The sequence below is a fragment of the Streptomyces sp. NPDC051219 genome (assembly GCF_040682335.1).
GTDB lineage: Bacteria > Actinomycetota > Actinomycetes > Streptomycetales > Streptomycetaceae > Streptomyces.
The window spans coordinates 1-55,963 of the sequence record NZ_JBFBAS010000036.1 but is presented as its reverse complement, the minus strand read 5'-3'; the positions used below and the strand labels follow the sequence as shown (position 1 = coordinate 55,963).

Below are 55,963 nucleotides of genomic sequence, written 5' to 3'. Positions count from 1 at the left end.
GCCGCTCCCCCGTCCGGCCGGCGGGGGGGGGGGGGGGCTGCTCCTGCGTGCCGCCGCCCGGGGCGGGGGGGGCGCGCGCCCCCCCCCCCCCACCACTCCCCAGCGTCTTCTGCATGGTCACAAGCAGCGCGTGGTCCTGCTCCAGGGCGGTGAGCTGGGCCTTGAGGTCCTCCTGTTCCTTCTCGTTGCGCTCGAGGTCGGCAGCCACCTGCGCGGCGTACTGATCCTTGAGCTTCGTGTTCTCGGACTGCTGGAACATGACATCTCGCTCTCTTCGCGGGGCTGTTGGCCGGGATGCTACGCACTTGGGCCGGATCTCTACCCTCGATCGTCAGGCGTACCGCCCGAACGGGGCCGGTATCAGCGTAGAAGCCGGGGTGTCCGGCCCGGCCGACCGGACAGGACTTAAGGCTCCTCCAGAGGTGCGAGCAACCACCGTGCTCGAGAATTTCCGATTTCACGAGGGTTCGCCGTGAGCACGACCAGCACGGCCCGTACGGTCACCGACGTCCTGCATCCCCGCAACGTCCTGCTGGCCGACCGGTGTGCCCTGGGGTCTGCTCGGCGCTCTGTACGCCGGCATCATCCCCGCCGCCTACATCGACTGGGAGAGGGGCCGGGGCACCTGGGGCGACCGGCACGTCGTCGACCGCACGAAGAGGGCACCCATCTTCCTCGTCATCGTGGCGTCCATCGGAGCCGGGGCCGTCGTGATGGTCCTCGGCCACGCCACCATGGGCATCCTGGTCGCGATGCTGGCGCTGTGGGCGATGACCGTCGTCCTTCTGGCCGTCAACAACCCTCTGGAAGGTCTCGGTGGACTCCGCGGTCGCATCGGCCGTCGTGGCGCTGCTCGCGATGGTGCACTCTGCCTGGTGGCTGCTGGCGTACGCCCTGACTGCGGCCGTGTGCTGGTCCCGGGTCGTGCTGAGGGACCACACCACCGCGCAGACCGTGGCCGGCGCGTCCCTCGGCGCGGCGACCGCGACAGCGTTCCTGGTCGCCTGCCCCCACCCGGCGAGGCGCACCCCGCTCGTCACCGAATCAAGCGGCCGCGCTGGGTGGAGGGTTTGCCGCGCGGGCGGCAGGCGCGTTTGATGGAAGGAGACCCCTCGGCGGGTGTCAGGCTGGAAGGGAGGCTCGACCGTGGAACTCGTTCTGCGTCCCGCAAGGGCGGACGACGCCGCGGAGTGCGGCAGGATCTGCTTCGAGGCCTTCTCAGGGATCGCCCGCGAGCACGGGTTCCCCTCGGACGTGCCCAGCGCCGAAGAGGCCGCGAAGTGGTTCGAGGCGATGCTGAGCCATCCCGGCTTCTACTGCGTCGTCGCCGAGGCCGACGGACGGATCGTCGGCAGCAACCTGCTCGACGAGCGGTCGTCCGTCGTCGGCGTCGGGCCGCTCACCGTGGACCCGGGTGCCCAGAACGGCGGCATCGGGCGCCGGCTCATGCTGGACGTCATGCAGCGGGCGGCCGAACGGCGCGCGCCCGGCATCCGGTTGCTGCAGAGCGGTTATCACTGCCGGTCGTTCGCGCTCTACGCCGACCTGGGGTTCGAGTTCCGCGAGACCGTGGCCTGTATGCAGGGGCCGCCGGTGGGCGGCACCGTACCCGGCTACGAGGTGCGGCCGGCCACGGACGCAGACCTGGCGGCGTGCAACGAGGTGTGCCGACGAGTTCACGGGACCGATCGCGGCGGAGAGGTCACCGACGCGCTCAAGTTGGGCACGGCCCGCGTGAGCGAGCACGACGGCCGGATCACCGGTTACGCCACGGACCTGTCCTTCTTCGCGCACGCGGTCGGTGAGACGACCGAGGACATCAAGGCGCTCGTCGCGGCGGCTCCCGCCTTGGGCGGCCCCGGCATCCTCGTCCCGGCGCGTAACAGTGCCCTGCTCCAGTGGTGTCTGCGGCGCGACCTCAAGGTGGTGCAGCTGGCGAGCCTGATGACCATCGGGCTCTACAACGAGCCCGCCGGGGCGTATCTGCCCTCCATCCTGTACTGAACCGGCGTACCGGCCTGTCTGAACCGACGTACTGACGCAGGTGACGTGCCGGCGTCCGCCACCGACCTTCTCCGCGTGGACGAGTACGGCAAAGGCTTCTGCTCGCCTTCGGATCAAAGGGAACTGGGCAGTTCTCACCACTGGAACTTGCTCGCCGGGTGCAGCGAGGTGTCTCGTCCGTGTACAACACTCCGTTTTCCGCAGCACAGGCCCGATCCGCGCGGGCCCGGACGGGCCTGACCACGACTCAGGTCGCGCACTCCATGGCGGCGTGCGGTGTCCCGGTCCACCCCGCTCTTCGCGCTGGCTGACGTCCTGTGGTGCAACTCCACGATGCTGATGGGAGTGGAACCCCGGACCCTGGCCGAGCACCGGCTGGCACGTCAACTGAGCGTGGAGCGACTGGCGTACCCGCATAGGCATGGGCGCGGGGGAGTACCGGGCGGCGGAGTCGGCGCAGCGCTGGGACGGGGACCCGCGGCAGACCAGGGCTCTTGTGGAGGTTGGGACTGTCCCTGCGGACGCTGATCGGCATCATGGGCCGCGTCGACGAGCTGGCCGAGCATCTGCGTCGGCCATCGACGGGCGATGGAAGTCCCGTACAGCGCCGGTGGCGGAGATCGTCCCGGTCAACGAGACCCGGGTGGGGGACGCCCTGCACACGATGCACGCGGAGTTCGCGGAGTTCTCCGAGCGCTACATGGGGCACCTGGTGGCCCGTAACGACGATGCCCGGCTCAAGGAGGTCGCGGCCGAGCGGGCCGGCGAGGCGGGTGAGGTGCCTCCGTTCCGTACGGTGGCGCGCTGAGCGTTGGCGGTGCGGTGATCCGCTGACGGCCGGGAGGGGGACGAGGCACCTCCCGGCCGGCGACTGGCTACGCCGCTCAGCGGGCGGCGGCGCCGACGTACGGATCGGTCGAACCGCCCTCCTCGACGTCGTCCCAGTCGATCTCCATCGTGCTGCTGCGCGTGAAGACGTTGAAGAACAGATTGAGGGTGATGACGGTGAGACCGCCGAGCGTGATCCCGCTGTCGAGGACGTTGCTCATCCCTCGGGGCGGCAGTGTGCGGAATACCATGTTCCGCTGTTTTCCGGGCGCTTGATCGGCACAATGGCCGGGTGCCCACTACCGCTGAGATCCAACTTGCCGACGGAACACCGATCCGACTGGAGCTCGCGCCCGTGAGCTCCGTCGGCGGTCCACCGGACAGGAGTGCCGGTACAGACCCGGACAGGAGCGCCGGTACAGACCTGCCCGAGGGCATGGGGCGAGCCGTCCCGGTGGCTCGTGGCGGTGGTGTATCCGTGCTGGCGACCGACACGCTGCGCGCCGCGCTGCGCCCGCTCGGTCCACTGCTGCAGGAGGTCCACGACGCTGTCGCGTCGTCGGAGCGGGCACCGGACGAGGTGAGTGTCGAATTCGGTGTCCAGATCGGGCAGGACCTGAAACTCGGCATCGTCGGCTCGAACGGCCAGGCCAGCATGAAGGTCTCGGCCACTTGGCGGCTCTCCTCCGCCACGGGCTGACCGATGGGCTGGTTCCGTCCCGCGGGGACCGGCATACCGGCGGAACCGCGCCTGTGCGTCGTTTCGATCCTGCGCGCAAACGACGCCCGCACGGCCGGTGCCGGGGTCCTGTTGACCGATCGGGACGTGCTGACCTGCGCGCACGTCGTCAATGACGCGCTCGGCAGAACACCGTTCGCCTCTCCGCAACCGGACCCGGACCCCATCGCCCTGGTTCTCCACGGCAACCAGGGTCCGGTACGAAACGAGGCGAGCACCATCTTCTGGATACCGCCCAGGAGGCTCGACGGTTCCCCGCTCCCGTTGGCGGGAGACGAACTCGAGTGGGCAGGTGACCTCGCGGTGCTCCGGCTCGCCGATGGCCCGCCCGCACCTCTGCCGCCACCGGCCTGGCACCGCATGGCCGAAGGGCAGTCGCTGCGCGCCTGGCACGGAACGGGACTTCGCGGCTCGTTCGCGAACGTCCGGGTGCAGTCCTGCGACGACTGGATCGGCTACCTCGACGGCGACATCACCGGCATGCCCATCGGTCCGGCGTACAGCGGCGGCCCCCTGTGGTCGTCCGCGGACGGAGCCGCCGTCGGCCTTGTCACCGCGAGGATCGGCGCACCCGTGGACGAGTCGACCGGTCGTCCGGAGCCCTACCACCCGCAGCAGGTGACCCGCCGCGGATGGGGCATCCCGTGGCAGCGCATCGAGCTGGAGCTGCGCCACGCCGGGGCCGGTGCACTCCTGCGCGATCGGGAGAGTTGCGGTGTACCGGACGCCGCCCTGGTCCCCGAGGACCCCGCACAGCCCCTTCTCGCCGACCTCCTCGACATACTCCTGCCGTCGTCCTCCGCGCTGGCCAAGAGGGCGCGCCATGTGGCCGAGCAGTGCGGTACGGGCCACCCGGGGGACGGGTCGGCGCCCTCGGTGGAGGAGTTCGCGCTCTTCCTGGTCACCGAGGAACGCGCCCTCGCCGCCCTCACCGAGATCCTGAGGGTCAGAACGCCCGAAGCCGTCCCCGATCTGCTGGCTGCCGGAAGGGTCTCCCCGGTGCCGCGTCTGCTGTCCCCTCGCGAACACCGAAAGCTGCTGGACCTTCTCGACACCCTCCCCGCATCGGTGACCGCCCGGCTGGCCGAGGCGACGCGGGCCGCTCTCCCGCTGGCGGCGGCACTGCCCTGCGACACGGATCCGCCCGAGTTCGTGGACCGGCTCGAGCGACTGTCCGGCGACGGCCGGACCGCCGTGAGCGGGCCGCGGGTCCCCGGCCTGCTGCGCGCGGTCGAGTACGTGGCGGCGATGTGTCCGCCCGCGCAGCGGGCACGGCTGCGGCTGTGGGCCGACGGAGTCGCCTCACGGGTCGGCATTCCCGCCTCGTCCCTGCGCGAACGGCGCGACGACGCGGAGGACTGGGTGGTGCTGCGGAAGGCCGACAGTTCGGCCCCCAGGCTGCTGGTACGGATCTCGCGGGAGAGGCAGGGCCGGTACTCGTTACGGATCTGGTGCGACGAGGGCGCCGGCCCACGGGGCATGTCCCTGGGCGACTCCCCGACGTACACAGCCGGACAGGGCATCGCGCTGATCCTCGAGGTGCTGGAGCCGCTCTACCGCGCCGCGCCCGAGGGCGTGCGGCCCGTTGTCGAGTTCCTCGTGGACCGGGACAGCCTTGAGCTGCCCCTCGACGAATGGCAGCTGCCCGACCCCGACGGTCTGGTCCCGGGAGTCCTGGGCGCCGAGTATCCCCTTGTCATCCACTGTCCCGAGCTGGTGCGCCGCAGCGGGCGCTACCTCAATGACTGGCGGCGCCGTTGGAAGCATCTGGACACCGCCGCGGCTCTCCATTTCGCCGAACCCTCCGTCACCGCGCGGGAAGCGTACGGAATGCTCATGGACAGTGTTGACGCGGCGCAGGTCACCGTGGACGTGCCCTCTCGGATCCGCCTCGAGATAGTCCAGGTGTGCCTGGCGATGGGGGTGCCGGTGGTGCTGTGGGACCGGGAGGCCGAACAGGGCTCCCACGCCGTACGGCATGCCACGGGCGCCGCTCCCCGCACGCTCCCCGAACGCGTGCGCTCGTACCGCGCGAAGTCCCTCCACCGGCCCTCGGACCATCCCGGTCGCCCGGTGCTGGCCTGGGCGGACGCGGACCGGGCGCTGCCCCCCGACCTCGAACTCGCCGATCCCACGGAGGCGGTATGACGGACCTGCCCACTTCAGGCTGGCGCCTTTTCCACGGCGACGGTGCCCAACGGGCCGTCACCATGCCGCCGGCACCGCCGTGGCGGCGGTTCGGTACAAGTACGGCGGGTGGCGGGCAGTTGCCGTACCTGATCTCCCAGCAGCACGCGAACGTGGTCAATGCCGCGCTTCATCTGCGCCGGCCGCTGCTGGTGACCGGTCATCCCGGCACCGGAAAGTCTTCGCTGGCGCGGGCTGTCGCCCACGAGCTGGATCTCGGGCCCATCCTGCGGTGGCCGATCAACAGCCGCTCCACCGTGCAGGACGCGCTCTACCGGTACGACGCGATCGGCCGGCTCCGCGAGACAACGCTGAGCCGGGACCGTGGGGAGGCCGAGCCGTCCATCGGCAGTTTCGTACGCCTCGGACCACTCGGTACGGCACTCGTCTCGCGCAGCAGGCCCCGCGTCCTGCTCGTCGACGAGCTCGACAAGGGCGACGTGGACCTGCCCAACGATCTTCTCACCGTCTTCGAGGAGGGCGAGTTCGAGATCCCCGAACTGGCGCGGCTGCCCGAGGAGCAGTCCAGGGTCCGGGTCCTGGCAGCCGAGGCGGACGAACAGGTGGTGGTCGAGCGCGGGCAGGTGCAGTGCACGGAATTCCCGGTGGTCGTCATCACCAGCAACGGGGAACGTGACTTCCCGCCGGCGTTCCTGCGCCGCTGTGTACGGCTTGACCTTCCCTCGCCGGGGGAGGAACGGCTGCGGGCCATCGTCACCGCCCATCTGGGTGAGGACGCCCTCTCCGACGTGGATGATCTGCTCCGTTCCTTCCTGCAGCGCCGCGCACCGGGGGAACTCGCCACCGACCAGCTGCTCAACGCCGTTTTCCTGCGGGCCGGTGGGGTGGACCTCGACGCGGAGGGACTGCTCGACGCCGTGCTCCACCAGCTCGGCGGAACGGTCTGAACCATGGCGCGGCGCGACGAGCTGCTGAGTCGTACGCTTCAAGTCCTGTCCGCGGCAGGACTGGAACTGGACGGGACCGAGCTGCTCGACGCGCTCTGGCTGGCCGGCCGGCTGCCCGGGGCAGCCGGCGCGGCTCCGCTCGGCCAAGCGGAATCGCACGCCGGCGAACGCGGTCCGGGGAAGCCGGCGGCTCCCCGCGAGGGCGCGACCACGCGCGCCTCTGCCCCCACGGGCCCGGACGAGCCCCCCGCCCTGCCGTCATTCGACGAGGTCCACGCGCACCTTCACGCCGCGCCCGCCGCTCCCCCGTCGTTCGCCCTGCGTCCACCGCCGAGCGACGCGGCCCTTCCGCTGCAGGTGCCCGAACACAAAGCCCTCCACGGAGAACTGGGCATGGCGCGCGCTCTACGGCCACTCAAACAACGCAGGCCCAGCTCCCGGTCCCAGGAGTTCGACGAAGTGGCCACTGCCGCCGAGCTGGCCGAGACCGGCCTGCCCGACGTCGTGGTACGCCCCGTCCGCGAGCGTTGGCTCGACCTGGCTCTGCTCGTGGACGACGGCATGTCGATGCTTCTGTGGCGGCGGGTCGTGGTCGAACTGCGCATGCTCATGCAGCGCATGGGCGCGTTCCGGGTGGTACGTGTCCACGGGCTCGACACCCGTTGCCCGCAGGCACCGCGGCTGCGCGGCAGGCCTTTCGATCCGGGGTCGGCGTCGGTTCCCCCCACCGTGCTCACTGATCCTTCCGGCCGGACCCTGGTCCTCGTCATCAGTGACGGCATGGGCGGCGCCTGGCGGGACGGACGGATGCACGCGGCTCTCACGTCCTGGGCTGCCGCCGGCCCGACCGCCGTGCTGCATACGCTGCCCCGCCGGCTGTGGGTCGGATCGGGTGTCAGGACGGAACGCTGGCAGGTGTCCACCAGACGACGCGGCGCGGTCAACACCAGTTGGCACGTGACCGATGCGGTCCTGCCGCCCGAACTGTCGCGGTTCGAGGGCACGCCGGTCCCGGTACTTGAGCCCACCGCCTCGTCGATGGCCGGATGGGCCAGACTGCTTGCCTCGCCCAGCGATACGGCCCCGCTCGACCTGCTGCTCCCGCCGACTGCACGCGCCGAGCGGTTGCGCACCGACAGCGTGCAGGACGTGCAGCGGTTCCGGGACGCGGCGTCCCCGGAGGCGTACCGCCTGGCCGCGCACCTGGCGGCCGTCGCACCCGTCTCCGTACCGGTCATGAGACTCGTTCAGGGCGCGGTGCCCTGGCCGGCGGACACGACTCATCTCGCCGAGGTCTTCCTCGGCGGTCTGATGCGGCCCGCCGCGGCCCCGCTTCCCGGGCCGCTGCCCGCCCACCACCGCATCTTCGACTTCACCGAACTCGCCAAGGACGCGCTCCTGGATGCGGTGCCCGCTCCCGAGCTGATGCTGACCAGCCGCCGGATCGGCCGCCAGATCGAAGCACTCGCCGGCAGGTCCCCCGACTTCCCCGCCTGGCTGGCCCACCCCACCGGAACGGACCACATCCCCCTGCAGAGACGGGCGTTCACAGCGGTCGAGCGCCGTCTGATGGTCCGTTTCGGTGCGCCCGCCGACCCCCTCCCGGCATCCGGAACGGAGCCGGGCACCTTCGACCCGACCGGGTGGGACCCGCTCACCACCCGCGACCCGCGGCGCCTGGGGCCATACACCCTGTACCGGCGGCTGACGGGCACGCGGTCCGTCCTCTACCTCGGCAAGGACAGCGACGGCAAGGATGCGGCCATCCGCACCGTCCGTCCCGGGCAGCCGCCGGAGACGCAGCGCATCCTGGCCGCCGAGGCCGAAGCCCTGCGCAGGATGGCGGGCCGCTACGCACCCGAACTTCTGGGGACGGACTTCACCACCGAGCCCCCGTGGATCGCGATGCAGCTGATGCAGGCCCAGACGCGCGACCGCGGGCAGCCACTCGCGCTCGGTGACCTCATCCGGTCCGCTTCCCACCACTCGCAGCTTCCGTTCGACACCCTCACCGGCTTCGCACTGGGCTGGCACATCGCCGCCGCGGTCAGCCTGTGCCACCTGCAGGGCATCGTGCTCAGGGAACTCTCCGTGGACACCGTCAACGTCGTCGGGCGGCAGGTGGTGCTCACCGGCTGGGCCGACGCGTCTCTCGACGGTGTGCCCTCCGACGACGGAAGCACCCCGGATCCAGCGGAGAACGTACGAGATCTGGGACGGATCCTCAGCCGCATCGGAGGCAGCCCCGATCTTCCTGCGCCCTCGAGCCGGGACATGCCCCGGTGGCAGTCGGACACCTGGCGGCCGATCCGTGAAGTCATCACCGCGTGTCTGTCTCCCGAGTCGGACCGACGGCCCACCGCCAGGCAGGTCGCCGACGAGTTCGCCCGGTACATTCCGCCCGAGGCGGGGCGCCCGGGCACGCCTCGGCCGATCGGTCCGGCGATCGGTCCGGCAGGTGCGGGCCGGCCGGTCCTGCTGATTCCGGTCACCGGCCGGCCCGCCCCTGAACCACCGGACCGGCCTCTGCGGATCAAGGGCGGATGGCGGTCCCGGCTGAAGGCGGGCGGTGAAGCAGCCGAAACGGAGCGGCGGCGGAAACTTGCCCAGCTCCGGGTCCCCCTGCAGTACAGCCACCGCGTCGCGGTACTCGGCGCCCACCGCGGCGCCGCCCGTACCACGGTCACTCTGCTGCTGGGCGAGCTGCTCGCCTCCGTACGGCAGGGCGGGGTGCTTGCTCTGGAGGCCGAGGCGGAGGGCAGGGCGATCGGCACCGTGGCGACGGAGCAGAATCCCGCCACGCTCCGCGATCTGCTGACAGCGCGGCCACGACCTACGGGTTATGAAGAGATCCGCCGGTTCACCTGGCGGACCTCCTCCGGTCTTCACCTGATCAGCCGGGATACCCAGGGGGCCGACGGTCCGCTCTACAACGACGAGTACCGGCACGTCATCGAACTGGTCAGTCCACACTTCCCGGTGGTTCTGGCCGGTTGGGGAGACAAGTTGCTGGACAAGCGGATGAGCGGTGCGCTTGACCTCACGGACCGTGTCGTTCTGGCGTGTACCGCGTCCCCCGACAGTCTCGGGCGTGCGGAGTACGTCCTGCACCGGCTCAATGCCCTCGGACACGCCCGGCTGGTCGAACAGGCCGTCATTGCCGTGACGCGGACCGGGAGTTCCCCCCGCTTCGTCAGCGACTCCGAGGTGGCCGACCGGTTCCGTCACTGCGGGGGAGTGGTGACCATCCCGGAGGACGACCGGCTGGCCCGGGGACCTGCCACCGGACTGAGCCAGATCCGCCCGAGGACCCTGTCCGCCGTGCTTGAACTCGCCTGCCGGATCGCCGAAGGCTTCCCCCAGGAGTGAGCGCGGGGGCCGCCGGCGCCCGCACGAGCCGCGGCGCGTGCCTCACGAGTCCCGCAACGGTTCCGGCTCGCCCGCCCCCGCGTCGTCCCCCCGCGCCTCTCCGGTGTACGTCATCCACATCTCGGCGGCGCTGCTGCCCGCGAAATCGTCCAGGGCAACCTGCTTCTGCGTCTGCGCGTCCTCCCCGAAGACGCCGATCGACGTGACCAGGTCCGCTGTGCCGCCGATGAACCACTGCGCCTTCCTGTCGTCCGTGCTGCCCGAGGCGGAGGCGATGGTCTCCTCGTCGCCGAACCCGCCGCCGCTGAGTGAGGTGGTGATGATGTCGGCGGTACCCGGGTCGACCGCCTGGCCTCCGACCGCGTCCGGCATCTCGGTACGCGTTCCGCCGCGCTGTACGGACTTCACGATCGAGGGGGTGACCTTCCTGCCGTCGTTACCGAAGGAGGCGTAGACGCCGGCCATCTCCAGCGGGCTCACCCCGATCAGGCCGAGCGCGGTGGCCTGCGGCGCCGTGAAACCGCTCGCCGTGGGGTCGATCCCGAGGTCTCCGGCCGTCTCTCTGACCTGGTCGAGGCCGTTCCTCCCCTGGTTCTCCATCGCGGCGGCCAGGGCGACCGGCCCGAAGGTGGGGCCGGCCTGGTAGTCGGTCCGGGTCGCGTTGTTGATGTAGTGCGTGGAGTGGTCGCGGCCGCCGTAGAGCGCCACAATGCGGCCGGTCCTCGGATCCACCGACACCGCACCCGCCTGTCGGTTCAGGTCCTGGCCGACCGCTGCGGACGCCGCATCCCCACCGGTCTCGCCCAGTCCCGTGGCGATCGCGCGCTCCAGCGCCCGCTGCTTGTCCTGCTCGATGTTCATGGTGATCCTCCAGCCACCGCCCGCCAGTTCCTGTTCGCTGATGCCCGAGGCCATCAGCTCCCGTCTCGCGGCGTCCAACAGGTATCCGGCCTGGCCGGCAAGTCCCGCGGCAGGCCCGGGAGCCATCGGTTCGCGAAAGCGCACGCGCTGCCGCGCGGCTCTGTCGAGCCGGCCCTCGTCCACCATGTTGTCCAGCACATAGTTCCAGCGCTGCAGGACCAGTCGCTTGCCTTCCGGGGACGCCACCGCCCAGTCGTACTGACTGGGCGCCTGCAGGAGCGCGGCGAGGTAGGCGCCCTCCTCGAAGGTGAGATCCTGGGTGTCCTTGCCGTAGTACGCGCGGGCCGCGGCCTGGATTCCGTACGCGTTCCGGCCGTAGTAGCTGGTGTTCAGATATCCGGCGAGGATGTCGTCCTTGGAGTTCTGCCGGTCCACCTTGAGCGAGATGACGAGTTCCTTCACCTTGCGGCTGACGGTCTGCTCCTGGCTGAGGTAGTAGTTCTTGACGTACTGCTGCGTGATGGTCGAGCCGCTCTGTTTTCCCTTGCCCAGCAGCGTGTTGACGATGCCGCGGGCGGTGCCGGTCACGGAGATGCCGGGGTCGCTGTAGAAGTCCTTGTTCTCCGCCGCGACAAAGGCGAACTGCACGTCCTCGGGCACCCTGCTGAGGGGGACGCTCTCGCGGTTGACCTCCCCCGTACGGGCAAGTCGCGAGCCGTCACTGTAGAGATAGAGGTTGCTCTCCGCCTTCGCCTGCTCGTTGGGGTCGGGGATGTCGATGGAGACATAGAGGAAGGTGAAGACTCCCGCCCCCAGGGCGCAGAGGAGGACGACGCAGCCGAGCGCCCTCCGCCAGGTGATGAATCGCCGTCTCCCGGCTCGTTCCCCCGTCCACAGCTGCTGGAGCTCGCCGCGGGCTCCGTCGAAAACGGCCGCTCTCGCCTCACTGGTCAGGCCGATCGCGCTCATCCCCTTCGCCCCGCGGCTGCTGAACCGCCCCGTCCGGACGCCACTTGGTACGTGTGGCACGGGCCGCACGTTCAATGGGCTGGGGACGATCCGTACGCGAGTCGGCCGGGGAACCCCTCGCCGCCGAGTGGACGCCGCAGTGCCCGCTTTCGGGTGACCCCTCGGCTCGGTGACGGCCGAGTCCGCCGCGGTGTGCCCGACGATCGCAGACGGCCGGACGTGTCCCCGGCCACGAGCCGCCGGGAGGTTGCCATGCACATCCTGCTGGTCGCGAGCGCGTTCAACAGCCTTACGCAACGCGTCCACGCCGAACTGAGGGATCGCGGGCACAGCGTGGCGGTGGAACTCGTGCGCGACGGCACGTCCTTGCGGGACGCCGTCCGCCGGTACGAGCCGGAACTCATCCTTGCCCCCATGCTGAAGACGGCCATCCCCGAAGAGGTGTGGTCGCAGCACACCTGCCTGATCGTCCACCCGGGCCCCGTGGGCGACCGCGGGCCGTCCTCCCTGGACTGGGCGATCCAGGAGAACACGGCACAGTGGGGCGTGACCGTGCTGCAGGCCAACGCGGAGATGGACGCGGGGGACGTGTGGGCGTCGGCCGACTGCCGGCTCCCGCCGCTGGCCAAGAGCGATCTGTACCGGAACGAGGTGTCCGACGCCGCTCTGTCGGCGGTGCTGCTGGCCGTTGAGCGGGTCGCCTCCGGGACGTACTCGCCCCAGCCGCAGACTGCCGGGGTGGCGACGCGCGACGACCTTGGCACGCGGTATCTCAACCGGCCGTACCTCGCCCAGCAGTTCCGGCGGATCGAGTGGGAGTCGGACTCCACCGAGGCGGTGCTCCGCAAGTTGCGCGCTGCCGACTCGCAGCCGGGTGTACTGGACGAACTGCTCGGTGACGAGTGGTACCTCCACGGGGGCCACGCGGAGGGCGCGTTGCGCGGCCGCCCGGGCGAACTGCTGGCCACCAGGGCAGGGGCGATCTGCCGGGCGACCACCGACGGCGCCGTGTGGATCCCGGAGCTGAGGCCGCGCCGCAAGCCGGGGCAGCCGCCGACGTTCAAACTGCCGGCCGTGCTCGCCCTCGGCGACCGGCTGCCCGCCGTGCCCGAGCATCCCGGGCCGCTCCAGGCGGACCCGCGCCGCCGCACCTGGTCCGACATCCGCTATCGCGAAGACGGGCACGCCGGCTTCCTCTCGTTCTCCTTTCCCGGGGGCGCGATGAGCACGAAGCAGTGCCGACGCCTGCTGGACGCGTATCGAGTGGCGTGCTCCCGGCCCACTTCGGTCCTGGTGCTGGGCGGCGGCCGGGACTTCTTCTCCAACGGCATCCACCTCAACGTGATCGAAGCGGCAGCCGATCCGGCGCAGGAGTCCTGGGCGAACATCAACGCCATCGACGACCTGGTGGAAGCCGTCCTGACGACGACCGACCGGCTGGTGGTCTCCGCCGTCGGCGGGAACGCCGCCGCCGGCGGGGTGATGCTGGCTCTGGCGGCGGACGAGGTGTGGTGCAGGTCCGGCGCGGTGCTGAACCCGCACTACCGCCTGATGGGCCTGTACGGCTCGGAGTACTGGACGTACACCCTGCCCCGCCGAGCCGGAACGGCCGTGGCCGGCCGGCTCACCCAGCAGGCCCTGCCGGTGAGCGCGGCGGCCGGGCAGCGGCTCGGCCTGGTGGACCGGCTGCTCGAGTGCGACCCGCAAAACTTCGCCGGCGAGGTCGCCGGGCTGGCCGCCCAGCTGGCCTCCTCGTCCGCCGTGCAGTCACGGATCGCCGTGAAGAAGGCGGAACGGGACCAGCAGGAGGCGGTCCGACCGCTGGCCGCCTATCGCGAGGAGGAGCTGGCCCGGATGCTGCGCATCTTCTCCGACCCGGCCGCGCCCTACCACGCACTGCGTCGTGCGTTCGTACGCAAGGAGCCTCCCACCCGCACTCCGCCGCACGAAGCGGCCGCGTACGCAAGCCGGGGGGCCGCTTCGCCCCGACCGGGCGGCAGCGTCACCGCAACGGTCCAGCGTGACCTCCCACCCGCCGCCGACGGCTGTTACCAAGAGAGCTGACGCTCAAAATCCGGACTCTCGTTGCACACCTCCCCTAGGAGGCATCCCCCCCATGAATGCAGCAACGCCGACCACGGCCGAAAGCGCGGATGCCTCCGCCGCCGCCGCCGAGGAGACACCGACGATCCATATTCTCTGGATCAACGCGGGACTGAGCTGCGACGGCGACTCCGTCGCACTCACGGCCGCCATGCAGCCGAGTATCGAGGAGATCGCGACCGGCGCGCTGCCCGGCCTGCCGAAGATCGCCGTCCACTGGCCACTGATCGACTTCGAATGCGGCCCCGTCGGGGGCGCGGACACGTTCATCGAATGGTTCTTCAAGGGCGAACGCGGCGAGATCGACCCCTTTGTCCTGGTCATCGAGGGGTCCGTGCCCAACGAGTCGATCAAGCAGGAAGGGTACTGGTGCGGCTTCGGCGACAACCCGGAGACCGGTCAGCCGATCACCACCAGTGAGTGGATCGACCGGCTGGCGCCCAAGGCCCTGGCCGTCGTTGCCATCGGGACCTGCGCCACCTACGGCGGCATCCACGCGATGGCGGGCAACCCGACCGGCGCGATGGGTGTGCCCGACTACCTCGGGTGGGACTGGAAGTCCAAGGCCGGCATCCCCATCGTGTGCGTACCCGGCTGCCCGATCCAGCCCGACAACTTCGCGGAGACCCTGACCTACCTGCTCTATCAGGCGGCGGGCTCCGCGCCGATGATCCCGCTGGACGACAAGCTGCGGCCGACGTGGCTGTTCGGCGCCACCGTGCACGAGGGCTGCGACCGTGCCGGTTACTACGAGCAGGGCCAGTTCGCGCTCAACTACGACTCGCCCAAGTGCCTGGTCAAGCTCGGCTGCTGGGGTCCCGTCGTCAAGTGCAACGTGCCCAAGCGGGGCTGGATGAACGGCATCGGCGGCTGTCCGAACGTCGGCGGCATCTGCATCGCCTGCACCATGCCCGGCTTCCCCGACAAGTTCATGCCCTTCATGGACGAACCGCCCGGCGGCAAGGTGTCCAGCGTCGCCAGCGGGGCGTACGGGGCCGTTATCCGCAAGCTCCGGTCGGTCACAGCCAAGACGGTGGACAAGGAGCCGAAGTGGCGCCACCCGGGAGACCGGCTGACCACCGGATACCGGCCGCCCTGGTGAGACACGTCCTGCGGACCACACCCCACAGCGCACCTTCCTGCCCGACGACGACCCGACCTCCCGCTTGATGAAGGGCACGGCACACACGATGGCAACGACGACAACGGCCGGCAACGGCAGCGGCCTGGTGGAGATGGCCTGGGATCCGATCACCCGGATCGTGGGCAGTCTCGGTATCCACACAAAGATCGACTTCAAGCAGAAACGGGTGGCGGAGTGCTACAGCACCTCGTCCGTCTTCCGCGGCTACAGCGTCTTCATGCGCGGCAAGGACCCCCGGGACGCGCACTTCATCACCAGCCGCATCTGCGGCATCTGCGGCGACAACCACGCCACATGCTCGGTGTACGCACAGAACATGGCCTACGGCGTGCGGCCCCCGCACCTGGCCGAGTGGATCATCAACCTCGGTGAGTCCGCAGAGTACATGTTCGACCACAACATCTTCCAGGAGAACCTGGTCGGGGTCGACTACTGCGAGAAGATGGTCCGCGAGACCAACCCGGGCGTCCTGGAACTGGCCGAGCGCACCGAGGCCCCGCACGCCGGAGACCACGGCTACCGCACGATCGCCGACATCATGCGCTCGCTCAACCCCATCGAGGGCGAGTTCTACCGCGAAGCCCTCCAGGTGAGCCGCTACACGCGGGAGATGTTCTGCCTGATGGAGGGCCGCCATGTGCACCCGTCCACGCTCTACCCGGGCGGCGTGGGCACCATCGCCTCCGTCCAGCTCTTCACGGACTACCTCACCCGCCTCATGCGCTACGTGGAGTTCATGAAGCGCGTAGTCCCCCTGCACGACGACCTGTTCGACTTCTTCTACGAGGCCCTGCCCGGGTACGAGGAGGTCGGCCGCCGGCGCGTCCTCCTCGGCTGCTGGGGAGCGCTCAACGACCCCGAGTACTGCGATTTCACTTACGCCAACATGACCGACTGGGGACGGCGGATGTTCGTCACCCCGGGCATCATCGTCGACGGCAATCTGATCACCAACGACCTCACCGAGATCAACCTCGGCATCCGGATCCTGCTGGGCAGTTCCTACTACGAGGACTGGGAGGGCCAGGAGCAGTTCGTCACCCGCGACCCGCTCGGCAACCCGGTCGACCCACGTCACCCCTGGAACCAGCACACGATCCCCGCCCCCCAGAAGCGGGACTTCAACGGCAACTACAGCTGGGTGATGGCCCCCCGCTGGTTCGACGGCAAGGACTACCTGGCGCTCGACACCGGCGGTGGCCCCATCGCCCGTCTGTGGTCGACCGCGTTGTCCGGCCTCGTCGACACCGGGTACGTCAAGGCCACCGGCAACAGCGTGGTCATCAACCTGCCGCGCACGATGACCAAGCCCGAGACCCGCTTCGAGTGGAAGATCCCGCGCTGGAGCAACGCGCTGGAACGCAACCGTGCCCGCACCTACTTCCAGGCCTACACCGCCGCCGTGGCGCTGCACTTCGTGGAGAAGGGGCTGGAGGAGGTACGCGCCGGACGTACCCAGACGTGGGAGAAGTTCGAGGTGCCGGACGAGAGCATCGGGGTCGGGTTCACCGAGGCCGTACGCGGTGTCCTCTCGCACCACATGGTGATCCGGGACGGGAAGATCGCCAACTACCACCCCTACCCACCGACCCCGTGGAACGCCAGCACCCGGGACAGCTACGGAACACCCGGCCCGTACGAGGACGCCGTGCAGAACACGCCGATCTTCGAGGAGAACACGCCGGAGAACTTCAAGGGCATCGACATCATGCGCGCCGTGCGCAGCTTCGACCCCTGTCTGCCGTGCGGCGTCCACATGTACGTGGGCGGGGGCAAGACCGTGCAGAAGATGCACGTGCCCACCGGCCTGAGCGGCCTGGCCGGATGAGCGCGGCAGCCGACACCGCCGCCCGGCCGGCCCACGCGCCGGCCAGGCCGGTGAACGCGGAGCAGGCCGGGCGGCGCGTAGAAGAGGTACTCGACCGCCTGACCGACGGCGGCGACCAGGAGGCGTGCGTCGCGGCCGAGGAACTGGTGCGCGTCCTGATGGACTTCTACGGTGCCGGACTCGCCCGGATCGTCGCACTGCTGGACGTCCCCGCCGCCAGGACACCCGGCGGCGGCGCCCTGGGCGGGCTGCTGGCGGATGAACTGGTCTCCAGCCTCCTGGTCCTGCACGACCTGCACCCGGAGGACACCACCACCCGGATCTCGCGCGCCCTGGACAGCGTCGCCGGCCACACCGTCGAGATGGTGAGCTTCGACGACGCGACCGGCACGCTTCGCCTTCGGTCCGCCGCCGGCTCGGGCTGCGGCTGCCCGTCCACGGGCGCGGCGGCCCAGCAGGCCGTCGAGGACGCCCTCACGTGCTTCGCGCCGGAGGTGACCAAGGTCGAACTGGACGCGGCGGCCGCCGCGGACAAGGAACCGGCCCTGCTCCAGATCGCGACCCGTCCGCCCACCGGCGGCCCCGTCGGCGCCTCCGGACCGGCCTCGGCGAAGGCGCCGTGAGCGCGCCCCAGGTGTGGCCGCAGCCCCCCGCGCAGGTCCGGGGGCTGCGCCGCTTCCTGACCGAGCGTCCGCCCCGCCCGGAGCGGTGCGAGCTGTGCGGGGTGGCTGTCGCCGACGACAGCCACCGCCACCTCGTGGACACGGACAAGCGGGCGCTGGCCTGCGCCTGTATCCCGTGCGCCGTCCTGTTCGAGCAGCCGGGAGCGGCCGGCGGCCGCTTCCGTACGGTTCCCGACCGCTGTCTCGCCGACCCCGGTCACCAGCTCGACGACGGCGCCTGGGAACTCCTGCAGATCCCTGTCAGCGTCGCCTTCTTCTTCCGCAACGCCGCGCTCGACCGGCTGGTCGCGCTCTACCCGAGCCCGGCCGGCGCCACCGAGAGCGAGCTCGACCCGTCGACCTGGCAGACCGTACTGGGCGGCACCCCGCTGGCCGAACTGCTCGAACCCGATGTCGAGGCGCTGCTGTTGCGCCGCTCCGAAGGCCGGACCGAGTGCTATCTGGTTCCGATCGACATGTGCTACGAACTGGTCGGGCGGATGCGGCTGCTGTGGCAGGGCTTCGACGGCGGGGCCGAGGCCCGGGCCGACTTGGAGGCGTTCTTCGAGCTAGTCCGGCAACGCGCCCGGACGGTACGGCAGGAGTACCGGCCGTGACGGAGTTCTCCTTCACCTGTACGGGTGTACGCGCCGACCAGCACGCCGCCGGCCCCACCCTCGTCTTCCGGTTGCGCATCACCGCGTCAGAGGGCGCCCGGGTGCACGCCCTCGCCCTGCGCTGCCAGATCCGCATCGAGCCGGCCCGGCGCGGTTACGAGGCCGCGGAGGCCGACGGACTCGCGGACCTGTTCGGTGAGCGCTCGCGCTGGGGCAGCACGCTCCAGCCGGTGCAGTTCGCACAGGTCCCGCTCATGGTTCCGGGCTTCACCGGAGAGACGGAGACCGACCTTGTGGTGCCCTGCACCTACGACATGGACATCGCGGCGACCCGGTACTTCGGCGCGCTCTCGGCCGGCGAAGTGCCGTTGCTGATGCTCTTCTCCGGTACGGCATTCACCGGAGCCGGCGGCTTCCACGTCGAGCCGGTGCCGTGGGACCGGGAGGCGTCCTACCGGATGCCGGTGGAGGTGTGGCAGGAGATGGTCCAGCAGCACTTCCCGGGCTGCGGCTGGATCAGGCTTCCCCGCGACACCATGGAAGCCCTGCTCGCGTTCCGTTCGCGGCGGGCGCTGCCGTCCTGGGAGGCGACGCTCCGCGTACTCCTGGACGCGGCCGGCCCTCCTGACCCCCAGCCGCCGGCCCGTGCTCTGTCCGGCGCCGCACTGCCGCGACTCACCGAGAGGACAGCGCCGTGACGACAGCCGTGTTCACCCCGGAGACGGAGTCCCGCCTCACCACCGCCCGTCAGGTGGCGGACGCCGTGCTCTTCGAGGGCTACGTGCTGTACCCGTACCGGGCGTCGGCGGCCAAGAACCGGCTGCGCTGGCAGTTCGGGGTGCTCGTACCGCCCGCCTGGGGAGCCACGTGCGAGGAGCACGAATTCCAGCACACCGAATGCCTGTTGGAACCGAAGGCAGGCGCGACCCTCTCGGTCCAGCTGCGGTTCCTGCACGCACAGCGGCGGACCGTGCAGAAGGCCTGCCCGGACGGGACCTTCGAGACGGTGCCCGAACTGCATCTCGACGACCGTGTACTGGTCCCGTGGGACGAGGGCGCAGAAGAGCGCGTCGAGGTGGTCACCACGGTGGCCGAGCTGGCCGGTGACGGCGTGACCGTCCCCTTCACCCGTCCCGCCCGCGAGGAGACCGAACCCGTCCTCGACGCGGCCGGCCGGCAGGTCGGGCGGCTGATCCGCCGCTGTGAGGAGATCACCGGTGCCGTGCGGCTGTCGGCGCGTGAACTCGACGGCCCCTACCGGGTGATGCGGCTGACCGCGGTGGTGGAGAACACCAGCACGTGGAAGCCGGAGAGCGAGACCGCCGACCGCGACGCCGCGCTCCCGCGCTCGCTGGTCGCCTCCCACCTCCTGCTGTGCCTCAGCGCGGGCTCCTTCCTCTCTATGACCGATCCGCCCGAGTGGGCCACGGGAGCGGTCGCGTCCTGCCGGAACCTGCACACCTGGCCGGTCCTCGCCGCCGAACCCGGCCGCGCGGACCTGATGCTTTCCTCCCCGATCATCCTGGAGGACCACCCGGCCATCGCCCCGGAGAGCCCCGGAGCGCTCTACGACGCGACCGAGATCGACGAAATCCTCGCGTTGCGCACGGCGGCTCTCACCGACCAGGAGAAGCGCGAAGCCCGCGGGACCGACGAGAAGGCGGCCGCCGTGATCGACCTGGCCGAGTCGATGCCGGCCGAGGTGCTGGAGCGTCTGCACGGCGCGGTGCGAGCCCTCCGGGAGATCACCGAACCGGGCGCGACCGGGTCGCGGCCGGGCCCCCCGGAAGTACCTGAACTCTCCGACGCGCACGGCGTCGTCCGGCCGGACACTCCGTGGTGGGATCCGGCGGGCGACGACAGCGTCGACCCGGAGCGCGACCAGGTCATGGTCGACGGCCGGCCGGTGGGCGCCGGCAGCCGCGTGCTGCTGCGGCCCGGCCTGCGCCGCACCGACGCCCAGGACCTGTTCCTGCACGGGCGAAGCGCCCAAGTGGAAGCGGTACTGCACGACGTCGACGGGGGAGTGCACCTGGCGGTGACCGTGGAAGGCGATCCGGGTGCCGACATCCGCCGTGAGCAGGGCCGGTTCCTGTACTTCCAGCCCGACGAGGTTGCACCCCTGGAGGACGCGTGAACCTCCCTCCGCGGGCGAGCGCCCGGACCCTGGTCGCGGGTGTCGGCAACATCTTCCTCGGCGACGACGGCTTCGGCGTCGAGACCGTGCGCAGCCTGTCAACGCTGGGGCTGCCCGAGCACGTCGAGGCCGTCGACATCGGCGTACGCGGCGTGCACCTCGCCTACCAGCTGCTCGACGGGTACGACACGCTCATCCTGGTCGACGCCACCGCACGGGGCGGCGCCCCCGGAACCGTGTACCTGATCGAGGCCGATACGCCCGGCGGTATCGAACCGCAGGAGGCTCTGCTCGACGGCCACCGCATGTCCCCCGACGCGGTCCTGGCACTGCTGGAAACCCTGTGCGCCGGCACCGGCGGCATCCCGCCGCGGCGCATGCTGGTGGTGGGGTGCGAACCCGCCTCCGTCGAGGAGGGCATCGGGCTCAGCCCGATGGTGGCGGCCGCGGTGCCGGAAGCCGTGCGACTGGTCTGCAGCCTGATTCTGGAAGGCGAGAAGCGAGCATCCGTCCCACCCGCCGCGGCCGGCCCGGCCGCGAAGTGAGGAGAAGGTCATGAAGAAGTCCATCATCGGCGGCGCCGCCGCGGCCACTGCCGTCGCCGCCATCGTGAAGCAGATCCTGCCCGACATCAGGCGCTACCTGCGTATCCGCAGGATGTAACGCGCCCCCGCCGCTGTCGGCGCTGCACCGCCGGCCGCTGCACCGAACGGCGTACCCGGACCATGAGCCCGGCGAGCCGGTACGCCTGCGCAGGAACACCGCCGTGTAATGAAGCCGAGCAGGCCGACCGCGTGGCGGTCGGCGGGGATCGGCCGGTGCCGGGACGGAGACCCATGCACGAGATGTCCATCGCGATGGCCGTCGTCGGCCAGGTCGAGGAAGCGGCGGCGGCCGCCGGGGGTGTCACGGCGGTCACGTCCGTACGACTCCAGGTCGGAGAGCTCGCCGGAGTCGTTCCCGACGCCCTCGCCTTCTGCTTCGAACTGGCCTGCGCCGGAACCGTCCTGGAAGGCGCCGAACTCGTCGCGGAAGCCGTGCCTGGCCGCGCCCGCTGCGCCCCCTGCGCCAACGAATGGGCGGTGGGCCTGCCGCCGCAACTGTGCTGCCCGGGATGCGGCGGGGCGACCGCCGAGCTGCTCTCGGGCCGCGAGCTGCAGATCGTCAGCGTGCACTGGCAGGACGGCCAGGAGCACGCACGCCCCCGCGAACCGATCTCCGAGGAGCGCTGAACCATGTGCCGTGTTGTCGACCTGCAGCAGGCGGTACTCGCCAAGAACGACGCAACCGCCCAGACCCTGCGCGCCGAACTGGCCGCACGCGGCACCACGGTCGTCAACCTGCTCTCCAGCCCTGGGAGCGGCAAAACCGCCCTGCTGGAACGGGAGCTGCTTGTCGCGCGTGAACGGGGAGTGCCGGTCGCCGCGCTGACCGCCGACCTCGCCACCGAGAACGACGCCGTCCGGCTGGCGCGCTCCGGCGTACCGGTCAAACAGGTTCTCACCGACGGGCTGTGCCACCTGGAAGCCGGGATGCTGGGCCGCCATCTGGAGGCATGGCTGCCGGAGGGCACCCGGCTGCTTTTCGTGGAGAACGTCGGCAATCTGGTTTGTCCGGCCTCCTACGACCTGGGTGAGTCCTTGCGAGTCGTCCTCGCCTCGGTGACCGAGGGCGAGGACAAACCCCTGAAGTACCCCACCGCCTTCGGCCTGGCCCACCTCGTGGTGGTCACCAAGACCGACATCGCCGGCGCCGTCGAGTTCGACGAAGCGGCGTTCCGCGCGCATGTCCAGCAGGTCAACCCGGGCGTGGAGGTGCTCCTGACCTCCGCACGCGGGGGCGAGGGCGCGGGTGCCCTGCTCGACCGGGCGATGGCGGCGGCGGACGGCGGCGCAGTCCATGCGCCGGTGATGGCCCGGCAACAGCGCGAACCCCACCACCACGAGGACGGCACGCACACGCACACCCACACGCATTCCGGTCCGCACGAGTCGCTGACCCTCACGGCCGCCCCCGGCGCCGTGACGCAGACCCGCTCGTGATCAGTCCACGGACAGGCATCGCAGTCGTCGAGGCGGTGCAACGCCGACGGGTCACCGTCCGGGGAGTCGTACAAGGTGTCGGGTTCCGGCCGTTCCTGTACACCCTGGCCACGGGGCTGGATCTGGCCGGTCATGTCACCAACACCGCCGAAGGGGTCGTCGCGGAGGTCGAAGGCGCAGCGTCCGCCGTGGCCCGGTTCTGCGACCGGATCGCCACAGAGGCGCCCCCGCTGGCGGTAGTTGAGTCCGTCGACCACCAGGAGGTCCCTCCCGCGGGCGGTGCCGGGTTCGCCATCGCCGCCTCCCGGTCGGAGGGACCCGCTCGCACGCTCGTCTCCCCGGACGTGGCCACCTGCGCCGACTGTCTCACCGAGCTGGCCGACCCGGCCGACCGGCGCCACCGCCACCCCTTCATCACCTGCACGCACTGCGGGCCGCGTTTCACCATCGTCACGGGCCTGCCGTACGACCGGGCGCACACGACCATGGCCGGCTTCCCCATGTGCCCGGACTGCGCCCGCGAGTACGCCGATCCGGCCGACCGCCGCTTTCATGCGCAGCCGGTCGCCTGCCCCGCCTGCGGGCCCCGGCTGCGTCTCCTCCTGCCGGACACGGATCTCGGCCGCCCGCCCTGCCCCGTATCCGGCTCGGACCCCGTCGCGGAGGCCCGCAGGATGCTGTCCGGCGGCGCGATTCTCGCCGTGAAGGGCCTCGGCGGCTACCACCTCGCCTGCGACGCCACCGACACCCGGGCCGTGGCCCTGCTGCGCCGCCGCAAGGCCCGCGGTGACAAGCCCTTCGCCCTCATGGTCCGGGACATCGCCGACATCGAACACCTCGTGCACGTAAACGCCGAGGAGCGGACCCTGCTGACCGGCGGCGTCCGGCCCGTCGTCCTGCTGCGTCGCCGTGCCGGCGACGGTCCGGCGCGGCCGGGAGCCCTGCGGCCGTCCGACGCCGTCGCCCCGGGCAGTCCCGACCTGGGCGTGATGCTTCCGTACACGCCCTTGCACCACCTGCTGCTGGGCCTGGCAGGCGACTCTCCGGGTCCCCGCCTACTCGTCATGACCAGCGGAAACACGGCCGGCGAGCCGATCGTCACCGATGACGCGGAGGCACTGGACCGACTTGCCCACCTGGCCGACGCCTGGCTGACGCACGACCGTCCGATCCACGTGCCGTGCGACGACTCGGTGGTGCGCGTGTGCGACGGAGAACGGCTGACGGTGCGCCGGGCACGTGGCTACGCGCCCCTGCCGGTCGCCCTGCCTGTGGACGTCGGGCCGTCCCTCGCGGTGGGGGGCGACCTGAAGAACGCGTTCGCTCTCGCCGAGGGGCGCAGGGCCTGGTTGTCCGCACACATCGGGGACATGGACGACCTCGCCACACAGCACGCCTTCGAGCGTGCCGAACGGCAGCTGGAGACGATCACCGGGGTGAAACCCCGGCTGCTGGCGGCCGACCGGCATCCCCGGTACCGCTCCGGACAGTGGGCCGAGCGCCACGCGGAGGGCAGGGAGGTGGTCCGCGTGCAGCACCATCACGCCCACGTCGCGGCCGCCATGGCCGAACACGGCCTGGACGGCAGCCGGCCGGTGATCGGCGTCGCGTTCGACGGCACCGGCTACGGCGACGACGGCGCGGTGTGGGGCGGGGAGATCCTGCTCGCGGACTACGCCGGCTTCACCCGGTTCGGGCACCTCGCGTACGTCCCGCTGCCGGGCGGTGACGCTTCGGTACACCGGCCGTACCGTATGGCGCTCGCGCATCTGCGAGCCGCGGGCATCGACTGGACGGCGGACCTGCCCTGTGTGGCCGCCTGCCCTCCCGAGGAACTCCGGTTGCTGGAGCGCCAGTTGGAAAGGAATCTCAACTGCGTTCCCACCTCGAGCATGGGCCGGCTGTTCGACGCCGTCTCCTCCCTTGCGGGCATCTGCCACCGGGCCGGCTACGAAGCGCAGGCAGCCGTCGAGTTGGAGGCCGCCGCGCTGGTCGCCGCCGGCCATGACGAGGCAGGATGCGGCGATGCGGGGCACGACCGCGGGGGGCACGAGGACGCGGTGCAGGAGGCCGCGCACCAGGAGAACGCGCGGCAGGAGGACGCCGGCTATGCGTTCGCGCTGCGCCCTGTGGCTACGGGCGGCCACGCCGCACTGGCGGCGGACGCCGCCCCCGTACTGGCAGCGGTCGTCGACGACGTGCGTGCGGGCACCGCGGCGGCGCTCATCGCCGCACGCTTCCACCGGTCGGTGGCCGGCCTTGTCCGAAGGACCTGCGCCCTCGCGCGCGAGCGGCACGGGCTGGACACCGTCGCGCTGACCGGCGGGGTGTTCGCCAACGCCCTGCTCTCATCCATCTGCGCCGGGGCGCTGCGGGAGGACGGCTTCACGGTCCTGCGCAACCACCGGATTCCCCCGAACGACGGGGGCCTGGCGCTCGGTCAGCTCATGATGGCCGCCCGCACCGCAACAGAGCGCGGGCGTGGCCCCGCGGACTGACGCCCGCACCCCGGCACGGGCCGGGTAAGTGATCACCCACAGCGAGGAGAAGCCCATGTGCCTGGCGGTACCCGGCAGAGTTCTGGACATCGAGGAACGGGACGGCACCCGAATGGCCACCGTCGACTTCGGCGGCGTGGTCAAGGACGTGTGCCTGGAGTACCTGCCGGACCTCCAGGTCGGCGAATACGCCATCGTCCACGTGGGATTTGCCCTGCAGCGCCTGGACGAGGAGTCGGCCAAACAGACGCTCGAGCTGTTCGAGACTCTCGGAATGCTCCAGGAGGAGTTCGGCGATCCGTGGGAACAGGCCGCGGAGGCGAGCGGATCCCCGCTGCCCACCGCCGTCGGTGACACACCGCAGGAGGCACAGCAGTGAAGTACATCGAGGAATTTCAGGACCCCGACCTGGCGCGGCGCCTGCTCGACGACATCCACGCCACCGTGACCAGACCGTGGGCCCTGATGGAGGTCTGCGGGGGACAGACGCACACCATCATCCGGCACGGAATCGACCAACTCCTGCCGGACCAGGTGGAACTGATTCACGGACCGGGCTGCCCGGTGTGCGTCACTCCGCTGGAGGTCATCGACAAGGCGCTGGAGATCGCCTCCCGTCCCGAGGTGATCTTCTGTTCGTTCGGCGACATGCTTCGTGTCCCCGGTACCGGCCGCGACCTGTTCCAGGTACGCAGCGAAGGCGGAGACGTGCGGGTTGTCTACTCCCCGCTCGACGCCCTGCGGGTCGCGCAGCAGAACCCTGAGCGCGAGGTGGTGTTCTTCGGGATCGGCTTCGAAACGACGGCGCCTCCCAACGCGATGACGGTATATCAGGCGCGCAAGCTCGGGATCCCCAATTTCAGCCTGCTGGTGTCACATGTGCGGGTACCCCCGGCCATCGAGGCGATCATGCAGTCCCCGAGCTGCCGGGTCCAGGCCTTCCTGGCAGCCGGCCACGTGTGCAGCGTGATGGGTGTGGGGGAGTACCCGGAACTGGCCGAACGGTTCCGTGTCCCGATCGTGGTCACCGGATTCGAGCCGCTGGACATCCTGGAAGGCGTGCGCCGGACCGTCCTGCAACTGGAACGCGGCGAACACAAGGTGGACAACGCCTACCCCCGTGCCGTCCGGCCGGAAGGAAACCCTGCCGCCCAGGCGATGCTGGAGGACGTGTTCGAGGTCACCGACCGCGCCTGGCGGGGCATCGGCGTCATCCCCCGGAGCGGCTGGCGGCTCTCCTCCCGTTACCGGGACTACGACGCCGAGTACCGCTTCTCGGTCACGGGCATCGACACCCGGGAGCCTGCCGAATGCCGAAGCGGTGAGGTTCTGCAGGGCCTGCTGAAGCCTCATGAGTGCGAGGCCTTCGGCACCATCTGCACACCCCGAAATCCGCTGGGAGCCACCATGGTCTCCAGCGAGGGCGCATGCGCCGCCTACTACCTCTACCGGCGGCTCGACATCGCGACCGCATCTCTGGATCTGGAGGCGAGCCCCGTTGTCTGAGACCACCCGAGCGCCGGTCGGAGCCGACACCGACACGACGAAGGCCCGCGACGAGCGCCGGGCACCCGACCTCACGGCGTGGACCTGCCCGGCCCCGCTCCGTGACCAGCCCCGGGTGGTGATGGGCCACGGCGGTGGCGGCGCCATGTCCGCGGAACTGGTCCAGAACGTGTTCGCGCCCGCTTTCGGCGGGGATGTGCTCTCACAGCTGGGCGATTCCGCGGCGGTCTCCCTGGGCGGCGTCCGGCTGGCCTTCTCGACCGACTCCTTCGTGGTGCGGCCGCTGTTCTTCCCCGGCGGCAGTATCGGCGACCTCGCGGTCAACGGCACCGTCAACGACCTGGCCATGAGCGGTGCGCGGGCCGCCTACCTGTCCTGCGGGTTCATTCTGGAGGAAGGCGTCGAGCTCGCGGTTGTCGCACGCGTGGCGGAGTCGATGGGAGCCGCCGCGCGCGCCGCCGGCGTCGAAGTGGCGACCGGCGACACCAAGGTCGTCGAAGCCGGTCACGGCGACGGGATCTTCATCAACACCGCCGGCATCGGCCTCATCCCGGCCGGCGTCGACCTGCGTCCGCAGCGCGTCGTCCCAGGAGACGTCGTGATCGTCAGCGGGACGATCGGCGTCCACGGCGTCGCGATCATGAGCGTCCGCGAGGGCCTGGAGTTCGGCGTGGAGATCGAAAGTGACTGCGCCGCCCTGGGCGGCCTTGTGGAAGCCATGCTCGCGGTGACTCCGGACCTTCACGTCCTGCGCGATCCCACCCGCGGCGGGCTGGCCGCCGCCCTCAACGAGATCGCGGCGGCCTCCGGCACCGGCGTCGTCATCCAGGAGCGCAGCGTGCCCGTCCCGTCCGCCGTGGCCAATGCCTGCGCCGTCCTGGGCCTCGATCCGATGTACGTCGCCAACGAGGGCAAGCTGGTGGCGTTCGTCCCCCGAGAGCATGCGGAGGCGGTCCTCGACGCCATGCGAGCGCATCCGCTGGGTGCGGGCGCGACGGTGATCGGCGAAGCCGTGGAGGCGCACCCCGGCATGGTGGTGGCCCGCACGGGCCTGGGCGGCACACGAGTGGTCGATCTTCCGATCGGGGAGCAGCTGCCCCGGATCTGCTGACCACCAGCCCGTGCCGGGCGGCGCACATGGCGTGGCGGCGGCTCCTCGAGCCGCCGCCGCGCGGCGGACATTTCCGGAAAGCGCCGACGACTGCGCGCGTGGAACCTAACCGTTCCTGGGCTGCCCGGAGGGATCCTGCGGGTCCACGCCGGTAAAGGCCTCGGCGTCCTTGGTACCGCTGGGGCGCTGCGAGCGACCCCTGCGCCCGGTTTCGCGCCTACCCTCTTCGTCGCTCTCCTTGGCGTACTCCTCGCCCCGCCGGCTGTCGCTCTCGGCGACGGTGCCCGGAGGAGGATTCTTCTCCTGGCGGGAGACCTTCCTGCCCGAGCCCTTTCCGGGAGCGTGCTCCTCGGTATGGAACGAGCGATGGGCGCTCGGGTTCTCTTGCTGACGTGTCTCGTCCACATCAGGGGCCCATCCGTGCTGCTCGGTCCCCTGGTGCCGGCTCGGACCCTCCCCGTGCGAGGGCTGAGATGACTTCGGCTTTTTCGCCATGACCTGGCCTGCCTGTCCTGAGTCTGTGATGGCGCACGACTGTGTCGCCATCCCGCGGCTAGTCGAATACTCCCACTTACTGACAAGCCGGTCACTTCGGGCACGCCTGGGCAGGTGGTGCCGGTGAGGAGTGCGGTCGCCGCGCATGGCCGCAACTGCTGTCAGGGCTGTCCTACGGCGGCATGGATGCGAGGCCCGGCCGGTTCTGGAGGCCGCCGCCGCGCCGCAGCGGCGGTCTCCAGAACCGGCTCTCGCCCCGGCCTCTGATCGCTTGGGCCCTCGCGGCGGTCGCCGACGGATTTCCTGGCGCCTTGACATCAACCTTGGTTGAAGTTTGAGACTGAAGCCCTGACCGAGCGGCTGGTACTTCCGGTCGCGACCGGATTGAGGGGAGAATTGCATGCGTGCGATCCGAGTGGCCGAATACGGGGGTCCCGAGGTTCTGGTGCCGGCGGAAGTGCCGGACCCGGTGGCGGGGGACGGGGAGGTCGTGGTCCGGGCGGAGGCCGTGGACACCATCTACGTCGAGACGCAGATCCGCGGCGGCAGGGGCGAGGCCTTCGGCATCATCCCGCCCTACGTGCCAGGTGGCGCGGCCGCGGGGACCGTTGTCTCCGTCGGGCCGGGCGTGGACCCGTTCTGGACCGGCCGCCGGGTCCTGGCCGGGGCCGGAACGCGCGGTGCGTACGCCGAACTCGTGCGCACCGGCGTCGACCGGCTGGTACCCGTACCCGACGGCCTCGGCCTGCGGGAGGCAGCCGCTCTCGCGCACGACGGCGTGACCGGCACCGGCATCGTGGAGGGTGTCGGCATCAAGCCGGGCGACCGGGTGCTGATCCTGGGGGCCGCGGGCGGCATGGGCACGCTGCTGGTCCAGCTCGCGCACTCGGCCGGGGCGCAGGTCGTCGGGGCCGCGCGGGGCGCGAAAAAGCTCGCGCTGGTCAAGCGGTTGGGCGCCGACGCCGTCGTCGACTACTCGGAGGACGGATGGACCGAGCAGGTGCGGGAGGCGTTCGGCGGGCTCCCCGTGGACGTCCTGCTGGACGGGGTCGGCGGCGAACTCGGCACCGACGCCTTCGGGTTGGTGGCGGACGGCGGACGCGTATCGGCCCATGGCGCGTCGAGCGGCGATTTCGCGGAGCTCGACGAGGAGACCGTACGGGCGCGGGGCATCGTCCTGCGGGGCATCGAGCATGTGCAGTTCGAGGCGCCTGAGATCGTACGGCTGGCGACCCATGCCCTCACCGAGGCGGCAGCGGGGCGGCTGCGGCCGGTGATTGCACGGGAGTTCCCTCTGTCCCACGCGGCGGACGCCCACCGGGCGATCGAATCCCGCTCGGTCCCGGGCAAGGCCCTGCTCATCCCGTGACCGTTGTCGACCGGTCAGGCGCCTGGGTTTTCATCCGGCTGGGCAGCCGTCAGCGGTGACGCGGTTGTTCACCTCCTGCCCGGCCTCCCTCGAGGAGGGTGCGCAGGTCGACGATCCGACAGCCGCGGGCCTGCACGGCGTCGATGATCTCGGGGAGGGCTTGGGCGTCGATGACCGGGCCGGTGCCGGGGGTGCCGACGTGTATCTGAAGAATCGCTCCGGGGATGAGCGCGTCCAGGGCGCGGGCGGCGGCCTTCTCGACGGTCATGCCGTTCGCGCCCCCAGGTAGCCGTTGGTGTCGTCGAAGGTCAGCGAGACCACCGGTCGCGTGGTGGGAATCCGCCGGATCGTCATGCCGAAGAGCTGTTCCAACGGTCCCTGGTCGGCGCCGGCCGCCATAGGGCCGTGCGCCCCTGCATCCGCGCGTGCCGCAGCCGAGGCCGATGCCTGGGCCAGAGCCGCGGCCGGTCCGGAACCGTGGGGCAGGCAGCCGCGCCTTGGCAGCCGGGTGACGGGGCAGCCGCCGGCGCCGGGTCCCGCGCTGGGGACCCGGCGCCTTTCCGAGCCGCCGCGCACTGCGCGGTCGGGCCCCGGGGTCAGCGATGCGAGCGACCTCAGAAGGTCAGGTTCCAGGCATCGATCTTGCCGGCGTCCTGGGCAGCGATGTCGCGTACGCGCAGCTTCCATGTACCGGCCGCTGTCTCGGCCGAGGCGTCGACCGTGTAGGTCTTGCTCACGTTGTCCGCGCTGTCGCTGTTCGGGAAGTCCTCCAGCAGGTGGACGGTGCCGTCCGGGGCCACCAGCGAGACGATGAGATCGCCGCGGTAGGTGTGCTTGATGTCCACACCGACCTTGAGGGCAGCGGGAGCGTTTCCACTCACGCCCGTGACCGCGATCGGGCTGTCCACCGTGGCGCTGTCGGCGATCGTCACGTCGGTCAGGGTCTCGAAGTACCTGCCGGGCGGCTGGGTACCACCCACCGCCTTCAGCGCGTCGACCTGGCCTTCACCGAAGAACGCGTTCTTGGCCGTCGTGCCCGTGCACCGGCTGTCGGACGGGCAGGCCGTGTCCACGGCCTGCCCGGCCAGCCCGGCCCGGATGTCCGCGGGCGTGTACGTGGGATTGACACTCGCCAGCAGCGCCGCGACTCCCGCGACGTGCGGGGAAGCCATCGATGTGCCGTTCATGTTGCCGTACTTGCCGCCCGGAAGCGTCGAATACACCCCGGAGGAGCCGTCACCGCCCGGCGCCGCGACGTCGATGACGCCGTTGCCGAAGTTGGAGTACGACGCCTTGACGTTGCCGTTGCCCATGGCCGCGACGGTCACGACGCCCGGGAGTTCGGTCGGGATGTCGATGCAGGCGTTGGTGATGGTGCGGGTGACCGGGGTCGAGTCGTTGGGACTCGATGAGTCGGTCCTCTTGTTGGCCAGGTCGTAGTTGGAGTTGCCGGCGGCTGCGACCTGCAGGGAGCCCTTGTTCTCGGCGTACACCTGGGCGCGCTTGACGCCCTCGATGATGGCTGCCTGGTCGATGTTGTCCGGGCAGTTGAACATCCACGGGTCGGTGTAGTAGCTGTTGTTGGTCACCTTGAAGCCGTGGTCACCGGCCCAGACGAAGCCACAAATGGTGTTTTCCGCAAAGAACATGCTGGTGTTCGGCTCGGCAATCCGGACGGATGAGATCTTCACCCCCGGCGCGACGCCGATGACCCCCTTGCCGTTCTTGGCGGCTGCGATGGTGCCCGCGACGTGGGTGCCGTGCGTGCCCACGTCCCGCCACGCCCCGGCGCGTGTGTCGGCCTTGCCGTAGGCGCAGGAGACCGAGTCGGCCGCGTTGAAGTTCGGTGCGAGGTCCTGGTGCCGGTCATCCATGCCGGTGTCGAGAACGCCGACCTTGACCGTGGACGAGCCGGTGGTCACGCCCCACGCCTGGTCGGCCTTGATCTGGGTCATGTCCCAGCGGTTCGACTCGGTCAAGGTGGTCGTGGACTGCGCCGGGTTGGCCGGCAGCGCGGGGTTGTAGGCGTCGGCCGGTACGTCGGAGGTCCGGGTCGCGCCGACCTGCTGGACGCCGCTGACGCCCCGCATGGTGGCGGCGAACGCCGTGGATGTCGAGTGGGCCACGACCACGCCTATCGCGTCGTAATGAGCGAAGACCGTGCCGCCGTTGCTCGTCACTGCCGTCCGCACGGCGGATGTGTCACCCGGTGTGGTGATGACGAGGTACGCGCGGGTGCCTGCGGCCCACGACGCCGAAGGGGCCGACGGAGCGGCGCCGGCGAGCCCGGCGGGGGACAGGAGAGCCATAGTCGCGCCGAGGGTGGCAGCGGCTAGGACGGAGCGTCTGAGCCGGCCGGATACGAGGGGAAACAATGCGTCCTCCGAAAGGTCCGCCGGCGCTGGTGGCATCAGTCGGACCATGTGATGAAAAGGGGTGGACGCAAGATCTCAGATACTCACCCGCGAAGGGAAGTGCCTTGGCCTGCAGGTGACTTCATGAATGTTCGCCGCACGCGCAATATCCGCTGGACCGAGTGCGGTCGGGCGTTGGGGCGCGGGGCGGGGAGATTCTGACCTCCCGCAAGGCCAGGACGTCCGGGAGGACGACCGGGACGGCGCTAAGGTGCGGTCCCATGGTGCATGTACTGGGCAGCAGGATTCTGCTGCGGCCGAGCGACATCGAGCGATCGCGCGAGTTCTACGGGGAGGCGCTGGGTCTGGCCGTCTACCGGGAGTTCGGCACCGGGCGCGAGCGCGGGACCGTGTACTTCCTGGGTGGCGGCTTCCTCGAAATCTCGGGCCACTCCGGCGAATCTCCCTCGTCCGCCGTCCGGTTGTGGATCCAGGTGGCGGATGTGACCGCGGCGTACGAGGAGCTGCGGGGGCGAGGCGTCGAGGTGCTGCGCCCGCCGAAGACGGAGCCGTGGGGGCTCGTCGAGATGTGGATCGCGGATCCGGACGGTGTGCGCATCGCAGTGGTCGAAGTGCCGGCGGACCACCCGCTGCGATACCGCCCTTGAACTGAGAACGCAATAGCGAGAAGGGCATTCACGGCGGAGCAGGCGCGGGGCGAGCGGCAACAGCGGCTGAGATCACGGTCCCGGCGGTTGCCCGGAATGGCCGTGCCATTGGCAAAGAAGCACTGTGGCGTCGTCGTTGAGCTTTCCGTCGTGATGGTCGAGTACGGCCCGGATGAGCCGGCGCAGGGTTTCGGGTACGGGCAGGCCGTCTGCTTGATGGCGGATGATGAAGTCCACGAAGTGCTCACGCCCGAACTCGTTTCCGTCCGCGTCGCGGGCTTCCGTGATGCCGTCGGTGTAGAGCAGGAGCCGGTCGCCGGGCTCCAGCTGCTCATGGCACACCGTGATGGGCAGTGCGAGGTCGGTGCCCAGTGGGTGGGTGGGCCGGCAGCCCAGGTTGGTTGGCCAGCGCCCGCCGCGGATGAGGACGGGAGGGTGGTGGCCGCAGTTGAGCCACGTGAGCAGGCCGGTGCGCAGGTCCAGGTCGGCGAGGATCGCGGTGGTGTAGCGCGAGCGGGTGAACTGCTCGATCAGTACCTGCTCGATGACGTCGCGTGCCTCGGTGAGGCTGGCGCCCCGGCGGCGTTGGTTGCGGCATGTGGCCATGGCGAGGTTGGCGGTGAGCCCGGCGGCGGTGTCGTGTCCCATGGCGTCGAAGACGGCCAGGTGGGCGGTGTGGCCGGCCAGGGCGTAGTCGAAGGCGTCCCCCGCCGTCTCGTAGGCAGGCTCCATGGCGGCCGCGATGGTCACGTGTCGGTTGGCGAACGCCCGCGGCGGCATCAGGGTCCACTGCATCTCGGCGGAGACAGACATGGGACTGATACGGGAGAGCCGGGCGAACGAGTCACTATTGGGGCGCTTGGACACCAACAGCATGGCGACGAGCGACGCGAGATCCTCCATGGTCTCCTTGTCGTCGTCGCTGGGATCGTCGTCGGTTTCGACGCGGAGTGCGCCCAGCCGTTCGGTGCCGTCCAGAATCGGCAGCCAGTGCTGAGGGAAGCCGTCGACGGACGCGGACAGTGTCTGACTGCATTGGAAGACACGCCCCGGCAGGGTGGCGTCGATACGGAGCTCCTGTCCGCCTTGGCCGGCGTCGGCTCCTACGCCGGTCACCTCCCGCAGTACCTCCTGCTGCAGGTCGGCCACGAAGATGCGCACGCGGCGCAGACCCACCTCGTCCGCGTGCTGGGCCACGAGCGCCGGCAGCTGCTCGAAGGTGCTCAGGTGACTGGCGCGCAGGAGAGCCCGGACCATCCGGGCGGAGTCGTGGAGTGACGCCATGGCGAGCCCCATCACAGCGGGGCGACTCGCGTCCGCCCGCCGACCGCATCTACGACAGGGCAGCGGTCCTGCTCCACGGCGGACGGAAACGAGAGGCCGGAGGAGACTGACAGCCCCAGCGTAGTCCCGGGCTCCCTGCATCGGCTCGGCACGGACGGACCCCGGGGCCGGACCCCCTACGTGAGAGCTACGTGACAGGTACGCTCCCGGGCGGGACGCCGACCACAGGGCCTGATCCATGACTTCGGTACCGGAAGCACACACGACATCCGGACGGAAGGAACGACCCGCATGGCGTCCCGCACGCGCAACAGATTCATGTGCCGCGTCCCGCTCGCCGTGCTCGTCGCACGGCCGCTATCGGTGCCGGTGCCGGTGCCGGTGCCGGTGCCGGTGCGGTCCGCCGCGCGGCTGTTCCGGCGCCCGCACCCGCCGTCCTCGCCCCGCCGAGGCGCTCCACGGTGAGGTACGCCGCATCGGCCCGTCCGGGGTGGTGCTGTGGGCCCAGTCACGGTCGACCGCCGACCGCGCGCTGGTGCACTTCGTCTCGGGCGTCGAGTGGGGCTGCGGGGAGCCAGGAAGCACCCGTCCGTCCTGCTGGCAGGTCCAGGACCTCGACCGGAACGCCGGCTCACCGTTGACGGCCTGCCCGAGGACACCGCAGCCCGTTCGAGTGGCCCCTGATGCTGCGATGTCGTCCCTGTGATCGACTGGATCGGAGATCTTGCAGCCTTCGGAATCACCCGCCGCGCATACGAAAGACCTGTCTCGGATGAATGACTTGCAACACCGGCCGACCGACTCGGAGGACCGTGATGCACCGGACCGGGTTAACCCCATCCGACTCCCCCCTGCGGCGCGCCGGTGAGCACGACGCCGATCGTGACGCAGCACACGCACCCGACGCGGTACATGCGGTACATGCGGCCGACACCGACGTGAGCGGGGCGGTGGGGCACACGCTCGAGGAGCTCCTCGCGGATCGCGTCGCGCAGGCCACCACCGTCGACAGCGTCTTCACCCGGGACGTGGCCGAGCGCGTCTCACGTTTCACGCTCGACGGCGGCAGGCGCATGCGGTCCCAGTTCCTGTGGTGGTCGATGCGCGCCTGCGGAGGCGCGGGGCCGGAGATGCGCGCCGCGCTCCGTACATCAGCTGCGCTCGAGCTCATCCAGACCTGCGCGCTCATCCACGACGACGTCATGGACGGTTCGTCCCGCCGCCGCGGGCGGCCCTCGTTCCACGCCCAGATGGCGGCCCAGTACCCGGAGTCCGTACGCCGTGGTGTCCGGGCGAGCCCCTTCGCGTCGTCCGCGGCGATCCTGGCCGGTGATCTGGCGTTGGCCTGGGCCGACGACGTCATGGCCGAAACCGAGTTCCCCCCGGGGACGCGCCGGCGAGTGCTGGACATCTGGCGAACCATGCGCACCGAGATGGTCGCGGGGCAGTATCTGGACCTCCACGGCCAGACAACGGGCTCGCGCTCAATCGCTCAGGCCATTCGTACGGCGTACCTGAAGACCGCCCTGTACTCGGTCGAGCGCCCCCTGGCGTTCGGCGCCGCGCTGGCCGGAGCAGACACCAGGACGACACAGGCCCTGTGCTCCGCGGGCCGTTGTGCCGGCATCGCCTTTCAGCTGCGGGACGACCTCGACGGGGCGTTCGGCGACTCCCGGCGCACGGGCAAGCCGTCCGGGGACGACATCAGAGCGGGAAAGGTCACCTATCTGGTGACGGTCGCCAGAGCCAGAGCCGAGGCGCGGGCGGACAGCGACTCGCTCGCCGTACTCGACAGCATGCTAGGTGACTCCGGCCTCTCGCCGGGCGGCCTGGCACGGGTACGGGCCGTACTGGTCGCCACCGGGGCGCGGAGCGTCGTGGAGAGCAGGATCGAGCGGCTTCTCGCCCTCAGCTCCCGGCACCTCTCCGACATCGGGCTGCCCCGTCCCGCGTCCCGGCGGCTGAGTGGCCTGTTGTACGCCGTCGCCGCACAGCCGGCGGGCGAGGAGTTGCCGCCGGACCGTCGGTGCTCGGCCGACGGCACACCGGCCGCGCTCCTTCTTGCCGGCGCCAGTGCCGGCCCAGTGGACGGGGCCCGGCGTTGAGAACGGTCAGGGGGCGTACCGACCATGTCGTGGTGGTCGGGGCGGGGCTCGCAGGCCTTTCCGCCGCCCTGCACCTGCTCGGTGCCGGGCGCCGTGTCACGGTCGTCGAGCGTGGCACGCTGCCCGGAGGCCGCGCGGGCCGCATCACCCGAAGTGGCTACCACTTCGACACCGGACCGACCGTCCTTACCATGCCCGATCTGGTGGAGGACGCGCTTGCCGCTGTCGGTGACAGCCTCGCCGACAGGCTGGAACTGATCGACCTGCACCCCGCTTACCGGGCCCGGTTCGCGGACGGCAGCTCTCTCGACGTACACACCGGCGCAGACGCCATGGAAGCGGAGATCGAACGGTTCGCCGGCCGGCGCGAGGTACTGGGGTACCGGCGCCTGCGCACCTGGCTCGAACAGCTCTACCGGGCCCAGATGCGGCGGTTCATCGACACCAACTTCGACTCGCCCTTCCAACTGCTCAACTCCGACCTCGTCCGGCTGGCCGCGCTCGGCGGCTTCGGGCGCCTCGACTCCCGGGTGGGACGTTTCATCACCGACGAACGGCTGCGCCGGATCTTCTCCTTCCAGGCCCTGTACGCCGGCGTGCCACCGTCCCGCGCTCTGGCGGCGTACGCCGTCATCGCCTACATGGACACGGTGGCCGGGGTCCACTTCCCCGTCGGGGGCATGCACGCCCTGCCCCGTGCGATGGCCGACGCCGCGTCGGACGCGGGCGCCACATTCCGCTACGGCCATGACGTCACCCGGCTGGAGCGCATGGGGGAGCGCATCACGGCCGTGGTCACCGACCAGGCGCGCATCCCCTGCGACGCCGTTGTACTGACCGCCGACCTGGCCGTCACCTACCGCCTGCTGGGCCGCCGTCCACGACGTCTGCTCGCACTGCGCCATTCGCCCTCCGCCGTCGTCCTGCATGCCGGCTCTGCTCGCAGCTGGCCGGAACTGGCCCATCACACCATCTCGTTCGGAGCAGCATGGAAGAGAACCTTCCGTGAGCTGACCCGTACCGGACGGCTGATGACGGACCCCTCCTTCCTCATCACCCGGCCGACAGCCACCGATCCGCTCCTGGCGCCCCCGGGACGCCACGTGCATTACGTTCTGGCGCCCTGCCCCAACACGGATGTCGGCCCAACCACCCAGCAGTGGGAGCAACTCGCACCCCGCTACCGCGTGAGCCTCCTGCGTGAACTCGAGCGCCGTGGACTCACCGGATTCGAATCGGCCATCGAAGAGGAGTGCCTGGTCACGCCCGTGGACTGGGCCGCCCAGGGACACGCCGCCAGTACACCGTTCTCCGCATCCCACACCTTCGCGCAGACCGGGCCCTTCCGGCCCCGCAACCTCGTGAACGGTACGGAGAATGCCGTCATCGCCGGGTGCGGCACCACCCCCGGTGTCGGCGTACCCACCGTCCTCATCTCGGGAAAGCTCGCTGCCGCGCGGATCACCGGTACGCGCCGCACCCGCCCACGCCCGCCCGCCCACCGCGGATCGAAGGGCAGGCCCGTATGACCCGCCGAGAACTCGACGCCGCCGGTATCACGGACCCGGGTCTGCGCGACGCCTACACACGCTGCCGACAGCTCAACGCCCGGCACGGAAAGTCGTACTTCCTCGCCACCCGCCTGCTCCCCATTGAACGACGGCCCGCCGTGCACGCCCTCTACGGGTTCGCCCGCTGGGCCGACGACATCGTCGACGACCTCCACAGCGAGGCGACCGCCGCCGAGCGCGCCCACCGGCTCCGGGCGCTGTCGGACCGGCTGGACAACGGCCTCCGGCGGGGCCGCAGCCCCGAACCCGTCGTACACGCCCTGGCCCACACCGCTGACCGCTACGGCATCGACACTCAGTACTTCGCCGACTTTCTGTTGTCCATGCGGAGCGACCTCGACGTGACCGACTATCCGACTCTGGACGACCTGCGCCGCTACATGCACGGGTCGGCGGCCGTTATCGGCCTTCAGCTGCTGCCTGTGCTGGGCACGGTCGTCCCCCGTGACGAGGCCGCGCCGCACGCGGCGGCGCTCGGCGTGGCGTTCCAGCTCACCAACTTCTTGCGCGATGTGGGCGAAGACCTCGACCGCGGGCGTGTCTATCTGCCGGCCGACTTGCTGGCGGCCCACGGCGTGGACCGTGAACTGCTCCTGTGGAGCCGCGACACAGGACAGCGCGACCCCCGCATCACCGCCTCACTCAAGGCCGCCGCCCGCCTCACCGAGGGCGTGTACCGGGAGGCCGCCCCCGGCGTCGCGATGCTCGAGCCCGCCTCCCGCCCCTGTATCCGCACCGCCTTCGTCCTCTACAGAGGCATCCTCCGGGCGGTCGCGGACGACGGGTACGCCTCAGTGCACCGCCGCGCGGCCGTTCCGCCGCTGCGCCGGGGCGTTGTGGCGCTCGACGGTCTGACCAGGGTGCTGGCCGCCCGGATCAGGCAGCGACGCGCTGCGACAGGGCCGCAGCGGGCCCCGTTGACGGCGCCGCCCACGCCGCCCACCGAGAAGAAAGTGGAGGAGAAGGCCGCATGACGTCCTCACCCGGCCCGAGCCCCCGCCGCTCCCGCTACCCCCTAAGGCTGCGTCGCGGGACCAGCGCCTGGGAACGGCAGCGCCCGACGTGGCGCGACGCCGGCCCTGCCGTGATCGACGGAGCGCTCAAACGTGCCCTCGCCCGTCCGTCCGGCAACTGGTATGTCCTCGGCGATGCCCGCGACATCGGACAGGACGCGGCCTCGGGGTGGACCGTCGCCGGCGTGGAAGTGGTCGCCTGGCGTGACGCGGACGGCCGGCTGATCGCCGGTCCCGGGGCCTGTCCCCACCTGGGAGCGCCGCTGAGGACCGGCCGCGTCCGTTGCGGAACCCTCATCTGCCACTGGCACGGACTCGCCCTGGACGGGCGGCCGTTCGGGGGGTGGGAACCCTTCCCCGCCTACGACGACGGCCTGCTGGCCTGGGTGCGCCTGGACCAGGCCGGCACGGAGGAGCCCCTGGACAGCCCGGTCCTGACGCCCCGGCCACGCCCGCACAACACGATCACGGCCGTGCACACGCGAACCGGTGTCTGTGAGCCCGAGGACATCGTCGCCAACCGGCTCGACCCCTGGCACGGCGCCTGGTTCCACCCGTACTCCTTCGTCGACCTCACCGTGCGCGACGTGCCCTCCTCCGTTGCCGGGCGCGCGGAGGCCGGCCGTGACGCGTTCACCGTCGAAGTGTCCTTCAAGGTCGCCGGCCGCGTGGTCGTTCCGGTCACCGCGGTCTTCACCGCGCCGGGACCCCGCACGGTCGTCATGCACATCGCCGAAGGGGAAGGCGAAGGCTCGTTGGTGGAAACCCATGCCACGCCTCTCGGGCCGGATGCGCACGGCCGCCCGCGCACCGCGGTGGTCGAAGCGGTTGTCGCTGCCTCCGACCGCCGTGGCTTCGCCGCCGCCCGGGCCGTCGCACCCGTACTGCGGCCGCTGATGCGGGCTGCCTCGGGCCGCCTGTGGCGCGACGACCTGGCTTATGCGGAGCGCCGTTGGGAACTTCGCAGCACCGGCCGGTTCCCCGGCTGACCGTCCGGCTCCGTGGCCGGTCAGACCTTTCCCAGCCACGCCAGCGCACGCAGCGGGGCCGACCGTCCCCGGACGGGCACCGTCCACAGAGCCTGCCCCTGAACCCCCCACCGCTCCAACAGCGCATTCGCGGCGAGGAACCCGCTCGTCGCCGCCCGCTCCATCAAGGCGACGGGCAGATCCGTCCGGACCATGTCACCCGCGACCATGAGCGCCGGATCCGGAGTCCGTACGGTCGGTCGTTCGTGGTATCCGCCCACATGGAACAGCGGGCAGTCCTCGCGCCACTCGTGCCGTTCGTCCACCACTTTGGAGTCAACGGTCTCGGGATACACCTGCCGCAGCCGCGCGAGCAGGCGGTCCTGCACCGCGCCCCGGTGGCTGCCCGGACGTACGGCGTAGGCGTGCAGCTCGACCACCGAACCGCCCGTGCGCAGGGCCCACCGGTGCGCCTCGTCCTCCCACCGCTCCAGCACGCTGACGTTGTCCAGATCGCCGTAGCCGCTCGTGCCCAGGAAGCCGGGGCGGTCCGCGGCCACCGGCCGGTCCAGCCAGAAGCGCGACACGAGGAACGGAGGGGTGGTGCGGAGCCGGGCGATCCGCTCCCGCCAGGTGTGGCTGCCCAGGCCCGGCGACGCCGCCACCAACTGCCGCAGTCCCGCCGTGTCCAGGGCCAGCACCACAGCGTCGTGCCGGACCGTACGGCCCTCGGCCGTCACCTCCAGGGAGCCGTCGGCCACCGGCCGCACTGCCCCCACCGGCGTGTCCGTACGGAGCCGGGTGCCATGGCCGTCGAGATACCGTGCCAGTGGCTGCCACAGCGCCTGCGGGAACGGCTCACGCGGGACATCGAAGAGCAACCCCTCGCTGGAGCCGAGGAAGTAGATGTGAAACATCAACGCCAGCTCAGCGGCCGACAGTTCCCGCGGGTCTGCGAAGAAGCTGCGGGAGAAGACCTCGAACGCCAGGTGGTGAGCGGCTTCCGGGAAGCGGATACGGGCCAGGAAGTCCGACGCGCTGATCCCGTCGAGCCGCGCGTAGATCTCCGGGACCCGCACGTCCAGCAGCGGGAGCGCAGCCCGTGGGTTCATGCGCAGCAGGTCCCGCCATCCGAACGACGGGCTCTGCGCGACAAACCCGAGCGCACTGAGCGGGGGCGTGCGCGGTACCCGCGCGAAGCTGTCGTACATGCCGCCGCTGTGCCGGAGCGGATAGTCGGGCAGGCCGGTGAGGGTGTGCAGTCCGGGGTCCGCACGACGTAGCAGCGCCCGCAGGTTGTAGTACTGGCGGAAGAAGGCGTGAAAGCCGCGGCTCATGGTCGCCGCGGAGCCGTCGGCCAGTTCGACCGGCCACCCCGCCAGTCGTCCACCGAGCGTGCCCTCGCGTTCGTACAGCGTGACACCGACACCCCGCTCGGCGAGGACGGCGGTGGCAGCGAGGCCCGCGATGCCCCCGCCGACGACTGCGACGCGCGGCGCCGGTTCACTTACGCACCGCAGGCCGGGCCGGGCAGGCAGGACGCGCGCCCGCCCGTCGCGTCCGGGACTCCGTGCCTTGCTCCGTCCGGTCACGTCCCCTCCCCGGTGGAAGGCGGCACCTGGGCCACGAAGGTGTGCGTGATGCCCGTCTGCCAGCCCGGCAGCGGCAGGACCCGCACCCCCGAGAAGCCGGCCCCTTCCATCCGCGCAGCGAAGGCGCGGGCCGAGTCGAAGCCGACGACACTTCGCCACAGATGCTCGTACAGCGCCGCGTCTCCCGTGCGCCGGCCGGCCGGCATCACCAAGCCCTTGCACACCGCTGTCCAGACGGCGCGATGCGCCGCATGTCCACTGAGCGCGTACTCATGGACGCAGATGCGTCCGCCTGGTGCCAGCACCCCGCGCACCAGCGCGAGCACTCTGTCCGGGTCCGAGACATTGCGAAACAGGTACGCGGCGAAGACAGCGTCGAACTGACCTGCCACGCCTGCCTCGCTGAGCCGCTCCGCGGGCGCACGGACGAAGGAGACGTTGGACGGCCAGGACTTGGCGCGCGCCCGTGACAGCATGCCTGCCGAAGCGTCCACCGCCGTGATGTCCGCACGGGGTGCGACGGCCAGCAGAGCGGCGGTCGACGCTCCCGTGCCGCATCCGAGGTCGAGCACACGCATACCGGCCCCGCCGTCCGTCAGCCCGAGCCGCCTGGCGGAGCGCCTCAGATGACCGTGGTAGCCGGGGTTGACCGCGACCATCCGGTCGTAGGACGAAGCGGCGTGATCGAACGCAGCCGACAGGTCGGCGTCACGCAATGACATGAGGTCCTCTTCGGGTGGGGGAAGAGTGGGCCGGCCGAGCAGGCTTCATCCGGCCGGCGGGCGCCGGGACACCCAGGGGAGCTCCGCGACGGTGCGAAGCATCGGCCGTACGGGTGTGTGCAGTCCGATCAGGAAGTCCTCGTGCCATCCGGTGCAGCCGTCGAGGAAGCGCAGGAGCCGCTCCGTGGGCACTTCGCGGAACAGCTTGGCGAAGAACGCCGCGCCGCTGACGCGCCCTGTGTCCAGAGCCCGCAGGAACACCGCGTCCAGGGTTCGTGCCCTCAGCGGGTGAGGGGGACGCACCCTCGGTGGCCGACCGCTGAGCAGAGCGTCCGCGATGGCTCGGGTGTGGCGTTGTACGGCGGAGAACGTATAGCCCGTCGAGGGGCGCGTCGCCCCGCCGGCCGCCCCGATCAGGAACACCGACCTGCCGGCCCGGTGCGGAAACCGCGCATCGGTCATCGGGATCACCCCCTGCTCGGTGGCGGTGACCGTAAGGTTCCCGCGTCCCAGCCCGGGGCCGAGTCCCAGCACGTCGGCGGTGTAGTGGCGCAGGGCTCTGTCGTACGCCTCGTCGTCGAGGACGGTACGGGAGAACTCCGTGTACTCGACCAGAGCCTCCCTGGGGCCCAGCGGCAGGACGTAACCGAAGGAGAGCCCGTGGCCGGGCTGCGGCGTACGGAAATCCATCAGATCGGCGACGCCCACCTCGAAGACCGGCTGTTCGGTGCGGACGAACCAGCCCCGGAAATGCTGGAGGAGTGTCGTGCGGGCCGGTGGGAGCCGCCGGGGCGGCCGGGAGTCGAACACCCAACGGGCGCGCAACCGGACCTCGCGCCCATTGGCGTCACGGCCTCGGACTTCCGCGCCGCCCGGGCGATCGTGCACCGATTCGACCGTCGCCTCGTGCCTGACGCAGGAGGACCGGCCCAGCCGTTCGTCGACCATCGCTTCGAAGGCCCCGGATCTGATCATCTTGTACCGCAGCGGTGCGGGCCGGCCCACCACCGCCTCGCCGTCCGCGCCGGTGATCCTCAACCGGTGCCAGGACCCGGCCAGAGCCCGGTCGTACTCACCTCCGGGCTCCTCCCAGAAGCACCACGTGCGCTCTGCGGGCCGCAGCGGTCCCGCCGGAGCGTCGACGAGAGCCACGGACATGAGGGCGCCCTGGCCGTGGCGGGGGGCAGGGGCAGCAAGCCGGTAGGCGAGTGACAGCCCGGAAGCGCCCGCGCCCACGATGACGACATCCGCGTCCCACACGGTGCCTCCTTCCCAACGGCGACGACGACGTGCTGTGCGGGATGCTGACACTTCCGTACTTGACGGCCCGTCGTATGCACTCGCCGCCCGTGTGTCGCCACTCCGTGGGTTGCTGCGCCGTCGTTCGCCACCCCGTGCAGCGCCGTCGGGCGGACTGGCGAGCCGGATCCCGGCCGGGGGGGGCCGGTCCTTGTTCCGCTTGGCCGGTTCTGCTCCGGTTCGGTTATTGACACCCATTCAGCTCAATGGTTCAGTGGCTCATCCACTGAGCCACTGGAGGTCTGGATGGAAACTCTGCCGCGCGAGACGCTCGTCGACGTCCTGGAGAACCGGTTGCGCGAGGACATCCTCGCCGGCCGGCATCCGGCCGGCAGCCGTCTGCCGCCCGAGCGGGAACTCGCCGACGGATACGGCGTCACCCGCACGACTCTCAAGCACGCCTTCGCACGGCTTGCACAAGCAGGGCTGCTGGAGACCCGCCACGGGGTCGGCACACGCGTGCGCGACTACGCCCGGCTCGGCGGCGCCGACCTCCTGCCGATGCTCGTCCGGCACAGTCCCCACTGGATGAGCGAGGTCTTCGAAGTCCGCCGCAGCATAGGCGCCTTGATCGCCTCGCGCGCGGCAGCGAACGCTACTGCCGGTCAACTCGACGAGCTGCGGGAGCGGTTGGCAGCCGTGCGGGCGGCAGAGGGCGGCGCCCCGGCGCAGCTGGCCGATGTCGAGGTGCACCGTGCCCTGGCACGGGCGACCGGCAACCGCGTCTATGTGCTGCTCACCAACACCCTGTTCAACGCGTACCTGCCGGTGCGCGCGGCGTTCGTGGGACCGTTCACCGAAGCACGGGCGGCCCACGACCGGCTGGTCCCGGTGGTGGAGGCAGTGGCCGCGGGCGACGAGAATGCGGCGCACGCGGCCGCCGAGGCATACCTGACCGCCACCGAACGGATCATGCTGGACGGTCTGGGGAACGTCGCATGAGCAGCCGGGGCACGGCCTTCACGGAGACGATGCTCGGGACCGTCCGGCTGGACGGTGACGACCGGGACCGCGCTGTGCGGCTCGACCTCCGGGCGCAGGCCGACACGGTGATGCTGCCGCACCGCGCCACCGAGGCCAGGCTGACCGGGCGGGTGCGGATCACGGGCCTGGCCGACGATCCGGCTGCCGAAGGCGAGTTGCTGATCTCCCCGCTCGCGCACCGCCGGATCCGCTACCGGCTGTCGTTCTCCCTGAGCGGCCGTCGGATCACGGTCGAGGGCTGGAAGTCGGTCTCGCCCTGGCGGCCGCTGTCTTCGATGACCGTCCTGCCGTACACGTTGTACGAGGCCGGGAAACCGATCGGCGCCGGTACTCTGCGCTTCCCCGTGACGACCGGGCTCCTGCCGTTCCTGACGAGCTTGCGTTTCCCGCCGCAGGCGGAACAGCACATGGCACCGCGCTGGGACGGCACCCCGGGCCGCACCGAGGTCTGGTACACCACACTGACCGACCCGGCGACCGGCAGTGGCGTCTGGTTGCACCACGAACTGGTCGCACCGGCTGACGGTGCTGAGCCGTACGCGCACGGCTGGGTGGCGGTGTTCCCCCGGGGCGGGCCCGTCCAGCATGCCCGCTTCGGCCCCGAGAAGTGGCAGCGCAGCGCACAGGGCTTCACAGCGGACGGCGTCGCAGCCGAACCCGGACAGCTCACCGGCTCCGTCGGCGACTTCCGCTGGTCGCTCACGGAAGAGCCACAGGACGGACCGCTCTACACCTTTCCCCGCTGGTCCTGGCGGCGTCCGCTGCTGCCGGCCGCGCAGATCCTGCCCGCCGCCCGCGCCACGTACACCGGGACCGTTGCATATGGGGAACGGGAACTCCGCCTGGACCGGGCACCGGGCGCGAGCGCCCGCATCTACGGCCATGGCAACGCCCGGCGCTGGGCCTGGCTCCACGCCGACCTCGGCGGAGGCGACCTGCTGGAGATCGTCGCGGCCGTGTCCATGCGGGCGGGACTCGACAAGCTTCCCCCGCTGGTGTTCCTACGACTCCGCAAGTCCGGCCGCACCTGGCCACGCCGCGCGGAACGCAGCGCGATCGGCTGGGCCGGGCTGGGCCGCTTCCGCGCGGACATCGGCCTGCCGGTCTGGCGGGTGACCGGGCGGGCGGGACTGCGCCGCATCCGGGTCGAGGTGACCCAGCCGCAAGAGCGCACACTGTCCCTGGCGTACGCCGACCCCGACGGCGCCCCCGCGACCTGCCACAACTCCGAGACGGCGGACACGGTGGTCAGGCTGGAGCGCTGGTGGGGCCACTGGCGCCCGGAGGCGGAATGGCGGCTGGCGGGAACGGCCCACGCCGAGGTCGGTGTCCGATGACCAGTTCGGATCGGTATCCGGCCACCGGCGGGGGCGCGCTCCGCCCGGCCGGGGCGGGGCCACGGCGCGTCCCCCTGACTGTCCACGCCCGCGCGGCGAAGGGAGGGACACGGTGAGCCGCAGTACTGCCGGGCTCGTCGCGGCGGTGCTCGCCGACGACGGGACGGAACCCTGGGCCGCCGCCGTGCCCGGGCGGCTCGATGCCGTGCTCGGCTCGATGCCCCTGCCCGCCCGGGCAGCCGTACGGGGCGCAGCCGCCGTTGCCGACGCATACGCCGTCGTACGCACCGGGCGACGGCTTGCCGGCCTCCGCGCCGACGAGCGCGAGAACGTCATGGCCGCCCTCGCCGCCCGTCCGTCCCTGGCACCCCTGCTCGACGCGCTCAAGGTGCCGCTGCTGCTCGCGGCCGGGACCGAGCGCATGCTCCAGCAGCGCGTACAGAAGGACATGGGGACGCTGCCCTTCGCACCCCCCGACGATCCCCCGCTCGACTGCGTTCCCGTCGCGGAGTGGCCCTCGCGGTCCACCGCCGACGCGGTGGTCGTCGGCTCCGGCGCCGGAGGCGCGATGGCCGCGCGTACCCTGGCCCGCGCCGGGTTGCGGGTCCTTGTTCTGGAGGAGGGCCGGCACCACACCACCGCCTCGTTCGGGCGGCGGGCGCCGCTGGACCGGTTCGCCGAGCTGTACCGCGACGGCGGCGCAACCATCGCGCTCGGCAGCCCACCGCTCGTGCTGCCGGTGGGGCGCGCGGTGGGCGGCACCACCGTCGTCAACTCCGGTACCTGCTACCGCACTCCGGACGCCGTGCTGGCACGCTGGCACGAAACGTACGGCTTCCGGCCGGCCGCCGGCTTCGGACCGTACCTCGACGAGGCCGAACGCACCCTGAAGGTCGCGCCCCAGCCGCTCGACGTGATCGGCAACAACGGGCTCATCGCGCTCGCCGGAGCAGACAGGCTCGGCTGGCGGGCATCGCCCCTGCGCCGTAACGCCCCCGGCTGCCGCGGCTCGTGCCAGTGCGTCGTCGGCTGCCCCACCGGAGCCAAACAGAGCGTCCAGCTGTCCGTGCTGCCGGACGCCTGCGCGGCGGGCGCCCGGATCATCACCGGCGCCCGGGTACGCCGGATCCTCACGGACCGCCACCGGCCGGGAGGCGCACGGGCCTCCGGTGTGCTCGTCAGGCGCCCGGACGGCAGCGAACTGGAGATCCTCAGCCCGCTGGTGGTCGTCGCGGCAGGCGCGCTGCAGTCACCGCCGCTGCTGCGCCGCTCGGGTCTCGGCAGTCATCCCTGGCTCGGTCGCAACCTCAGCGTGCACCCCGCCACGAGCGTCGCGGGACGCTTCGCCGAACCGGTGACCGCTTGGGAAGGCGTCCTGCAGAGCGTGGGTGTCGAGGAGCTGCACCAAGAGGGCGTACTGATCGAGGCTACCGCCACTCCACCGGGTATGGGCAGTTTCGTACTGCCGGGTCTGGGGCGGGAGTTGCGGGGCGAACTTGAAGCGGCGGAGCACCTGGCCACCCTCGGGGCGATGATCGCCGACCGCCCGTCGGGCCGTGTCCTGGGCCGCGACCGCACACTGCTGCGATACGACCTCGACCCGCGTGACGGCCGCCGGCTGCTCACCGCCGTACGGGCGATGGGCAGACTGCTCTTCGCGGCGGGCGCCCGAGAGGTACTGACCGGTATCCCGGCCTTCCCGCGCGCGCGTACACCGGACGACCTCGACAAGCTCCTCGCATCCACCGACGCGCGGCAGTTGCATGTCTCCGCGTTCCATCCCACCGGTACGGTGGCTGCCGGCGCCGACCCCCAGCTCGCTCCGGCCGACCCGGAGGGCAGGCTGCGTGGCGTACGGGGGGTGCTGGTGGCCGACGGCTCAGTGCTTCCCAGCTGCCCCGAGGTCAATCCGCAGCTGAGCATCATGGCCGCCTCGCTGGCGGTCACGGAGGGCCATCTGTCTGCTCTGGGTGAGGCGGAGCGGGTCTCATGGCCCAGCGGATGGTCCGGGTGAGTGCGTGCCCGGCCGGCCGTACGCATGGCCCCTCGACACCCGGCAGGCGGGGCAGTGCGAGCAGCCGACGCGCCCACGGAGGGAGCATGGACACGGAGTTCGCGGCGAGGACGGCGTACGGGGCCCGGGCAATCCGGGGGAGGGGTGGGTGGAGGAGTATGAAACGCGCCGCCTCGCGCGCCTCCTGCGTGGCGCGCAGTTCCGGCCGGTAGGCGGCGAGCTGGTCCGCAAGCTCGGCCTGGGTGCGCGGCGGGTCGATGACACCGAGAGCTGCCGCTATCCGTGACATGTCGGCGACGTACGCGTCGCAGCGGGCGGTGTCCAGCGGACGGGCGCCGTAGCGCTGGTGGGCGCGGAGGAAGCTGTCGACTTCGGCGATGTGCACCCAGGCGAGCAGGTGCGGGTCGGCGGCGTGGTAGCTCTCTCCGGTGGCGGTGGTTCCCTTCACCCGGTCGTGCACGGCACGCACGTGATCGACTGCCCGCTGGGCGTCCTCCGCGGTCCCGTAGGTTGTCATCGCGAGGAAGGTGCTGGTGCGCTGCAGCCGCCCCCACGGGTCGCCGCGGTAGCCGGAGTGCGCCTCCACGGCAGCCATGGCCAGGGGGTGCACAGACTGCAGCAGCAGGGCCCTCAGCCCGCCGATGAACATCGACGCGTCGCCGTGGACCCTGCGAATGGGCTGGTCGGGACCGAACCAGCGGGGCCCCGGGGTGTCGTGGATACGGGCGCGCGTGTCCGGGCCGGCGGGGCCCGCGACGTGGGTGAACAGCCCGCTGCCCAGTCGCTCTCGCAGGCCGTAGCCCCTGCGGGTGGATACGTTCACCTGACAAGTATCCGCCTGGACCGCTGATGCGTCAGCAGGTCACCGAGGTGCAGGTGCGGACACGACGGTCTCCGCGAGCAGGTCGTGTGGGCCGGGGTCCGGCCGTCCTCGTCCGAGGCGGGAAGTACCGGGCGGTCCGGCTCTGCCGAGGTCTGATACGGCAGTGCTCCGTACCGGACCGTTTCATGATCGCTTATCCCGGTCCGTGCGCCCCCGCCTGCCGGTCTCGAGAGACCACATGTGGGTGCAGCCGGGGCACTGCAGATGTACGAGCGTGCCCTTGTTGGAGATCAGGTAGCGCCAGTGCTCACGGCAGTTCCGGCGGTCGGCGCAGGTACCGCAGTCCCGTGCGTCGTCGCAGGCCGGACAGGGCACCCAGGCGCGGCGGGCGATGTCCGCCTGCGGATCAATGGGCAGCCGCACGACCGGGCTCCCCTCCGGGAAAGACACCGGCCGCCACGAGCATGTCGTACGTGCGCTGCTGGTCGGCGTCGAGGCCCGAGTAGAGCAGCGCGTACGCCGCCTCCTCGTCGTGCAGGGCGGTGACCGGATCCCAGTCCGGCCCGAGCGCCGCGACGACCTCGGCCCGTCGCCGGGCCTCCTCGAAGGTCAGGTCGATCGTGAACGGTATGACGCCGGGCGCGTGATTCTGGTCCATGGCGAGACTTCCGGTGGTGCTGTCGTGGGTCCGCCACGTCTACCAGAGGCCCCGCGCCGCGTGAAGCGGCAAGAGGATCGGGCTCCTGGAGCGAAGCCCTCTCAAGAGGCTCCTTATACAGGGCAAATCAATCCACATCTGGATAGTTGAGGCGGTGAAAAGCACTGCTATAGGCGCTTTCGAGGCATAAATCGGATCTGTGCAGATGTGACGCACTTCATCGAGCGGCTCAGCCGTGTGCGGCGTGCCGTGGCGCGCTCGCCCGAACCTTGGACTTGGAGGACGGGCCGCCTGCCCGGTGCCGGGCCGGATGCGAGCGGGCGCGAAGGAGCAGGACGGCGAGCAGCAGTGGGGCGGTGAGGAGTACGAGAGTGAACATTCCTTGCCTCACTTTCCGATAGGCCGGGACTGTTCGCCTCACCGCACCGGCCCCCGGCAAACCTTTCTCACCCGAAATGGGTTGGCTGTCCGCTGTTTCTCGCCCTCTTCGACGTCGTCAGCACTCCCCCCTCAACTCCGCTCGCGGGGCAGCCGTCGGCCCCCACTCCCAGGGCGGACGACCAGTGCCATCGGTCCACGCATCGAGGGCCTGCTGGTCGATGCACAGAATGCCGCACTGAGCCGCGTAGTCGGCGGCGGGCTCGGTGTACTCGCTGGTGGTCACCACGGCTGCGACATGCGCGCCGTGCACGGCGAAGCACGTACCACCGAATCGCTGCAGATCCTGGGAACCGACCTTGTTGGCCGGCCCATAGCACTTGCACTGGATGACAATGCGGCGGCCGTCGGGGGCCGTTGCCATGACATCGGCTCCCAGATCGCCCGCTCCGCCGACCACCTGAACGTCCTCACAGCCGTCCCGCACACACAGCTCGGCTATCGCCTGCTCGAACGTGAACGCGTCCATTGCCGCGTAGTCAACACAGTCGGGGGTGTCATGGGAGTCCGCCCAATCCGCCGTGTCCGCCGCCACCGCAGTCTCCGCGGGGTCACGAGAGTCGAGGACATGGTGGGTGACATCCACGACCGCATCCGACGTCATACCGGCCGCGCGACGCCGCCGCATTCGCCCGACCACCGGCATGAGCCCGAGGAGGCAGGCGGCCAACACCACCGAAGCAACGGGGTACTTCTCGGCCGACCGCAGAGCCACCTTCGCCGTGAGCCCGGCACCGCAGACGAGGATGGCGATCAGTCCAAAGCCAACCGCTGTCTGCCGGAGGCTGAAGGCCGGCCGACGCGTCACGGACTGAGGCCGACGATCGGGTATCGTCATCTGCGGTGGCCACCCTCTCACTTGACTGACTCAAGATCACTTCCAGTCGGTCATGTGCCCCCGCCGGTGGTATCCATCCCACACCCCGCAGGCGAGACGCCGGCGGGCTACCCGGCGGCCGGGCGGAGTCGGACCGGCAGGTACTGGTGGCCGTTGGAGATCAGCGAGGGCACCAGCTGCAGTTGTTCCGCGGCGACAGCGAGTTCGGCGTCGGGGAAGCGCCTGAAGAATGCCTCGAGGGCAACCACAGCTTCGAGTCTGGCCAGGGGCGCCCCGAGGCAGAAGTGGATGCCGTGCCCGAATGCGAGGTGCTCCGGACCCGGCGATCTACGGGTGATGTCGAAGTTGTCGGCGCTTTCGCCGTGCCAGTCGGGGTGGCGGTTGGCGGCGGCGTAGGAGGCGAGGATCGCCTCACCTTCACGGATGATCCGACCGTCGGGCAGGGGGATGTTCCGGACGGCGTACCGCAGCGGCACGTGCTTGACGGCCGGCTCCAGGCGCAGGGTTTCCTCGACCACGTCCGACCAGGTCGCCCGGCCGCAGCGGACGTGGTCGAGCTGCTCGGGATGGGTCAGCAGCGCGGTGACGGCCTGGTCGATCAGGTTGACGGTCGTCTCGTAGCCCGCGCTGATCATCAGCAGGAGCGTGTCGCGGAGCTCGCTCTCCGGCAGCGCCGACCCGTCGCCCTCCTCGTCCCGTGCAGCGATGAGCAGCGAGGTCATGTCGTCGCCGGGATCGGCCCGCCGTGTGGCGATGAGGTTGTCGAGAACGGCGTAGAGACGAGTGGTGTTGGCGGTCGCCTGTTCGGGGGTGAGGGTAGTGGAGAAGACGCCGTCGACGAGAGCCCGGAAGTCCTGCCGCTGGTCCTCGGGAAGGCCCATGAGGTGGCTGATGACCTGGATCGGCAGCGGGTAGGCAAAGCGCTCACGCAGATCGGCCGGCTCGCCGGGCTCGGTGTCCTCCAGGTCGTCGAGCAGGGCGGTGACGATTTCCTCGACGCGCTTCTCGAGCGCGGCGATGCGCCGGGCGCTGAAGGCAGGCGCGACCAGTCGGCGAAGCCTGCGGTGTTCGCCGCCGTAGGCGGTGAACATGTTCTCGACCGCGACCCACAAGGCGAGCGGCCACGTCTGTATGACATCGGCGAACTCCGGCCAGTGCCGACGGGCGTCCTTGGAGACATCCGGGCTCGTCAGCAGCTTCTTGAGCAAGGCGGGGTCGGTGACGGACCACGCCGTGACTCCGAGGATGTCGACACGGGCCGCCGGGCCGTGAGCGCGCAGTGTCCGGTCTTCGGTGTGCGGGTCGGCGCCGGTGGGGTCGAGGACGAAGGGCTTGGGCTGTAACACGGCGGGGTTCTCCAGTTCCGGGCTGGGACGGGGGAGAAGGGAGGCGTCAAGGTCACCTGCAGGGCAGTGGGGCACAGTGGAACGGGCCCACGAGTCAGGCTAGTTCGTCGATGGGGACGGAGATGAGCATCTGGGGCAGGACGGCCAGGAGGTGGCTGATAGTGGTCCAGGCGATCAGGGAGAAGTCATCATTGCGCCGGCACGCTCACTGCCCGGCGGACCGCCTGGAGCTGATGGCTCCCTCCGCAACCGTCCATATCGCCGTGCCCCACAAAGAGAGGGCGGCGGTGAGCCCCACCACGAGACGTACCGACTCCGCGGGGCCGTCCGCGACCCACACCACCATGCCTGCTGCCCCGGCCGCGACCAGCAGGACCGACGGGACGAGGAGCCGGGGCTGCTCGAACACCCTCGCCAGGGGCAGGAAGTGCAGCCCTACGACAAGGGCGACCAGGGGAGGGACGAGTACGGGTACCCCGGCCAGACCGCACACCACAGCGACAACGACGATCAGCAGCCATTGAGCACCGTTGATCTGGTTGAACCGCAAGCGCTGGTGGGCGGAGAAGCGCAGCCCTGCTGCCTGGCTCAGGAAATGGCGAGCGGCGAGCATGAGTGCCACCGCGACGACGCATCCGGCAACGACCGGGACCAGCCGTGCGGGCCCGTTGAACGCGCTGGTGCCGAGCAGCCACCAACCGAGCCCGAAGAGGGCGAGGAACCCCACACCTGACTTGAACATGATCGGCACTCCAGGCCTGGTGACTCCTCCCTCGGGAGGCGGTGTGGGTGTGTCTGCCGCTCCTCATGTCATTGCGCCATGGTTTCGATCATGAGTGAATGCACGCTACAGGAAGTCGTGGCCGGGGGCGGTGCCCCTGGTCGGGGGGAGGAGAACACGTGGGCAGACGGATGACCCGCACTGCGGCGGTGGCGTTGGTCGCGGCGGTGGTGGCAGGTGGGGTGGCGTTTCCCGGTACGGCCGTGGCTGTGGCGATGCCGAGCCCGGCAGACATCAATGGCGACGGATACGGGGACGCGGTGCTGCCCGCGCCGGGTGCGACGGTGGCGGGCAAGGAATATGCCGGAGCGGTGGTCGTACTGTACGGATCGTCCCGCGGGCTGTCCGCCGGGCGGCGAGTCCTGTTGACCCAGAACTCGGCGGGCGTGCCTGATTCCTCCGAGGCCTGGGACTGGTTCGGTAGTTCGGCCGCACTGGCGGACCTGGACCGGGACGGCTACTCGGACCTTGTCGTCGGAGCTCCGGGGGAGGACTACACCGGCGCAAAGGACGCGGGAACGGCTGTCGTCCTATGGGGAGGGAAGCAGGGACTGACAGCAGGGGCCTCTCTTCCGACCCGCAAGGAGACGCAATGGCATGCAGGCCGTGATGTGGCCGCGACATCCGGGCCTGCCGGAGCGCAGGTCCTGATAGCGAACGGGAACAGTGCCACGCATCTGGCCGGACCCTTCACCAGGACAGGAAGGGCGGCGAAGGCCACCCTGCATGACGAAACCGGTTGGGCGAACTCGGTGACGCTGGGCGACCTCAATCGAGACTCGGTCGCGGAAAGGGTGCTCATCAGCGGCCGGATGGGGGGCCAAAGCGGAGGCTTCATCTACGTCAACAGCGAGCCGTTCGTCTATCCCTACCCCCGGGTGAACGGGGACGGGCGCATCTCGGTGGTGGGAGACGTCAACGGCGACGGATACGGCGACCTGATCGTCGGGGATCCGGACGAGCCGACCGGAGAAGGTCCGGTCGGCCACATCGGCGGCGCCGTCCATGTCTGGTTCGGGTCGCCGCAGGGCGTTTCGGAGACCGACGAGCCGATGACCATTCACCAGGACACCTCGGGCGTCCCCGACCCCGGCGAACGCCACGACGACTTCGGCGCCGCGGTGGCCGTCGCCGACATGGACCGGGACGGCGTGGCCGACATCATCGTCGGCGTGCCGGGCGAGTCCTTCGGCTCGTCGCGCCGCGCGGGGAACGTCGTGGTCATTCCGGGCCGTCGGACGGGACAGCTCGGCCTCGCCGCCTACAACTTCTCCCAGAACACGGCCGGCGTGCCGGGAACCGCGGAGCCGGACGACTTCTTCGGAGCCAGCCTGGCGGTGGCAGACACCAACCGCGACGGGCGGCCGGACATCCTGGTCGGCGCGTACGGGGAGGACAGTATGCAGGGCGCGGTTTGGTCGCTGCCCGGGGGAACGTCCCGGCCCGCATACTCTTCCGCCGTCGCATTCGGCCTGGCTGCCGTCGGTCTGTCACCCGTGTCCGGAAGCATGCTGGGCGGCGAAGACAACAGGGTCTGACCCCGGGCGGGGGCGGCACGCCCCGCCCGGGCCCGGCACTCAAGTCCTCAGGGGCGCGTGAGCGTCCACTTCTGATTGGCGGCTCCGGTGCAGGTCCAGATCTGCAGGCGGGTGCCGTTGGCCGGGTTGTTGCCCGTGGCGTCAAGGCACTTGTCGGCCTGCGGGTTGACGATGTCCTGGGCGCCGGTGACGGTCCACCGCTGATTCGCGCCGCCGGTGCAGTCCCACAGGTGGACGGGCGAGCCGTTCGCCGTTCCGTTCTCGGCGATGTCGAGGCACTTGCCGAGGGCGCGGACCGTGCCGTCCGTACCCACGCTCCACTGCTGCGCATTGGTCCCGTTGCAGTCGTAGAGCTGTACGGGGGTGCCGTTGGCGGGATTGGCTCCCGCGACGTCCACGCACTTGCCGGCCAGGCCGGTGATTGGTCCGGCAGTGGCCGGCGCGTCGTCGCCCGTGCTGACGCGCACATGGTCGACGACCAATTGCTGCGGGAGGACAGTGGTGTTGTCTGGGTCGCCCGGCCAGTAGCCGCCGACGGCGAGGTTGAGGATCAGGAAGAAGGGCTTGTTGAAGACCCATGTCCGGCCGCCGAGGTCGGCGGGCGTACGGCGCTGGTAGACCGTTCCGTCGACCGACCAGGCCACCGAGCCGGGCGACCAGTCCACCGCGAAGGTGTGGAACGCATCGGCGAACGCCTGGCCCCCGGGGAGGGTGTAGGCAGCGCCGATTCCGCCGGAGCCTGAGTATCCGGGGCCGTGGAGGGTGCCATGGACGGTCGACGGCTCGAAGCCGACGTTCTCCATGATGTCGATCTCGCCGGAGTCCGGCCAGCCGACCTGGCCGATGTCGTTGCCCAGCATCCAGAACGCCGGCCACATGCCCTGGCCGCGCGGCACCTTGATCCGTGCCTCGATATGCCCGTAGGCCTGGGTGAACGTGCCGGCCGTGTTCAATCGGGCGGAGGTGTACTCACATCTGCCGTACCAGCACTGGTAGTTGGACGGATTCTCCCGGCGGGCGGTGATGACGAGATGGCCCTGGCCGTCGAGCGCGGCGTTGCGGTTTCCGGCCGTGTAGTACTGCCTTTCGTGGTTGTTGACGTTGTCGCCGGTCTCGATCTGCCATTTGCCGGGGTCGACGGCTGAACCTGCCGGCCCGTCGAAGTTGTCCTGGAACGTTACGGCGGTGGCGGCCGCGGCGGGTGCGGTGACGGGGGAGCGGTGGGTGCGGGTCGCCGTGGCTGCGTCCGGGCTGTTGGCTGTTGGGGCGGCAAGGGCCGCTGCGAGAGCCGACGCCGACAGCATGCAGAGCAGCAGGCGTCGCATAGGGCGGGGGGAGTCCATGACTCTCCCTTCCGGTGTACGGAGGGGGTGGGGGGTCTGGCATGGATATGACAGGAACTTAGTTCACCTCGTGATTCAAGAAGTGAACTAAGCGCCTGTCAAGACCTTGGTATGGACCTGCGCGTCTCAGGGGTACGAGACGACAGTCGAAGGAACGGTCGATGTACCCGATGTGGGTGATCCGGTGGAGTTGATGACATGCTCGTACTGGCCGTTGCCCCCCAGCGAGACCACCAGCAGGTCGTGGAACCTCACCCCTGGCTTCACGGGCGCCTGGAAGCCGTGTTCCTGACGGATGGTCGGGTCAACGTTGTAGTAGCAGTAGCTGCCCAGGCCCCAGCCCTCGTGGGTGTCGACGGAGTCGGCGACTCTGTAGGCGGCGTACCCCTTGATGCCGCCGTTCTGGATCGCCGCCTGGTTGGGCGCGTCGTACGCCTTCTCGTTCTGGAAGAAGATTGTGCGGCCTCGTTCCCCGTACCACTCCACGTCGTACTTGGCGGAATGGTCCGCGGAGGAGCCCGCGGGCCCTATCTCCAGCAGGGTGGGGGAGTTGACGGGACCCGCGTCGATGAGGAACCCCGGCCAGCTTCACACCGTCGACGTCGGCGACCTTCATCGCCGCGACCCCGTTGTCCGGAACGATCGTGGCCAGGCCCAGACCCAGCACGACGGTGCCGGGTCGGGTCACGTTGATCGTCTGGTCGATGTGGTAGATGCCCGGGGTGAACAACAGGTTCAGCCCTTGTGTGAGGGCCGCGTTGATGGTCGCCGCGGAGGCACCCGGCTTGACGACTTGAAGTGCTCTCCCGGCTGGAGCCGGGAGATTCCTGCTTACCTCGCGGCAGCGGGCTTGACGCGCTTCGCGCGCCTGACGACTGCCCTCCCGGCAGCCGGGATGAGCGCGTGGCCC

General features: G+C 70.6%; 47 protein-coding genes and 4 pseudogenes. 32 read left to right on the top strand and 19 right to left on the bottom strand.

Annotation, left to right across the window (positions count from 1 at the left end; translation table 11 throughout):
• Positions 1 to 259 (bottom strand): annotated as a pseudogene (locus AB0M62_RS29040) (hypothetical protein); the annotation flags it as partial.
• Positions 260 to 472: 213 nt separating this feature from the next.
• On the opposite strand from AB0M62_RS29040, the pseudogene AB0M62_RS29035 reads away from it, so the two are divergent.
• From AB0M62_RS29035 to AB0M62_RS29025, 3 genes and pseudogenes are all read left to right on the top strand, one after another.
• Positions 473 to 999 (top strand): annotated as a pseudogene (locus tag AB0M62_RS29035) (hypothetical protein); the annotation flags it as partial.
• A 147-nt stretch (positions 1,000 to 1,146) separates the two neighbouring features.
• Positions 1,147 to 2,004 (top strand): GNAT family N-acetyltransferase, encoded by an 858-nt coding sequence (locus AB0M62_RS29030; RefSeq protein WP_366077273.1) that lies wholly within the window; start codon positions 1,147 to 1,149, stop codon positions 2,002 to 2,004.
• Between the two features lie 610 nt (positions 2,005 to 2,614).
• Complete coding sequence (locus AB0M62_RS29025; protein ID WP_366077272.1) at positions 2,615 to 2,812, top strand: hypothetical protein; 198 nt, start codon at positions 2,615 to 2,617, stop codon at positions 2,810 to 2,812.
• Between the two features lie 76 nt (positions 2,813 to 2,888).
• Here AB0M62_RS29025 and AB0M62_RS29020 read toward each other — a convergent pair whose 3' ends face one another.
• Complete coding sequence (locus tag AB0M62_RS29020; RefSeq protein WP_366077271.1) at positions 2,889 to 3,053, bottom strand: hypothetical protein; 165 nt, start codon at positions 3,051 to 3,053, stop codon at positions 2,889 to 2,891.
• A gap of 215 nt (positions 3,054 to 3,268) precedes the next feature.
• Here AB0M62_RS29020 and AB0M62_RS29015 point away from each other — a divergent pair, with 215 nt between their 5' ends.
• The 4 genes from AB0M62_RS29015 to AB0M62_RS29000 are packed head-to-tail and all read left to right on the top strand — an operon-like array spanning position 3,269 to position 10,035.
• Positions 3,269 to 3,532 carry a CU044_2847 family protein gene (locus AB0M62_RS29015; RefSeq protein ID WP_366077274.1) on the top strand — a complete coding sequence of 88 codons (264 nt, stop codon included), beginning with the start codon at positions 3,269 to 3,271 and terminating at the stop codon, positions 3,530 to 3,532.
• A gap of 3 nt (positions 3,533 to 3,535) precedes the next feature.
• Positions 3,536 to 5,719, top strand: coding sequence for a trypsin-like peptidase domain-containing protein (locus AB0M62_RS29010; protein ID WP_366077270.1), 2,184 nt, complete (start codon positions 3,536 to 3,538; stop codon positions 5,717 to 5,719).
• The gene (locus AB0M62_RS29005) at positions 5,716 to 6,666 is read left to right on the top strand and encodes a MoxR family ATPase (protein ID WP_366077269.1); all 951 of its coding nucleotides are present in this window, start codon (positions 5,716 to 5,718) and stop codon (positions 6,664 to 6,666) included. Before AB0M62_RS29010 ends, AB0M62_RS29005 begins: the two co-directional genes overlap by 4 nt.
• Positions 6,667 to 6,669: 3 nt before the next feature.
• Entirely contained in the window at positions 6,670 to 10,035 is a 3,366-nt protein-coding gene (locus tag AB0M62_RS29000; RefSeq protein ID WP_366077268.1) for an SAV_2336 N-terminal domain-related protein, read from the top strand.
• 42 nt (positions 10,036 to 10,077) lie between these two features.
• Here AB0M62_RS29000 and AB0M62_RS28995 read toward each other — a convergent pair whose 3' ends face one another.
• Positions 10,078 to 11,865: a transglycosylase domain-containing protein gene (locus tag AB0M62_RS28995; protein ID WP_366077267.1), complete on the bottom strand. Its 1,788-nt coding sequence runs from the start codon at positions 11,863 to 11,865 to the stop codon at positions 10,078 to 10,080.
• Between the two features lie 252 nt (positions 11,866 to 12,117).
• On the opposite strand from AB0M62_RS28995, the gene AB0M62_RS28990 reads away from it, so the two are divergent.
• The 14 genes from AB0M62_RS28990 (at position 12,118) to hypE (ending at position 27,513) form a co-directional block, all read left to right on the top strand.
• Positions 12,118 to 13,929: a hydrogenase maturation protein gene (locus AB0M62_RS28990; RefSeq protein WP_366077266.1), complete on the top strand. Its 1,812-nt coding sequence runs from the start codon at positions 12,118 to 12,120 to the stop codon at positions 13,927 to 13,929.
• Positions 13,930 to 13,981: 52 nt separating this feature from the next.
• Positions 13,982 to 15,070 carry a hydrogenase expression protein HypE gene (locus tag AB0M62_RS28985; RefSeq protein ID WP_366077265.1) on the top strand — a complete coding sequence of 363 codons (1,089 nt, stop codon included), beginning with the start codon at positions 13,982 to 13,984 and terminating at the stop codon, positions 15,068 to 15,070.
• An 88-nt stretch (positions 15,071 to 15,158) separates the two neighbouring features.
• The gene (locus AB0M62_RS28980) at positions 15,159 to 16,940 is read left to right on the top strand and encodes a nickel-dependent hydrogenase large subunit (protein ID WP_366077264.1); all 1,782 of its coding nucleotides are present in this window, start codon (positions 15,159 to 15,161) and stop codon (positions 16,938 to 16,940) included.
• Positions 16,937 to 17,563: a hypothetical protein gene (locus AB0M62_RS28975; RefSeq protein WP_366077263.1), complete on the top strand. Its 627-nt coding sequence runs from the start codon at positions 16,937 to 16,939 to the stop codon at positions 17,561 to 17,563. The genes AB0M62_RS28980 and AB0M62_RS28975 overlap by 4 nt, the downstream gene beginning before the upstream one ends.
• Positions 17,560 to 18,219, top strand: a complete 660-nt coding sequence (locus AB0M62_RS28970) for a DUF5947 family protein (protein WP_366077262.1) — start codon at positions 17,560 to 17,562, stop codon at positions 18,217 to 18,219. The genes AB0M62_RS28975 and AB0M62_RS28970 overlap by 4 nt, the downstream gene beginning before the upstream one ends.
• The gene (locus tag AB0M62_RS28965; RefSeq protein ID WP_366077261.1) at positions 18,216 to 18,917 is read left to right on the top strand and encodes a DUF6084 family protein; all 702 of its coding nucleotides are present in this window, start codon (positions 18,216 to 18,218) and stop codon (positions 18,915 to 18,917) included. The genes AB0M62_RS28970 and AB0M62_RS28965 overlap by 4 nt, the downstream gene beginning before the upstream one ends.
• On the top strand, positions 18,914 to 20,356 hold the full coding sequence (locus AB0M62_RS28960; RefSeq protein WP_366077260.1) for a hypothetical protein: 1,443 nt from the start codon (positions 18,914 to 18,916) through the stop codon (positions 20,354 to 20,356). The genes AB0M62_RS28965 and AB0M62_RS28960 overlap by 4 nt, the downstream gene beginning before the upstream one ends.
• Positions 20,353 to 20,901, top strand: coding sequence for a hydrogenase maturation protease (locus tag AB0M62_RS28955; RefSeq protein ID WP_366077259.1), 549 nt, complete (start codon positions 20,353 to 20,355; stop codon positions 20,899 to 20,901). Before AB0M62_RS28960 ends, AB0M62_RS28955 begins: the two co-directional genes overlap by 4 nt.
• Before the next feature lie 291 nt (positions 20,902 to 21,192).
• Complete coding sequence (locus AB0M62_RS28950; RefSeq protein WP_366077258.1) at positions 21,193 to 21,588, top strand: hydrogenase maturation nickel metallochaperone HypA; 396 nt, start codon at positions 21,193 to 21,195, stop codon at positions 21,586 to 21,588.
• A gap of 3 nt (positions 21,589 to 21,591) precedes the next feature.
• Positions 21,592 to 22,398: a hydrogenase nickel incorporation protein HypB gene (gene hypB / locus AB0M62_RS28945; RefSeq protein WP_366077257.1), complete on the top strand. Its 807-nt coding sequence runs from the start codon at positions 21,592 to 21,594 to the stop codon at positions 22,396 to 22,398.
• Positions 22,395 to 24,896, top strand: coding sequence for a carbamoyltransferase HypF (gene hypF, locus AB0M62_RS28940; RefSeq protein WP_366077256.1), 2,502 nt, complete (start codon positions 22,395 to 22,397; stop codon positions 24,894 to 24,896). The genes hypB and hypF overlap by 4 nt, the downstream gene beginning before the upstream one ends.
• Positions 24,897 to 24,951: 55 nt before the next feature.
• Entirely contained in the window at positions 24,952 to 25,275 is a 324-nt protein-coding gene (locus AB0M62_RS28935) for a HypC/HybG/HupF family hydrogenase formation chaperone (protein ID WP_366077254.1), read from the top strand.
• Complete coding sequence (gene hypD, locus AB0M62_RS28930; protein WP_366077253.1) at positions 25,272 to 26,402, top strand: hydrogenase formation protein HypD; 1,131 nt, start codon at positions 25,272 to 25,274, stop codon at positions 26,400 to 26,402. Before AB0M62_RS28935 ends, hypD begins: the two co-directional genes overlap by 4 nt.
• Entirely contained in the window at positions 26,395 to 27,513 is a 1,119-nt protein-coding gene (gene hypE / locus AB0M62_RS28925; RefSeq protein ID WP_366077252.1) for a hydrogenase expression/formation protein HypE, read from the top strand. Before hypD ends, hypE begins: the two co-directional genes overlap by 8 nt.
• A gap of 105 nt (positions 27,514 to 27,618) precedes the next feature.
• Here the strand turns inward: hypE and AB0M62_RS28920 are convergent, their stop codons facing one another.
• The gene (locus AB0M62_RS28920) at positions 27,619 to 27,918 is read right to left on the bottom strand and encodes a hypothetical protein (protein WP_366077251.1); all 300 of its coding nucleotides are present in this window, start codon (positions 27,916 to 27,918) and stop codon (positions 27,619 to 27,621) included.
• 490 nt (positions 27,919 to 28,408) lie between these two features.
• On the opposite strand from AB0M62_RS28920, the gene AB0M62_RS28915 reads away from it, so the two are divergent.
• Positions 28,409 to 29,377, top strand: coding sequence for a zinc-binding dehydrogenase (locus AB0M62_RS28915; RefSeq protein WP_366077250.1), 969 nt, complete (start codon positions 28,409 to 28,411; stop codon positions 29,375 to 29,377).
• Between the two features lie 49 nt (positions 29,378 to 29,426).
• Here AB0M62_RS28915 and AB0M62_RS28910 read toward each other — a convergent pair whose 3' ends face one another.
• On the bottom strand, positions 29,427 to 29,645 hold the full coding sequence (locus AB0M62_RS28910) for a hypothetical protein (protein ID WP_366077248.1): 219 nt from the start codon (positions 29,643 to 29,645) through the stop codon (positions 29,427 to 29,429).
• 346 nt (positions 29,646 to 29,991) lie between these two features.
• Complete coding sequence (locus tag AB0M62_RS28905; RefSeq protein WP_366077247.1) at positions 29,992 to 31,686, bottom strand: S8 family serine peptidase; 1,695 nt, start codon at positions 31,684 to 31,686, stop codon at positions 29,992 to 29,994.
• A gap of 326 nt (positions 31,687 to 32,012) precedes the next feature.
• Here AB0M62_RS28905 and AB0M62_RS28900 point away from each other — a divergent pair, with 326 nt between their 5' ends.
• Positions 32,013 to 32,399: a glyoxalase superfamily protein gene (locus AB0M62_RS28900; protein WP_366077245.1), complete on the top strand. Its 387-nt coding sequence runs from the start codon at positions 32,013 to 32,015 to the stop codon at positions 32,397 to 32,399.
• 72 nt (positions 32,400 to 32,471) lie between these two features.
• Here the strand turns inward: AB0M62_RS28900 and AB0M62_RS28895 are convergent, their stop codons facing one another.
• Positions 32,472 to 33,683, bottom strand: a complete 1,212-nt coding sequence (locus AB0M62_RS28895; RefSeq protein WP_366077244.1) for a PP2C family protein-serine/threonine phosphatase — start codon at positions 33,681 to 33,683, stop codon at positions 32,472 to 32,474.
• A gap of 442 nt (positions 33,684 to 34,125) precedes the next feature.
• Here AB0M62_RS28895 and AB0M62_RS28890 point away from each other — a divergent pair.
• The 5 genes and pseudogenes from AB0M62_RS28890 to AB0M62_RS28870 form a co-directional block, all read left to right on the top strand.
• Positions 34,126 to 34,295: pseudogene (locus tag AB0M62_RS28890) on the top strand (transcriptional regulator); the annotation flags it as partial.
• Between the two features lie 338 nt (positions 34,296 to 34,633).
• A complete protein-coding gene (locus AB0M62_RS28885; protein WP_366077243.1) occupies positions 34,634 to 35,788 on the top strand; it encodes a polyprenyl synthetase family protein in 1,155 nt (384 codons plus the stop codon).
• Positions 35,785 to 37,317, top strand: a complete 1,533-nt coding sequence (crtI, locus tag AB0M62_RS28880) for a phytoene desaturase family protein (RefSeq protein WP_366077242.1) — start codon at positions 35,785 to 35,787, stop codon at positions 37,315 to 37,317. The genes AB0M62_RS28885 and crtI overlap by 4 nt, the downstream gene beginning before the upstream one ends.
• On the top strand, positions 37,314 to 38,333 hold the full coding sequence (locus AB0M62_RS28875; protein WP_366077241.1) for a phytoene/squalene synthase family protein: 1,020 nt from the start codon (positions 37,314 to 37,316) through the stop codon (positions 38,331 to 38,333). Before crtI ends, AB0M62_RS28875 begins: the two co-directional genes overlap by 4 nt.
• The gene (locus tag AB0M62_RS28870) at positions 38,330 to 39,361 is read left to right on the top strand and encodes a DUF5914 domain-containing protein (RefSeq protein WP_366077239.1); all 1,032 of its coding nucleotides are present in this window, start codon (positions 38,330 to 38,332) and stop codon (positions 39,359 to 39,361) included. The genes AB0M62_RS28875 and AB0M62_RS28870 overlap by 4 nt, the downstream gene beginning before the upstream one ends.
• Before the next feature lie 20 nt (positions 39,362 to 39,381).
• On the opposite strand, the gene AB0M62_RS28865 is transcribed toward AB0M62_RS28870, so the two are convergent.
• Genes AB0M62_RS28865 through AB0M62_RS28855 form a run of 3 tightly spaced genes read right to left on the bottom strand, consistent with a single transcriptional unit; the run spans position 39,382 to position 42,914 of the window.
• Complete coding sequence (locus AB0M62_RS28865) at positions 39,382 to 40,932, bottom strand: FAD-dependent oxidoreductase (RefSeq protein ID WP_366077238.1); 1,551 nt, start codon at positions 40,930 to 40,932, stop codon at positions 39,382 to 39,384.
• A complete protein-coding gene (locus AB0M62_RS28860) occupies positions 40,929 to 41,654 on the bottom strand; it encodes a class I SAM-dependent methyltransferase (protein ID WP_366077237.1) in 726 nt (241 codons plus the stop codon). The genes AB0M62_RS28865 and AB0M62_RS28860 overlap by 4 nt, the downstream gene beginning before the upstream one ends.
• 45 nt (positions 41,655 to 41,699) lie before the next feature.
• On the bottom strand, positions 41,700 to 42,914 hold the full coding sequence (locus AB0M62_RS28855; protein WP_366077236.1) for a lycopene cyclase family protein: 1,215 nt from the start codon (positions 42,912 to 42,914) through the stop codon (positions 41,700 to 41,702).
• Positions 42,915 to 43,199: 285 nt separating this feature from the next.
• On the opposite strand from AB0M62_RS28855, the gene AB0M62_RS28850 reads away from it, so the two are divergent.
• The 3 genes from AB0M62_RS28850 (at position 43,200) to AB0M62_RS28840 (ending at position 47,288) form a co-directional block, all read left to right on the top strand.
• A complete protein-coding gene (locus tag AB0M62_RS28850; protein ID WP_366077235.1) occupies positions 43,200 to 43,895 on the top strand; it encodes a GntR family transcriptional regulator in 696 nt (231 codons plus the stop codon).
• Positions 43,892 to 45,274: a hypothetical protein gene (locus tag AB0M62_RS28845; protein ID WP_366077234.1), complete on the top strand. Its 1,383-nt coding sequence runs from the start codon at positions 43,892 to 43,894 to the stop codon at positions 45,272 to 45,274. The genes AB0M62_RS28850 and AB0M62_RS28845 overlap by 4 nt, the downstream gene beginning before the upstream one ends.
• A 112-nt stretch (positions 45,275 to 45,386) precedes the next feature.
• Entirely contained in the window at positions 45,387 to 47,288 is a 1,902-nt protein-coding gene (locus AB0M62_RS28840; protein ID WP_366077233.1) for a GMC family oxidoreductase, read from the top strand.
• Here the strand turns inward: AB0M62_RS28840 and AB0M62_RS28835 are convergent.
• The 7 genes from AB0M62_RS28835 to AB0M62_RS28805 form a co-directional block, all read right to left on the bottom strand.
• A complete protein-coding gene (locus AB0M62_RS28835; RefSeq protein WP_366077232.1) occupies positions 47,218 to 48,111 on the bottom strand; it encodes an oxygenase MpaB family protein in 894 nt (297 codons plus the stop codon). The two genes, AB0M62_RS28840 and AB0M62_RS28835, sit on opposite strands and share 71 nt — an antisense overlap.
• A gap of 183 nt (positions 48,112 to 48,294) precedes the next feature.
• Positions 48,295 to 48,534, bottom strand: a complete 240-nt coding sequence (locus AB0M62_RS28830; protein ID WP_366077231.1) for a hypothetical protein — start codon at positions 48,532 to 48,534, stop codon at positions 48,295 to 48,297.
• On the bottom strand, positions 48,518 to 48,769 hold the full coding sequence (locus AB0M62_RS28825) for a DUF6400 family protein (protein WP_366077230.1): 252 nt from the start codon (positions 48,767 to 48,769) through the stop codon (positions 48,518 to 48,520). The genes AB0M62_RS28830 and AB0M62_RS28825 overlap by 17 nt, the downstream gene beginning before the upstream one ends.
• Before the next feature lie 229 nt (positions 48,770 to 48,998).
• A complete protein-coding gene (locus tag AB0M62_RS28820) occupies positions 48,999 to 49,148 on the bottom strand; it encodes a hypothetical protein (RefSeq protein WP_366077229.1) in 150 nt (49 codons plus the stop codon).
• Between the two features lie 117 nt (positions 49,149 to 49,265).
• The gene (locus tag AB0M62_RS28815; RefSeq protein ID WP_366077228.1) at positions 49,266 to 50,015 is read right to left on the bottom strand and encodes a restriction endonuclease; all 750 of its coding nucleotides are present in this window, start codon (positions 50,013 to 50,015) and stop codon (positions 49,266 to 49,268) included.
• Between the two features lie 137 nt (positions 50,016 to 50,152).
• Positions 50,153 to 51,391 (bottom strand): cytochrome P450, encoded by a 1,239-nt coding sequence (locus AB0M62_RS28810; RefSeq protein WP_366077227.1) that lies wholly within the window; start codon positions 51,389 to 51,391, stop codon positions 50,153 to 50,155.
• Positions 51,392 to 51,596: 205 nt separating this feature from the next.
• Positions 51,597 to 52,133, bottom strand: a complete 537-nt coding sequence (locus AB0M62_RS28805) for a hypothetical protein (protein WP_366077226.1) — start codon at positions 52,131 to 52,133, stop codon at positions 51,597 to 51,599.
• A gap of 158 nt (positions 52,134 to 52,291) precedes the next feature.
• Here AB0M62_RS28805 and AB0M62_RS28800 point away from each other — a divergent pair, with 158 nt between their 5' ends.
• Positions 52,292 to 53,710 carry an FG-GAP repeat protein gene (locus tag AB0M62_RS28800; RefSeq protein WP_366077225.1) on the top strand — a complete coding sequence of 473 codons (1,419 nt, stop codon included), beginning with the start codon at positions 52,292 to 52,294 and terminating at the stop codon, positions 53,708 to 53,710.
• Between the two features lie 47 nt (positions 53,711 to 53,757).
• Here AB0M62_RS28800 and AB0M62_RS28795 read toward each other — a convergent pair whose 3' ends face one another.
• Together AB0M62_RS28795 and AB0M62_RS28790 are read right to left on the bottom strand one after the other, a co-directional pair.
• Complete coding sequence (locus AB0M62_RS28795; RefSeq protein WP_366077224.1) at positions 53,758 to 55,053, bottom strand: ricin-type beta-trefoil lectin domain protein; 1,296 nt, start codon at positions 55,051 to 55,053, stop codon at positions 53,758 to 53,760.
• Between the two features lie 126 nt (positions 55,054 to 55,179).
• Positions 55,180 to 55,846, bottom strand: a pseudogene (locus tag AB0M62_RS28790) (coagulation factor 5/8 type domain-containing protein); the annotation flags it as partial.
• Positions 55,847 to 55,963: the final 117 nt, after the last annotated feature.

What these genes read in the sequence shown, in the direction of transcription:
- AB0M62_RS29020 (WP_366077271.1), bottom strand. Translation starts at nt 3,053, where the DNA reads ATGAGCAACGTCCTCGACAGCGGGATCACGCTCGGCGGTCTCACCGTC.
- AB0M62_RS29015 (WP_366077274.1), top strand. Translation starts at nt 3,269, where the DNA reads ATGGGGCGAGCCGTCCCGGTGGCTCGTGGCGGTGGTGTATCCGTGCTG.
- AB0M62_RS29010 (WP_366077270.1), top strand. Translation starts at nt 3,536, where the DNA reads ATGGGCTGGTTCCGTCCCGCGGGGACCGGCATACCGGCGGAACCGCGC.
- AB0M62_RS29005 (WP_366077269.1), top strand. Translation starts at nt 5,716, where the DNA reads ATGACGGACCTGCCCACTTCAGGCTGGCGCCTTTTCCACGGCGACGGT.
- AB0M62_RS29000 (WP_366077268.1), top strand. Translation starts at nt 6,670, where the DNA reads ATGGCGCGGCGCGACGAGCTGCTGAGTCGTACGCTTCAAGTCCTGTCC.
- AB0M62_RS28995 (WP_366077267.1), bottom strand. Translation starts at nt 11,865, where the DNA reads ATGAGCGCGATCGGCCTGACCAGTGAGGCGAGAGCGGCCGTTTTCGAC.
- AB0M62_RS28990 (WP_366077266.1), top strand. Translation starts at nt 12,118, where the DNA reads ATGCACATCCTGCTGGTCGCGAGCGCGTTCAACAGCCTTACGCAACGC.
- AB0M62_RS28985 (WP_366077265.1), top strand. Translation starts at nt 13,982, where the DNA reads ATGAATGCAGCAACGCCGACCACGGCCGAAAGCGCGGATGCCTCCGCC.
- AB0M62_RS28980 (WP_366077264.1), top strand. Translation starts at nt 15,159, where the DNA reads ATGGCAACGACGACAACGGCCGGCAACGGCAGCGGCCTGGTGGAGATG.
- AB0M62_RS28975 (WP_366077263.1), top strand. Translation starts at nt 16,937, where the DNA reads ATGAGCGCGGCAGCCGACACCGCCGCCCGGCCGGCCCACGCGCCGGCC.
- AB0M62_RS28950 (WP_366077258.1), top strand. Translation starts at nt 21,193, where the DNA reads ATGCACGAGATGTCCATCGCGATGGCCGTCGTCGGCCAGGTCGAGGAA.
- hypB (WP_366077257.1), top strand. Translation starts at nt 21,592, where the DNA reads ATGTGCCGTGTTGTCGACCTGCAGCAGGCGGTACTCGCCAAGAACGAC.
- AB0M62_RS28935 (WP_366077254.1), top strand. Translation starts at nt 24,952, where the DNA reads ATGTGCCTGGCGGTACCCGGCAGAGTTCTGGACATCGAGGAACGGGAC.
- AB0M62_RS28915 (WP_366077250.1), top strand. Translation starts at nt 28,409, where the DNA reads ATGCGTGCGATCCGAGTGGCCGAATACGGGGGTCCCGAGGTTCTGGTG.
- AB0M62_RS28910 (WP_366077248.1), bottom strand. Translation starts at nt 29,645, where the DNA reads ATGACCGTCGAGAAGGCCGCCGCCCGCGCCCTGGACGCGCTCATCCCC.
- AB0M62_RS28905 (WP_366077247.1), bottom strand. Translation starts at nt 31,686, where the DNA reads ATGGCTCTCCTGTCCCCCGCCGGGCTCGCCGGCGCCGCTCCGTCGGCC.
- AB0M62_RS28900 (WP_366077245.1), top strand. Translation starts at nt 32,013, where the DNA reads ATGGTGCATGTACTGGGCAGCAGGATTCTGCTGCGGCCGAGCGACATC.
- AB0M62_RS28895 (WP_366077244.1), bottom strand. Translation starts at nt 33,683, where the DNA reads ATGGCGTCACTCCACGACTCCGCCCGGATGGTCCGGGCTCTCCTGCGC.
- AB0M62_RS28875 (WP_366077241.1), top strand. Translation starts at nt 37,314, where the DNA reads ATGACCCGCCGAGAACTCGACGCCGCCGGTATCACGGACCCGGGTCTG.
- AB0M62_RS28870 (WP_366077239.1), top strand. Translation starts at nt 38,330, where the DNA reads ATGACGTCCTCACCCGGCCCGAGCCCCCGCCGCTCCCGCTACCCCCTA.
- AB0M62_RS28860 (WP_366077237.1), bottom strand. Translation starts at nt 41,654, where the DNA reads ATGTCATTGCGTGACGCCGACCTGTCGGCTGCGTTCGATCACGCCGCT.
- AB0M62_RS28850 (WP_366077235.1), top strand. Translation starts at nt 43,200, where the DNA reads ATGGAAACTCTGCCGCGCGAGACGCTCGTCGACGTCCTGGAGAACCGG.
- AB0M62_RS28845 (WP_366077234.1), top strand. Translation starts at nt 43,892, where the DNA reads ATGAGCAGCCGGGGCACGGCCTTCACGGAGACGATGCTCGGGACCGTC.
- AB0M62_RS28825 (WP_366077230.1), bottom strand. Translation starts at nt 48,769, where the DNA reads ATGGACCAGAATCACGCGCCCGGCGTCATACCGTTCACGATCGACCTG.
- AB0M62_RS28820 (WP_366077229.1), bottom strand. Translation starts at nt 49,148, where the DNA reads ATGTTCACTCTCGTACTCCTCACCGCCCCACTGCTGCTCGCCGTCCTG.
- AB0M62_RS28805 (WP_366077226.1), bottom strand. Translation starts at nt 52,133, where the DNA reads ATGTTCAAGTCAGGTGTGGGGTTCCTCGCCCTCTTCGGGCTCGGTTGG.
- AB0M62_RS28795 (WP_366077224.1), bottom strand. Translation starts at nt 55,053, where the DNA reads ATGGACTCCCCCCGCCCTATGCGACGCCTGCTGCTCTGCATGCTGTCG.